Source organism: Streptomyces sp. NPDC004065, assembly GCF_044903565.1.
Lineage (GTDB): Bacteria > Actinomycetota > Actinomycetes > Streptomycetales > Streptomycetaceae > Streptomyces.
Genome location: NZ_JBJDQT010000029.1, coordinates 1 through 55,698 on the forward strand (window position 1 = coordinate 1; position 55,698 = coordinate 55,698).

At 72.8% G+C, this 55,698-nt stretch carries 51 protein-coding genes and 1 pseudogene (1 of these 52 only partly in view); 28 read left to right on the plus strand and 24 right to left on the minus strand.

The genetic code is table 11. The features are described 5' to 3' along the window. Positions 1–799 (plus strand): annotated as a pseudogene (locus ACI2LW_RS26385) (glucose-6-phosphate isomerase); the annotation flags it as partial. Between the two features lie 901 nt (positions 800–1,700). Here the strand turns inward: ACI2LW_RS26385 and ACI2LW_RS26390 are convergent. From ACI2LW_RS26390 to ACI2LW_RS26405, 4 genes are read right to left on the minus strand one after another with little or no spacing between them, the layout of a single operon-like run. Then, positions 1,701–3,998 carry an FtsX-like permease family protein gene (locus ACI2LW_RS26390; RefSeq protein WP_404733701.1) on the minus strand — a complete coding sequence of 766 codons (2,298 nt, stop codon included), beginning with the start codon at positions 3,996–3,998 and terminating at the stop codon, positions 1,701–1,703. Positions 3,999–4,003: 5 nt separating this feature from the next. Next, positions 4,004–4,303, minus strand: coding sequence for a hypothetical protein (locus ACI2LW_RS26395; RefSeq protein WP_404733702.1), 300 nt, complete (start codon positions 4,301–4,303; stop codon positions 4,004–4,006). Next, positions 4,300–5,061 (minus strand): ABC transporter ATP-binding protein, encoded by a 762-nt coding sequence (locus ACI2LW_RS26400; protein ID WP_404733703.1) that lies wholly within the window; start codon positions 5,059–5,061, stop codon positions 4,300–4,302. The genes ACI2LW_RS26395 and ACI2LW_RS26400 overlap by 4 nt, the downstream gene beginning before the upstream one ends. Further along, positions 5,058–5,573 carry a PadR family transcriptional regulator gene (locus ACI2LW_RS26405; protein WP_404733704.1) on the minus strand — a complete coding sequence of 172 codons (516 nt, stop codon included), beginning with the start codon at positions 5,571–5,573 and terminating at the stop codon, positions 5,058–5,060. The genes ACI2LW_RS26400 and ACI2LW_RS26405 overlap by 4 nt, the downstream gene beginning before the upstream one ends. Positions 5,574–5,704: 131 nt before the next feature. Between ACI2LW_RS26405 and ACI2LW_RS26410 the strand changes: the two genes are divergently transcribed. The 5 genes from ACI2LW_RS26410 to ACI2LW_RS26430 all read left to right on the plus strand — a co-directional run bounded on the left by ACI2LW_RS26410 (position 5,705) and on the right by ACI2LW_RS26430 (position 12,380). Further along, positions 5,705–6,985 (plus strand): ABC transporter substrate-binding protein, encoded by a 1,281-nt coding sequence (locus ACI2LW_RS26410; RefSeq protein WP_404733705.1) that lies wholly within the window; start codon positions 5,705–5,707, stop codon positions 6,983–6,985. Between the two features lie 177 nt (positions 6,986–7,162). Continuing rightward, positions 7,163–8,800: an alpha-amylase family glycosyl hydrolase gene (locus ACI2LW_RS26415; RefSeq protein WP_404733706.1), complete on the plus strand. Its 1,638-nt coding sequence runs from the start codon at positions 7,163–7,165 to the stop codon at positions 8,798–8,800. Between the two features lie 38 nt (positions 8,801–8,838). Continuing rightward, complete coding sequence (locus ACI2LW_RS26420; protein ID WP_404733707.1) at positions 8,839–10,170, plus strand: ABC transporter substrate-binding protein; 1,332 nt, start codon at positions 8,839–8,841, stop codon at positions 10,168–10,170. Positions 10,171–10,176: 6 nt separating this feature from the next. Further along, positions 10,177–11,544: an ABC transporter permease subunit gene (locus tag ACI2LW_RS26425; protein WP_404733708.1), complete on the plus strand. Its 1,368-nt coding sequence runs from the start codon at positions 10,177–10,179 to the stop codon at positions 11,542–11,544. Further along, positions 11,541–12,380 (plus strand): carbohydrate ABC transporter permease, encoded by an 840-nt coding sequence (locus ACI2LW_RS26430; protein WP_404733709.1) that lies wholly within the window; start codon positions 11,541–11,543, stop codon positions 12,378–12,380. Before ACI2LW_RS26425 ends, ACI2LW_RS26430 begins: the two co-directional genes overlap by 4 nt. A gap of 59 nt (positions 12,381–12,439) precedes the next feature. Here the strand turns inward: ACI2LW_RS26430 and pgl are convergent, their stop codons facing one another. The 5 genes from pgl to tkt are packed head-to-tail and all read right to left on the minus strand — an operon-like array spanning position 12,440 to position 19,066. Further along, on the minus strand, positions 12,440–13,222 hold the full coding sequence (pgl, locus tag ACI2LW_RS26435; RefSeq protein WP_404733710.1) for a 6-phosphogluconolactonase: 783 nt from the start codon (positions 13,220–13,222) through the stop codon (positions 12,440–12,442). Further along, the gene (gene opcA, locus ACI2LW_RS26440; RefSeq protein WP_404733711.1) at positions 13,219–14,271 is read right to left on the minus strand and encodes a glucose-6-phosphate dehydrogenase assembly protein OpcA; all 1,053 of its coding nucleotides are present in this window, start codon (positions 14,269–14,271) and stop codon (positions 13,219–13,221) included. The genes pgl and opcA overlap by 4 nt, the downstream gene beginning before the upstream one ends. Continuing rightward, positions 14,268–15,806, minus strand: coding sequence for a glucose-6-phosphate dehydrogenase (gene zwf / locus ACI2LW_RS26445; protein WP_404733712.1), 1,539 nt, complete (start codon positions 15,804–15,806; stop codon positions 14,268–14,270). Before zwf ends, opcA begins: the two co-directional genes overlap by 4 nt. Positions 15,807–15,810: 4 nt before the next feature. Further along, complete coding sequence (gene tal, locus ACI2LW_RS26450) at positions 15,811–16,929, minus strand: transaldolase (RefSeq protein WP_404733713.1); 1,119 nt, start codon at positions 16,927–16,929, stop codon at positions 15,811–15,813. 34 nt (positions 16,930–16,963) lie between these two features. Then, on the minus strand, positions 16,964–19,066 hold the full coding sequence (gene tkt / locus ACI2LW_RS26455) for a transketolase (protein ID WP_404733714.1): 2,103 nt from the start codon (positions 19,064–19,066) through the stop codon (positions 16,964–16,966). 428 nt (positions 19,067–19,494) lie between these two features. Between tkt and ACI2LW_RS26460 the strand changes: the two genes are divergently transcribed. The 3 genes from ACI2LW_RS26460 (at position 19,495) to ACI2LW_RS26470 (ending at position 22,058) form a co-directional block, all read left to right on the plus strand. Further along, positions 19,495–20,466, plus strand: coding sequence for a heme o synthase (locus ACI2LW_RS26460; protein ID WP_404733715.1), 972 nt, complete (start codon positions 19,495–19,497; stop codon positions 20,464–20,466). A gap of 94 nt (positions 20,467–20,560) precedes the next feature. Continuing rightward, on the plus strand, positions 20,561–20,893 hold the full coding sequence (locus ACI2LW_RS26465; protein ID WP_404733716.1) for a hypothetical protein: 333 nt from the start codon (positions 20,561–20,563) through the stop codon (positions 20,891–20,893). 58 nt (positions 20,894–20,951) lie between these two features. Further along, positions 20,952–22,058 carry an amidohydrolase family protein gene (locus ACI2LW_RS26470; protein WP_404733717.1) on the plus strand — a complete coding sequence of 369 codons (1,107 nt, stop codon included), beginning with the start codon at positions 20,952–20,954 and terminating at the stop codon, positions 22,056–22,058. Between the two features lie 186 nt (positions 22,059–22,244). On the opposite strand, the gene ACI2LW_RS26475 is transcribed toward ACI2LW_RS26470, so the two are convergent. From ACI2LW_RS26475 to ACI2LW_RS26485, 3 genes are read right to left on the minus strand one after another with little or no spacing between them, the layout of a single operon-like run. After that, positions 22,245–23,252 carry a heme A synthase gene (locus ACI2LW_RS26475; protein ID WP_404733798.1) on the minus strand — a complete coding sequence of 336 codons (1,008 nt, stop codon included), beginning with the start codon at positions 23,250–23,252 and terminating at the stop codon, positions 22,245–22,247. Between the two features lie 57 nt (positions 23,253–23,309). Beyond that, positions 23,310–24,026, minus strand: coding sequence for an ABC transporter permease (locus ACI2LW_RS26480; protein WP_404733799.1), 717 nt, complete (start codon positions 24,024–24,026; stop codon positions 23,310–23,312). 56 nt (positions 24,027–24,082) lie between these two features. Further along, positions 24,083–25,006: an ABC transporter ATP-binding protein gene (locus ACI2LW_RS26485; RefSeq protein WP_404733718.1), complete on the minus strand. Its 924-nt coding sequence runs from the start codon at positions 25,004–25,006 to the stop codon at positions 24,083–24,085. A 340-nt stretch (positions 25,007–25,346) separates the two neighbouring features. Between ACI2LW_RS26485 and ACI2LW_RS26490 the strand changes: the two genes are divergently transcribed. The 8 genes from ACI2LW_RS26490 to ACI2LW_RS26525 all read left to right on the plus strand — a co-directional run bounded on the left by ACI2LW_RS26490 (position 25,347) and on the right by ACI2LW_RS26525 (position 31,938). Continuing rightward, positions 25,347–26,099 carry a helix-turn-helix transcriptional regulator gene (locus ACI2LW_RS26490; protein ID WP_404733719.1) on the plus strand — a complete coding sequence of 251 codons (753 nt, stop codon included), beginning with the start codon at positions 25,347–25,349 and terminating at the stop codon, positions 26,097–26,099. After that, complete coding sequence (gene sufB / locus ACI2LW_RS26495; protein WP_404733720.1) at positions 26,096–27,517, plus strand: Fe-S cluster assembly protein SufB; 1,422 nt, start codon at positions 26,096–26,098, stop codon at positions 27,515–27,517. Before ACI2LW_RS26490 ends, sufB begins: the two co-directional genes overlap by 4 nt. An 83-nt stretch (positions 27,518–27,600) precedes the next feature. After that, a complete protein-coding gene (gene sufD / locus ACI2LW_RS26500) occupies positions 27,601–28,785 on the plus strand; it encodes a Fe-S cluster assembly protein SufD (RefSeq protein WP_404733721.1) in 1,185 nt (394 codons plus the stop codon). Further along, positions 28,782–29,105, plus strand: a complete 324-nt coding sequence (locus tag ACI2LW_RS26505) for a non-heme iron oxygenase ferredoxin subunit (RefSeq protein ID WP_404733722.1) — start codon at positions 28,782–28,784, stop codon at positions 29,103–29,105. Before sufD ends, ACI2LW_RS26505 begins: the two co-directional genes overlap by 4 nt. Before the next feature lie 7 nt (positions 29,106–29,112). Then, on the plus strand, positions 29,113–29,877 hold the full coding sequence (gene sufC / locus ACI2LW_RS26510; RefSeq protein ID WP_404733723.1) for a Fe-S cluster assembly ATPase SufC: 765 nt from the start codon (positions 29,113–29,115) through the stop codon (positions 29,875–29,877). Then, positions 29,874–31,130 (plus strand): cysteine desulfurase, encoded by a 1,257-nt coding sequence (locus tag ACI2LW_RS26515; protein ID WP_404733724.1) that lies wholly within the window; start codon positions 29,874–29,876, stop codon positions 31,128–31,130. Before sufC ends, ACI2LW_RS26515 begins: the two co-directional genes overlap by 4 nt. 11 nt (positions 31,131–31,141) lie before the next feature. Next, a complete protein-coding gene (sufU, locus tag ACI2LW_RS26520; protein ID WP_404733725.1) occupies positions 31,142–31,609 on the plus strand; it encodes a Fe-S cluster assembly sulfur transfer protein SufU in 468 nt (155 codons plus the stop codon). Further along, positions 31,606–31,938 (plus strand): metal-sulfur cluster assembly factor, encoded by a 333-nt coding sequence (locus ACI2LW_RS26525; RefSeq protein WP_404733726.1) that lies wholly within the window; start codon positions 31,606–31,608, stop codon positions 31,936–31,938. The genes sufU and ACI2LW_RS26525 overlap by 4 nt, the downstream gene beginning before the upstream one ends. On the opposite strand, the gene ACI2LW_RS26530 is transcribed toward ACI2LW_RS26525, so the two are convergent. Beyond that, positions 31,928–32,080, minus strand: a complete 153-nt coding sequence (locus ACI2LW_RS26530) for a hypothetical protein (RefSeq protein ID WP_404733727.1) — start codon at positions 32,078–32,080, stop codon at positions 31,928–31,930. The genes ACI2LW_RS26525 and ACI2LW_RS26530 overlap by 11 nt on opposite strands. 33 nt (positions 32,081–32,113) lie before the next feature. Here ACI2LW_RS26530 and ACI2LW_RS26535 point away from each other — a divergent pair, with 33 nt between their 5' ends. Both ACI2LW_RS26535 and dapD read left to right on the plus strand, forming a co-directional pair. Continuing rightward, positions 32,114–32,434 (plus strand): DMT family transporter, encoded by a 321-nt coding sequence (locus ACI2LW_RS26535; RefSeq protein ID WP_404733728.1) that lies wholly within the window; start codon positions 32,114–32,116, stop codon positions 32,432–32,434. A gap of 111 nt (positions 32,435–32,545) precedes the next feature. Further along, on the plus strand, positions 32,546–33,535 hold the full coding sequence (gene dapD / locus ACI2LW_RS26540) for a 2,3,4,5-tetrahydropyridine-2,6-dicarboxylate N-succinyltransferase (RefSeq protein ID WP_404733729.1): 990 nt from the start codon (positions 32,546–32,548) through the stop codon (positions 33,533–33,535). A 188-nt stretch (positions 33,536–33,723) separates the two neighbouring features. On the opposite strand, the gene ACI2LW_RS26545 is transcribed toward dapD, so the two are convergent. From ACI2LW_RS26545 to dapA, 3 genes are all read right to left on the minus strand, one after another. Then, positions 33,724–34,791: a lysostaphin resistance A-like protein gene (locus ACI2LW_RS26545; RefSeq protein ID WP_404733730.1), complete on the minus strand. Its 1,068-nt coding sequence runs from the start codon at positions 34,789–34,791 to the stop codon at positions 33,724–33,726. A 194-nt stretch (positions 34,792–34,985) separates the two neighbouring features. Further along, positions 34,986–35,765, minus strand: coding sequence for a DUF3592 domain-containing protein (locus ACI2LW_RS26550; RefSeq protein WP_404733731.1), 780 nt, complete (start codon positions 35,763–35,765; stop codon positions 34,986–34,988). A 150-nt stretch (positions 35,766–35,915) separates the two neighbouring features. After that, entirely contained in the window at positions 35,916–36,896 is a 981-nt protein-coding gene (gene dapA, locus ACI2LW_RS26555) for a 4-hydroxy-tetrahydrodipicolinate synthase (protein ID WP_404733732.1), read from the minus strand. A 103-nt stretch (positions 36,897–36,999) separates the two neighbouring features. Between dapA and ACI2LW_RS26560 the strand changes: the two genes are divergently transcribed. Genes ACI2LW_RS26560 through ACI2LW_RS26575 form a run of 4 tightly spaced genes read left to right on the plus strand, consistent with a single transcriptional unit; the run spans position 37,000 to position 38,958 of the window. Next, positions 37,000–37,197, plus strand: coding sequence for a hypothetical protein (locus ACI2LW_RS26560; protein WP_404733733.1), 198 nt, complete (start codon positions 37,000–37,002; stop codon positions 37,195–37,197). Next, the gene (locus tag ACI2LW_RS26565) at positions 37,194–37,937 is read left to right on the plus strand and encodes a hypothetical protein (RefSeq protein ID WP_404733734.1); all 744 of its coding nucleotides are present in this window, start codon (positions 37,194–37,196) and stop codon (positions 37,935–37,937) included. Before ACI2LW_RS26560 ends, ACI2LW_RS26565 begins: the two co-directional genes overlap by 4 nt. Before the next feature lie 53 nt (positions 37,938–37,990). Further along, on the plus strand, positions 37,991–38,443 hold the full coding sequence (locus ACI2LW_RS26570; RefSeq protein ID WP_404733735.1) for a phage holin family protein: 453 nt from the start codon (positions 37,991–37,993) through the stop codon (positions 38,441–38,443). Then, positions 38,440–38,958 carry a DUF3618 domain-containing protein gene (locus tag ACI2LW_RS26575; RefSeq protein ID WP_404733736.1) on the plus strand — a complete coding sequence of 173 codons (519 nt, stop codon included), beginning with the start codon at positions 38,440–38,442 and terminating at the stop codon, positions 38,956–38,958. The genes ACI2LW_RS26570 and ACI2LW_RS26575 overlap by 4 nt, the downstream gene beginning before the upstream one ends. Before the next feature lie 215 nt (positions 38,959–39,173). Here ACI2LW_RS26575 and ACI2LW_RS26580 read toward each other — a convergent pair whose 3' ends face one another. Further along, entirely contained in the window at positions 39,174–41,009 is a 1,836-nt protein-coding gene (locus ACI2LW_RS26580) for an endonuclease/exonuclease/phosphatase family protein (protein WP_404733737.1), read from the minus strand. 259 nt (positions 41,010–41,268) lie between these two features. On the opposite strand from ACI2LW_RS26580, the gene ACI2LW_RS26585 reads away from it, so the two are divergent. The 3 genes from ACI2LW_RS26585 (at position 41,269) to ACI2LW_RS26595 (ending at position 45,939) form a co-directional block, all read left to right on the plus strand. Beyond that, positions 41,269–42,705, plus strand: coding sequence for a hypothetical protein (locus tag ACI2LW_RS26585; RefSeq protein WP_404733738.1), 1,437 nt, complete (start codon positions 41,269–41,271; stop codon positions 42,703–42,705). An 887-nt stretch (positions 42,706–43,592) separates the two neighbouring features. Beyond that, on the plus strand, positions 43,593–45,176 hold the full coding sequence (locus ACI2LW_RS26590) for a TROVE domain-containing protein (RefSeq protein ID WP_404733739.1): 1,584 nt from the start codon (positions 43,593–43,595) through the stop codon (positions 45,174–45,176). Positions 45,177–45,324: 148 nt separating this feature from the next. Further along, on the plus strand, positions 45,325–45,939 hold the full coding sequence (locus ACI2LW_RS26595; RefSeq protein ID WP_404733740.1) for a TetR/AcrR family transcriptional regulator: 615 nt from the start codon (positions 45,325–45,327) through the stop codon (positions 45,937–45,939). Positions 45,940–46,062: 123 nt separating this feature from the next. Here the strand turns inward: ACI2LW_RS26595 and ACI2LW_RS26600 are convergent, their stop codons facing one another. The 6 genes from ACI2LW_RS26600 to ACI2LW_RS26625 form a co-directional block, all read right to left on the minus strand. Then, positions 46,063–47,298, minus strand: coding sequence for a TerD family protein (locus tag ACI2LW_RS26600; protein WP_404733800.1), 1,236 nt, complete (start codon positions 47,296–47,298; stop codon positions 46,063–46,065). 151 nt (positions 47,299–47,449) lie between these two features. Next, positions 47,450–48,439: a zinc-dependent alcohol dehydrogenase family protein gene (locus ACI2LW_RS26605; RefSeq protein ID WP_404733741.1), complete on the minus strand. Its 990-nt coding sequence runs from the start codon at positions 48,437–48,439 to the stop codon at positions 47,450–47,452. Next, positions 48,436–49,317, minus strand: a complete 882-nt coding sequence (locus tag ACI2LW_RS26610) for a carbohydrate ABC transporter permease (RefSeq protein WP_404733742.1) — start codon at positions 49,315–49,317, stop codon at positions 48,436–48,438. Before ACI2LW_RS26610 ends, ACI2LW_RS26605 begins: the two co-directional genes overlap by 4 nt. Beyond that, positions 49,314–50,261: a carbohydrate ABC transporter permease gene (locus tag ACI2LW_RS26615; protein ID WP_404733743.1), complete on the minus strand. Its 948-nt coding sequence runs from the start codon at positions 50,259–50,261 to the stop codon at positions 49,314–49,316. Before ACI2LW_RS26615 ends, ACI2LW_RS26610 begins: the two co-directional genes overlap by 4 nt. Beyond that, positions 50,258–51,631 carry an ABC transporter substrate-binding protein gene (locus tag ACI2LW_RS26620; protein WP_404733744.1) on the minus strand — a complete coding sequence of 458 codons (1,374 nt, stop codon included), beginning with the start codon at positions 51,629–51,631 and terminating at the stop codon, positions 50,258–50,260. Before ACI2LW_RS26620 ends, ACI2LW_RS26615 begins: the two co-directional genes overlap by 4 nt. A 256-nt stretch (positions 51,632–51,887) precedes the next feature. Further along, positions 51,888–52,658 carry a DeoR/GlpR family DNA-binding transcription regulator gene (locus tag ACI2LW_RS26625; RefSeq protein ID WP_404733745.1) on the minus strand — a complete coding sequence of 257 codons (771 nt, stop codon included), beginning with the start codon at positions 52,656–52,658 and terminating at the stop codon, positions 51,888–51,890. Between the two features lie 646 nt (positions 52,659–53,304). Here ACI2LW_RS26625 and ACI2LW_RS26630 point away from each other — a divergent pair. Continuing rightward, positions 53,305–54,114, plus strand: a complete 810-nt coding sequence (locus ACI2LW_RS26630; RefSeq protein WP_404733746.1) for an NAD-dependent epimerase/dehydratase family protein — start codon at positions 53,305–53,307, stop codon at positions 54,112–54,114. A gap of 18 nt (positions 54,115–54,132) precedes the next feature. On the opposite strand, the gene ACI2LW_RS26635 is transcribed toward ACI2LW_RS26630, so the two are convergent. Then, positions 54,133–55,368, minus strand: a complete 1,236-nt coding sequence (locus ACI2LW_RS26635) for an MFS transporter (protein ID WP_404733747.1) — start codon at positions 55,366–55,368, stop codon at positions 54,133–54,135. 176 nt (positions 55,369–55,544) lie between these two features. On the opposite strand from ACI2LW_RS26635, the gene ACI2LW_RS26640 reads away from it, so the two are divergent. Further along, positions 55,545–55,698: the 5' portion of a DUF6010 family protein gene (locus tag ACI2LW_RS26640; protein ID WP_404733801.1), read on the plus strand. 263 nt of this gene lie beyond the right edge of the window; only the first 154 of its 417 coding nucleotides appear in the window; it begins with the start codon at positions 55,545–55,547; its stop codon lies off the right edge, out of view.

Here is a 55,698-nt window from a genome sequence, read left to right on the forward strand (position 1 = left end):
GATGATCGCGATCGGACCGGACCGCTTCCGCGAGATGCTCGACGGCTTCAGGATCGTCGACGACCACTTCCGCAACGCGCCCGCCGAGGCCAACGTGCCGTTGCTGCTGGGGCTGCTGGGCATCTGGTACGGCAACTTCTTCGACGCGCAGTCGCACGCGGTGCTGCCGTACTCGCACTACATGTCGAAGTTCACCGCTTATCTGCAGCAGCTGGACATGGAGTCCAACGGCAAGTCCGTGCAGCGCAACGGGGAGCCGGTGCAGTGGCAGACCGGGCCGGTGGTGTGGGGCACGCCCGGCACCAACGGCCAGCACGCCTACTTCCAGCTGATCCACCAGGGCACGAAGATGATCCCGGCGGACTTCATCGGCTTCGCCGAGCCGGTGGGGGAGCTGAGCGAGGGGCTCAAGGCGCAGCACGATCTGCTGATGGCCAACTTCTTCGCGCAGACGCAGGCGCTGGCGTTCGGCAAGACGCCCGAGGAGGTGCGGGCGGAGGGGGTGCCGGAGGAACTGGTCGCGCACAAGAGCTTCCGGGGGAACCATCCCACGACCACCATCCTGGCGCGGGAGCTGACTCCGTCGGTCCTGGGGCAACTGGTCGCGCTCTACGAGCACAAGGTGTTCGTGCAGGGCGCGGTGTGGAACATCGACTCCTTCGACCAGTGGGGGGTGGAGCTGGGGAAGGTGCTCGCCAAGCGGGTCGAGCCGGCGTTGACGGAGGGGGCGCGGGTGGAGGGGCTGGATGCGTCGACGCGGGCGTTGGTCGGTACGTACCGGGAGTGGCGGGGGCGGTGAGGGGTCTTGTTCCCGGGGCTCTGCCCCGGGGGCCCCGGCGGGGGCTGTGCCCCCGCGGCCCCGGTTTGGCTTTGCCCACCCGCCCGCCCGTCTCGGTGGGGTGAGGGGTCACCGTCCCTGGGGCTCCGCCCCAGACCCCGGGCGGGGGCTGCGCCCCCTGCACCCCCCTTTGCCCCATCCGACCCGCCCGACTCGGTGGGCTGAGACGGCACCGCCGCGGGGCTCCGCCCCGGACCCCATGCGGGGCTTCGCCCCTGCACCCCAGCGGGGCTCTGCCCGGGACTCCGGGCGAGGGCTTCGCCCCTGCGCCCCGGCCTCGGCGGGGCTCCGCCCCGGACCTCATGCGGGGCTTCGCCCCTGCACCCCAGCGGGGCTCCGCCTCGGACCTCATGCGGGGGTTGCGCCTCCTGCACCCAGCGGGGCTCTGCCCGGGACTCCGGGCGAGGGCTTCGCCCCTGCGCCCCGGCCTCGGCGGGGCTCCGCCCCGGACCCCATGCGGGGCTTCGCCCCTGCACCCCAGCGGGGCTCCGCCCCGGACCTCATGCGGGGGTTGCGCCTCCTGCACCCAGCGGGGCTCCGCCCGGGACCCCGGGCGAGGGCTTCGCCCCTGCGCCCCGGCCTCGGCGGGGCTTCGCCCCGGACCCCATGCGGGGCTTCGCCCCTGCACCCCAGCGGGGCTCCGCCTCGGACCTCATGCGGGGGTTGCGCCTCCTGCACCCAGCGGGGCTCCGCCCGGGACCCCGGGCGAGGGCTTCGCCCCTGCGCCCCGGCCCCGGCGGGGCTCCGCCCCGGACCCCATGCGGGGCTTCGCCCCTGCACCCCAGCCGGGCCCCGCCCCGGGCCCCACGCCAGGCTTCGCCCCTGCACCCCGGGCGGGGGCCAAGCCCCGCGCGGTCCCCGCCTACGCCACCGCGCTCAGGGTGTCTGCCAGGCGGCGGTGGGAGGCTCGGGTGGCGGGGACGGTGGAGAGGGCTGTTGCTCCTGTGGTTGCGGCCAGGACGAAGAGGAGGAGGAGCAAGGGGGAGGGGCCCGTGGCGATGCCCGCGCCGATGCCGCTGGAGCGGCCCTGGGTGTCGATCAGCCAGTGGGACAGGGGGAGGCCCGCGGCGGTGGCGGCCAGGACGGCGGCCAGGGCCGTGCAGCCCGTGGCCGTCACCGTGATCCCGGTGATCTGGCGCGGGGACAGGCCGATCGCCTTCAGGGCCAGCAGGTCCCGTTCGCTCTCCCGGACGGTGCCGCCGATCGCGGTGAGCAGTTCGATCAGGCCGATGAGGGCCATGACGCAGATCAGGCCGGCGATGACCGCGCGGAGGGAGGAGAGGCCGTCGGCGGGGTTGGTGACGGTGTGGACGTCCAGATGGCCGTTGCCGGCCTGGGCGAGGGCGGCGGCGACGCGGCCCGTGTCCGCGCCGGGGCGCAGGCGGACCTGGTACAGGGTGGGCGCCAGGCCGGGGTCGTTCTCGCGCAGGGTGTCCAGGGACGTGGAGATGACCCGGCCGGCGTTCTCCGGCTCGATGCTGCGGCCCACGATGTGCAGGATCTGCGGCCGGTCGCCCACCGTCATCCGGACCCAGTCGCCGACGTGGACGTCGAGGAGGTCGAGCAGCCCCTGGCCGGCCACCGCCTCGTCGGGACCCTGGGCGGAGCGGCCCTCCGCCAGGGCGTAGGGATAAGGGTTGCCGTGGGTGCCCAGGCCGCGCAGGGCGATCGTGGCGGTCTGGCCGGGGACCAGGGCGGCCACCTCGACGCCCGGGTAGACCGCCCGGACCCGCGGTTCGCCTTCCAGCAGTGCGCGGATCTGCCGGTCGTCGAGGGAACGGTCCGCGCGGACCGTGAGCGCCGCCGGCAGTCCCAGCTGCTCCGGCTGCCGGTGGAAGCGGTCGATGGTGGTCCAGGCACTCATCGCCACCACGATCAGCAGCAGCGGCAGCGCCAGCCGCCCCACCGTGGCGAGGGTGCGCGGGCGGCGGGTGAAGGCCTTGTGCCCGCCCAGGACCAGCGCGGGCGGCAGCCGCAGCCCCCGCAGCCGCAGACCGAGCGCCCGGCGTGCCGCCCCCGGGAGCCGGCCGCCGGACCCGGTCGCGCGGCGCGGCACCGGCACCGGCGGCACCCGTCCCGCCCGCCAGGCGGCGAGCCCGGTGACCGCCCCGATGAACAGCACCGCGCCCACCGGCACCGCGAACAGCGACAGCGAGTGACCCGGCAGCCCCTGCCAGACGCCGACCGCGTCGCCCAGCCGTCCGGGGATCCGCGTGCCCAGGCCCTGGGTCAGCGCGGCCGCGGCCACGGCGCCGAGCAGCGCGTACGCCACGTGCTGGAGCAGGAAGATCCGCACCACCTGCCCGGGCGTGAAGCCGATCGCCTTCAGTACCGAGATGTCCCGCAGATGGCCGCGAATGCGGGTGGCGATCGCGCCGTGCACCGCGAACCCGGCCGCCAGCAGCGCGCCCAGGCCGAACAGGCCCAGCACCTGGCCGAGCAGCCGGTTGTCGCCCTGTGCCTCGGCCCGTGCCTGCTGCCAGGTGGACACCTCGCCGACCGCCCCGGCGCCCAGCACGGTCACGGCACGCTGGACGGCGTAGGCGGTGTCCTCGGGGTCGGTCAGACGCAGCCCGATCACCCGGCCGCCGGGGTCGCGCACGGCGGCCGGCGGGGCCCACACCAGGCCCGGCTGTTCGCCGGGGCGGTAGCGGGGCTCGGCGCTCTCGGCGACGCCCACCACGGTGAGCGTGCGCGCGGTGCCCGGCAGGGTGAGGGTGTCCCCGGGCTCGGCCAGCAGCGCCCGCGCCAGCCTGCTCTCCAGGACCACCCCGCTCGGGTCGCGGGGCCGGAGCCAGTGACCGGAGGTCATCAGCGGACGGCCCACCTGGGGCAGGGCGGCCGTGGCGCGCAGCTCGACGTTCGCGCGGGTGCCGCGGGCGGAGACGGTGGCGGACTCGGTGGCGTAGGGACCGGTGACGGACTGCACGCCGTCGAGTCCGGCCAGCCGGCCGGTGTCGGCGGAGCCCACGGTGTGCAGCCACACGTGAGCGCCGCGGGACTGGGTGAAGACCCGCTGCCAGGGGTTGGTCGCGTAGCCGAACAGCGCGGTGGCCAGCAGCAGTGAGGCGACGATGCCGGCCGTGGCCAGCACGAGGAACAGCGCCTCCCCGCGGTGCGCCCGCAGATCGGAGTGCGCCCAGCGCAAGGTGGCTCGCACGGCCCTCAGCCCTTCGGCCCGGCGGGGCGCGTCGCAGGGCCGTGCGCCGCGAGCAGGTTGTGCACCGTGCCGAGGGCGCGGGCCGCAAGCAGGTCGTGCGCCGCAAGGAGGTTGTGCGCCGCGCCGAGGGCGCGGGCCGCGCCGAGGGCGTGGGCCCGGCGGAGGCCCTGCGCACCGCGGAGCCCGTGCGGCGCGCGCAGGTCGTTCGCCGCACCGAGATCGCGGGCCGCACCCGAGCCCCGCACCGCCGCGGCGGCGCGGACCGGGCCCCAGCCGTTCAGTGTTGCGGAGTGCCCGTTCCTCATCGCAGCCGGTCCTTCAGTTCCAGGACGTCCGCGATGCCCCGGCCTGGCGGCGCGGGGCTCGCGCCGAGTTCCGCGTCGTCGGCGATCCGGCCGTCGAAGAAGCTGATCACCCGGTCCGCGGCGCTCGCCAGCCGGGCGTCGTGCGTGACCAGCACGATCGTCTGGCCGCGCTGGTGGAAGCGGGACAGCAGCCGCATCACCTCGCGGGTGCCCTTGCTGTCCAGGCTGCCGGCGGGCTCGTCGGCCAGCAGCAGCGGGGGGTGGTTGACCAGGGCGCGGGCGAGGGCCACGCGCTGCTGCTCGCCGCCGGACAGCTCGCCGGGCATGCTGCGCTCCTTGCCCTCGAGGCCCAGCTCCGCCAGCAGCTCCTCGCGCTCGGCGCGGGCCTGCTTCGGGGAGCGGCCGGCCAGCAGGGCGGGCAGTTCGACGTTGTCGGCGACCGACAGGTTGGAGACCAGGTTGAAGAACTGGAAGACGATGCCGATACGGGTGCGGCGCTCCTCGGCCCAGCGGGCCTCGCCGTAGGAGTCCGTGCACCGTCCGTCGAGCCAGACGCTGCCCTTGTCCGGCCGCTGCAGCCCGCCCAGCAGATGCAGCAGCGTGGACTTGCCGGCGCCCGACGGACCGGTGACCGCGACGAACTCGCCGCGCGTGACCGACAGGTCGACCCCGCGCACGGCACGGGCGGGCGCGCCCTCGCCGTAGTGGGTCTTGACGAGGCCCTCGGCCCGCAGGACGGGAGCGTGGCCGTCGTTCACTCCAGCTCCTCCAGTTCCTCCTGGCACCGCTCCAGCCAGTCCAGGTCGGCCTGCAGGTGCAGCATGGCGCCCTCGATCAGCAGATGGGCGATTCGGTTGTCCCGGTCCTCGGCCGCGGCGAGCTTCGACAGATTGCGCATGGTGTTGAGGTACTGGCGGCGCTGCTGGTTGATGAGGGCGATCTGGTCCGCGAGACCGGTCCGCGGCGCGAGGGCGAGCTTCATGAAGAACTCGTCCCGCACCCGCGGCTCGTCCTCGGGTGTGCCGAACCAGGCGCTCAGCGCCTCGCGCCCGGCATCGGTGAGGTGGTAGACCTTCTTGTTGGGCCGGCCGGCCTGCTCGACGTCCTCGCCCTCGATCAGTCCCGACTTCTCGAGGCGGCCGAGGGTCACGTAGATCTGGCCGACGTTCGGCTGAGGGTACGCGGAGCCCAGCAGTTGCTCAAGGTCCTGCTTCAGCTCGTATCCGTGGGCCGGACCGCGTGCGAGGAGTGCCAGGAGGGGCAGGCGCACTCGTGCTCTCCTCCCACGTCCTCGTCATGTGCGTAATGTGTTCCAGGCCCTAGTATCGCCCATACCTAACAGGTATACATGCCTCTGACGCCGGGCGAAGATGCCCGGTGCCCGTGTGCAAGGAGGAACCTATGCGGTGGATGCGCGCCGCGGGTAGGGGCCTCCTCGTCCTGGTCGTGGTCATGACCGGGTATGTCGCCTCCGGCGCCCGCGCCGACGACGTGCCGGGCGGCGGCCACGGCGGCCGCGGCCCGCTCACCCTGGCCACCGCCGGAGACCTCACCGGCTATCTCGGCCCGCTGCTGGAGGGCTGGAACCGCACCCACCCCGGCGAGCGGGTCACCCTCGTCGAGCTGCCCGACTCCGCCGACGAGACGCACGCGCAGATGACCACCGACCTGCGCGGCGGCGACCGCAGCCGGTTCGACGTGCTCAACATCGACGTCAACTGGACCTCGGAGTTCGCCGCGGCCGGCTGGATCCGCCCGCTGCCGCGCGACCGCTTCCCGCTGAAGAGCTTCCTGCCCCCGGTCGTGGACACCGCGACCTACGACGGGCAGCTCTACGCGGTGCCGTACGTCACGAACGCCGGGCTGCTGCTGTACCGCAAGGACGTCCTCGCCAAGGAGGGCGTCCCGCCGCCGCGCACCTGGGCCGAACTGGAGAAGGACGCCAAGGAGATCGCGCCCAGGTACGGGCTGGAAGGGTACGCGGGCCAGTTCCTGCCGTACGAGGGCCTCACCGTGAACGCGGCGGAGGCCGTGTACTCCGCGGGCGGCTCGATCCTCGGCGACGAGGGCGCGCGGGTCACCGTGGACTCCGCGGCGGCCCGCAAGGGCATCGGGTTCCTCGCCCGCGGCTTCGCCGAGGGATGGATACCGAAGGCGGCGCTGACGTACAAGGAGGAGGAGTCCAAGCAGGCCTTCCAGGACGGCCGGCTGCTCTTCCTGCGCAACTGGCCCTACGCGTACGCCGTCGCCTCCGCCAAGGGGTCGAAGGTCGCCGGGAAGATCGGCGCCGTGCCCCTGCCGGGGCCGGACGGCCCGGGCACGAGCGTGCTCGGCGGCTCCAACCTCGCCGTCAACACCCATGCCCGGCACCCCGACTCGGCCGCGCGCCTCATCGCGTACCTCACCAGCGAGGGCGTCCAGCGGCAGGTGCTCACCAAGGGCGCGCTGCCGCCCGTGCGCGCCGCGCTCTACGAGGACCCCGCGCTGGTGCGGCGGTTCCCCTATCTGCCGACCCTGCGCTCCGCCGTGCGCGCGGCCGAGCCGCGTCCCAAGAGCCCGCACTACGACCAGGTCAGCCTGGTGGTCCAGGCGGTCGTGCAGGACGCGCTGACCGGGCGCCAGACGCCCGAGGCGGCGGTGCGGCGCCTGGCGCGCGAGCTCGACGCCATCGCCGTCCACTAGCTACTAGTTACTTGTTAAGTAACGCGGACATCACATCTCTGTTCTCTTCGCCCGTTTTGGTCCGGGTTTGTGTCGGTCAACTGGCCAGGAGATTCCGTTCACTTCATTGACACCCTCGCGAAGCCGCTACCTAACATGCATGCATAACAGCGGCCTAGAGAGAGACAGGGCAGTGGGTTGAACAGGCATCGTTGGTGGCGCGACGCGGTGATCTACCAGGTGTACGTCCGCAGCTTCCTGGACAGCACCGGGGACGGCGTCGGCGATCTGGCCGGCGTGCGGGCCGGGCTGCCGTACCTGAAGAAGCTGGGCGTCGACGGGATCTGGCTGAGCCCCTTCTACCCCTCCCCGCAGCACGACCACGGCTACGACGTGGCCGACTACTGCGACGTCGACCCGCTCTTCGGCGACCTCGCCGAGTTCGACCGGCTGATGGCCGCCGCCCGCCGGCTCGGCATCAAGGTGCTGCTCGACATCGTCCCCAACCACTGCTCCAGCGAGCACCCCTGGTTCCGCGAGGCCCTCGCCGCCGGACCCGGCAGCCAGGCCCGGGCCCGCTTCCACTTCGCCGACGGCCGCGGCCCCGGCGGCGCCGAGCCGCCCAACAACTGGCACGCCATGTTCGGCGGCCCCGCCTGGACCCGGGTGACCGAGCCCGACGGCCGCCCGGGCCAGTGGTACCTGCACATGTTCACGCCCGAGCAGCCCGACTGGAACTGGCGCACCCCCGAGGTCGCCGCCGAGTTCGACCGGGTGCTGCGCTTCTGGCTGGACCGCGGCGTCGACGGCTTCCGCATCGACGTGGCCGCCGGCCTCTACAAGCACCCCGAGCTGCCCGACTCGCCCGACCCCGAGGCCGACGCCCGCACCCGCGACTCGGTCAACCCGCTGGCCTGGAACCAGCCCGAGGTGCACGGCGTGTGGCGCCGGTGGCGCGCCCTGTGCGAGGAGTACACCGCCCACGACGGCCGCGAACGCCTGCTCGTCGGCGAGGTGTCCGTGCCCAGCGCCCGCGAGCACGCCCGGTACGTCCGCCCCGACGAGCTGCACCAGGCCTTCTTCTTCGACCTGCTGAGCGCCCCCTGGGACGCCGACGCCTTCCGCAAGGTCGTCTCCGAGGCCATGCAGGACATCGCCGGCACCGGCTCCACGGTCACCTGGGTCCTCAACAACCACGACCAGGTCCGCACCGTCACCCGCTACGGCGAACCCGCCACCGAGGGCAGCGGCCTCGGCGCCGCCCGCGCCCGCGCCGCCGCGCTGCTGATGCTGGCGCTGCCCGGAGCGGCGTACATCTACCAGGGCGAGGAGCTCGGCCTGCCCGAGGTCGTCGACCTGCCCGACGACGTGCTCACCGACCCGATCTTCCGCCGCACCGGCAGCCGCGCCCGGGTCCGCGACGGCTGCCGGGTGCCGCTGCCCTGGTCCGGGCAGGCCTCGCCGTTCGGCTTCACCTCCTCCGCCGAGGGCGCCAAGCCCTGGCTGCCGCAGCCCGAGTACTTCGCCGAGTACGCCACGGACCGCGCCCTGGCCGACACCCGCTCCTTCTGGCACCTCTACCGCGACGGCCTCCAGCTGCGCACCGCCCTGCCCCAGCTGGGCGAGGGCACCCTGCGCTGGCTGGACACCCCGCCCGGCGTCCTCGGCTTCGTCCGCGGCGACGGCCTGGTCTGCGCCGTGAACTTCGGTACCGCACCCACCCCCGCACCGGTCCCGGGCACCCCGCTGCTCGCCAGCGGCCCCTGCCCGCCCGGGGTGCTCGCCGGCTCCACCGCCGCCTGGTGGATGACCGACGCCGACCTGCCCACCCCCTGAGTTCCCGTCAACTCCCATCCCCCGAAGGGACATCAACGATGATGCGACGACGTACCACCCTCCTCACCGGCTGCACCGCCCTCGTCCTGGCGCTCGGCGCGACCGCCTGCGGCGGCGACCCCGTCTCCGCGGGCGGCGGCGACAAGCCGCTCAGCGGCCAGACCGTCACCGTGGCCGGCGTCTGGTCCGGCACCGAGCAGAAGAACTTCCAGAAGGTGCTCGACGCGTTCACCGAGAAGACCGGCGCCAAGACGCAGTTCGTGTCCACCGGTGACAACGTCTCCACCGTCGTCGGCAGCAAGATCGAGGGCGGCAACGCCCCCGACGTCGTGATGGTCCCCCAGGTCGGCGTGCTCCAGCAGTTCGCGAAGAAGGGCTGGCTCAAGCCGCTGTCCGCCACCACCGCCAAGTCGGTGGACGACGGCTTCGCCCCCGTGTGGAAGAAGTACGGCAGCGTCGACGGCACCCTGTACGGCCTGTACTTCAAGGCCGCCCACAAGTCCACCGTCTGGTACAGCCCCGACGCCTTCACCCAGGCCGGCGTCCAGCCGCCCAAGACCTACGACGAGATGCTCAAGGCCGGGCACACCGTCTCCGACTCCGGGCGCGCCGCCTTCGCGGTCGCCGGGCAGGACGGCTGGACCCTCACCGACTGGTTCGAGAACATCTACCTCTCCCAGGCCGGCCCCGAGAAGTACGACGCCCTCGCCGCCCACAAGCTGAAGTGGACCGACGCGAGCGTGGTCAAGGCGCTCGGCACGCTCGGCAAGCTGTTCAAGGACAAGCAGCTCATCGCCGGCGGCCAGAAGGAGGCGCTGAACACCGACTTCCCCGGCTCGGTCGAGAAGGTCTTCGGCCCCAAGGCCGAGGCCGGCATGGTCTACGAGGGCGACTTCGTCGCGGGCGTCGCGCACGACCAGTTCGGGAAGACCATCGGCAAGGACGCGAACTTCTTCCCCTTCCCGGCGGTCGACGGCGGCACCGCCCCGGTCGTCAGCGGCGGCGACGCGGCCGTCGTCCTCAAGGACGGCAAGAACGCCAAGGCCGGCATGAAGCTGCTCGAGTACCTCGCCACCCCCGAGGCCGCCGCCGTCTGGGCGAAGGCGGGCGGCTTCCTCTCCCCGAACAAGAACCTCGACCTGTCCTCCTACGGCGACGACGTCACCCGCGCCACCGCCAAGTCGCTGGTCGGCGCGGGCGACTCGGTCCGCTTCGACATGTCCGACCAGGCCCCGGCCGCCTTCGGCGGCACCAAGGGAACCGGCGAGTGGAAGCTGCTCCAGGACTTCCTGCGCGACCCCTCCAGCCCGAAGGACACGGCGGCCCGGCTGGAGGCCGCCGCGGCCAAGGCGTACCAGGGCCAGGGCTGAGCCGAGATGACCGCCACCACTGTCTCCAAGGAGACGGGGGCGAGCCCCCCGCCCGCCGCGTCGCCCGCCCTGAGGGCGCGGCGCCTGCGGCGGCGGGGGCGGGTCATCGCCCTGCTGTTCGTCCTCCCCGCGCTGCTGCTGCTCGGCGCGCTGGTCGTCTACCCGGTCCTCTTCTCCGTCGGCCGCAGCTTCTTCGACGCCTCCGGCAGCCGCTTCGTCGGCGGGGACAACTACACGGAGATGTTCCGCGACCCGGCCACGCTCAAGGCCATCCGCAATACCACCATCTGGGTGGTGGTGGCCCCGGCGCTGCTCACCGGGCTGGGGCTGATCCTGGCCGTGCTGGTGGAGAAGGTCCGCTGGGCGACGGCGTTCAAGCTGCTGCTGTTCATGCCGATGGCCGTGTCCTTCCTGGCCGCCGGGATCATCTTCCGGCTCGCCTACGACGAGGACCCGGACAAGGGCGTGCTGAACGCCGCCGCGGTCTCGGTGCACGACGCCTTCAAGGGCAGCTCCTCCTACCCGGCCGCGCGCGGCCGTGAGGGGCAGCTCACCCGGGGCCGCGACGGCTCCTATCTGACGGCGCGCGGCGTCTCGCCCGGGGACACGGTGAACCTGCCGATGGTCGGCGTCCTGCCCAAGGACCTGCCGCACGGCGCCCAGCCCGCGTACCCGGCGGCCGGGCGGAAGGCCGCCGCCGGCGAGCTGCGCGGAGTGGTCTACCTGGACTTCACCCCCGGCGGGGGCGGCACCCGGGACAAGGTCGACCGGCGCGAGAGCGGACTGCCGGGGATGACGGTCGAGGCGGTGCGCGACGGGCGGACCGTGGCGAGCACCACGACGGCGTCCGACGGCTCCTTCCGCTTCGGCGGCATCGAGGCCGGCTCGTACACCCTGAAGCTGCCCGAGTCCAACTTCGCGCCGCCCTACCAGGGCATCTCCTGGCTCGGGCCGACCCTGGTCACGCCCGCGATCATCGGGGCGTACCTGTGGATCTGGACCGGGTTCGCGATGGTGCTGATCGGCGCCGGGCTGTCCACGCTGCCGCGCGACGCGCTGGAGGCGGCGCGGATGGACGGGGCCAACGAGTGGCAGATCTTCCGCCGGATCACCGTGCCGCTGCTCGCACCCGTGCTGACGGTCGTCTTCGTCACCCTCGTCATCAACGTGATGAAGGTCTTCGACCTCGTCTACATCATCGCGCCCGGACCCGTGCAGGAGGACGCCACCGTGCTGGCCACCCAGATGTGGCTGGTGTCCTTCGGCGGCGGCAACAACCAGGGCCTCGGCAGCGCGCTCGGCGTCCTGCTCCTGCTGCTGGTGATCCCCGCGATGGTGTTCAACGTCCGCCGTTTCCGAAGGAGTCAGCGATGAACGCGGTCAGGCGGGGCCTGGGCAACGGGCTGGTGCAGGCCTTCCTCGTGGTGATCGGACTGGTCTGGCTGACCCCGCTGGCCGGACTGTTCGTCTCCTCGCTGCGCTCGGCCCAGGACACCGCCAAGGGCGGCTGGTGGACGGCGCTGTCCAGCCCCGGGCAGCTGTCCTTCGACAACTACTCGGCGCTGCTGAAGAACGCCGGGATGACGCAGGCCTTCTGGAACACGGTGCTGATCTCGGTGCCGGCGACCGTGCTGGTCGTCGTCATCGCCGCGCTGGCCGGATACGCCTTCGCCTGGCTGGACTTCCCCCTGCGGGAACCGCTGTTCCTGCTCGTGGTGGCCCTGCTGGTGGTCCCCGTGCAGATCGGCCTGCTGCCGGTGGCCAAACTCTTCGGCGCCCTGGGGCTGTTCGGCACGATCCCGGGCGTGGTGCTGTTCCACGTGGCCTACGGGCTGCCGTTCGCGGTGTTCCTGCTGCGGAACTACTTCGCCGAGATGCCCAAGGAGATGCTGGAGGCGGCCCGCATGGACGGGGGCAGCGAGTGGCGGATCTTCACCCGGCTGGTGCTGCCGGTGGGCCGGCCGGCCATCGCCAGCCTCGCCATCTTCCAGTTCCTGTGGGTGTGGAACGACATGCTGGTGGCGCTGCTGTTCGCGGACAGCTCCTCGCAGCCGCTGACCGTGGAACTGCAGTCGCAGATCCGGCAGTTCGGAAGCAACATCGACGTGCTGGCGCCAGGGGCGTTCCTGTCCCTGGTGGTGCCGGTGGTGGTGTTCTTCGCCTTCCAGCGGCACTTCGTGCAGGGGGTGATGGCGGGCTCGGTGAAGTGAGCCGACGGCGGTGGGGGCGGCGAGGGTTCCTGACCCCTCGCCGCCCCCACCGCCGTACCTCACGGCGAGGCCGGCGGATACAGCGAACGCGGCAGCTGGGCCGCCGCCGCCGTGTCCAGCAGCCACAGCGTGCGGGCCCGGCCCCGGGCGCCCGCCGCCGGGGCCTGGATCTCGCCGGCGCCGGACAGGGCCATCGCCACCGCGTTGGCCTTGTCCTCGCCCGCCGCCAGCAACCACACCTCACGGGCCGCGCGGATGGCGGGAAGGGTCAGGGAGATACGGGTGGGCGGCGGCTTGGGGGAGCCGTGGACGCCGATGACCGTGCGCTCCGTCTCCCGCACGCCCGGATGCTCCGGGAAGAGGGAGGCGACATGGGCGTCCGGACCGACGCCCAGCATGAGGACGTCGAAGGCGGGCACCCCGCCGTGGGCCTCCGGGCCGGCCGCACGGGCCAGCTCCTCGGCGTAGCCCTCCGCCGCGGCCTCCACGTCCGCGCCGTGGGGACCGTCCGAGGCGGGCATCGCGTGCACCCGCTTCGGGTCCACCGGCACGGAGTCGAGCAGCGCCTCGCGGGCCTGCGTGACGTTGCGCTCGGGATCGCCCTCGGGCAGGAAGCGCTCGTCGCCCCACCACAGGTCGAGGCGGGCCCAGTCGACGGCGTCCCGGGCCGGCGCCGCCGCCAGCGCGGCCAGCACGCCATTGCCGTTGCGGCCGCCGGTCAGCACCACCGACGCCGAGCCCTTCGAGGCCTGGGCGTCCACGATCCGGGTGATCAGCCGTGCCGCGGCGGCCTGCGCCATCAGCTCCTTGTCGCGGTGCACGACCAGCTGGGGAGTGCTCACTTGGCCGCCGCCTTCCGCGTCGGGACCAGCCGGGCCGCCGCCGCGGCGGCCACGCCCGCCGGACCCTTCGCCGTCTCCTCCTCCGGCGTCGCCACCGCGACCGGGCCGCCGGCCCCCTCCGGCTCGCCGTTCAGCCGGTCCACGCCGAAGCGCAGCGCCGACGCATAGGTGTCGTCCGGGTCCAGCCGGCGCAGCTCCTCGGCGATCAGCTCGGCGGTCTCCCGCCGCTTCAGCGCCACCGCGCGCTCCGGCTGGCCGTGGATGGACAGCGTCGCCAGCCGGCCGTCCCCGCGGTCCAGAGTGATCGGGCCGCAGGAGGTGTCCATGCGGACCGCGGTCAGGCCGGGGCCGCCGGACGGCGAGCGCCGCACCGGCACGTCCAGCCGGTCCGCGAGCCACATCGCCAGCAGCTCACAGCTCGGGTTGAACTCCTCGCCCTCCACCTCGACGCCCCGCACCTCGCAGGTCACCTGGTCCAGGGCGGCCGCCAGCATCGAGCGCCACGGCGTGATCCGGGTCCACGACAGATCCGTGTCGCCCGGCGTGTACGCCTCGGCGCGCGCCGCCAGGTCCCGCACCGGCTCCTCGGAGGCGTAGGTGTCGGTGACCCTGCGCTGCGCCAGGGAGCCCAGCGGGTCGTTCGCCGGGTCGAGCGGGGCGTCCACCGGCCACCAGACGACGACCGGCGCGTCCGGCAGCAGCAGCGGCAGCACCACCGACTGGGCGTGGTCGACGACCTCGCCGTACAGCCGCAGCACCACCGTCTCGCCGGTGCCGGCCTCCGCGCCCACCCGCACCTCGGCGTCCAGGCGCGAGCCCGTGCGGTCCCGGGGGGTGCGCGAGACCCGCCGGATGACCACGAGGGTGCGCGACGGGTGCTCGTGCGAGGCGTCGTTCGCCGCCTTCAGCGCGTCGTAGGCGTTCTCCTCGTCGGTGACGACGACGAGGGTGAGCACCATGCCGACGGCCGGCGTGCCGATCGCCCGGCGGCCCTCCACCAGCGCCTTGTTGATCTTGCTGGCCGTGGTGTCGGTCAGGTCTATCTTCATGGCCGGCGCCAGCTCCGTCCGTCTCGTGCGAGCATCTCGTCCGCCTCGGCGGGACCCCAGGTCCCGGACGCGTACTGCGCGGGCCTGCCGTTCTTTTCCCAGTACTCCTCTATGGGGTCGAGGATCTTCCAGGACAGCTCGACCTCCGCCGTGCGCGGGAAGAGGTTGGAGTCGCCCAGCAGCACGTCCAGGATGAGGCGCTCGTACGCCTCCGGGCTGGACTCCGTGAAGGACTCGCCGTAGGCGAAGTCCATGGACACGTCCCGGATCTCCATGGAGGTGCCCGGCACCTTGGAGCCGAAGCGCACGGTGACGCCCTCGTCCGGCTGGACGCGGATCACGATGGCGTTCTGGCCCAGCTCCTCCGTGGCCGTGGAGTCGAAGGGGGAATGGGGGGCGCGCTGGAAGACGACGGCGATCTCGGTGACCCGGCGGCCCAGCCGCTTGCCGGTGCGCAGATAGAAGGGGACGCCCGCCCAGCGGCGGTTGTCCACCTCCAGCTTCACCGCGGCGTAGGTGTCGGTCTTCGAGTTCTTGTCGATGCCCTCTTCCTCGAGGTAGCCGATGACCTTCTCGCCGCCCTGCCAGCCGGCCGCGTACTGCCCGCGCACGGTGGCGACACCGAGGTCCTTGGGCAGCCGCACCGCGCCGAGCACCTTCTCCTTCTCGGCGGCCAGCGCGTCCGCGTCGAAGGAGGCGGGCTCCTCCATGGCGGTGAGGGCCATCAGCTGGAGCAGGTGGTTCTGGATGACGTCGCGGGCGGCGCCGATGCCGTCGTAGTAGCCGGCCCGGCCGCCGATGCCGATGTCCTCGGCCATGGTGATCTGCACATGGTCCACGAAGGACCGGTTCCAGATCGGCTCGAACATCGTGTTGGCGAACCGCAGCGCCAGGATGTTCTGGACGGTCTCCTTGCCCAGGTAGTGGTCGATGCGGAACACCTGGTCCGGGGCGAAGACCTCGTGCACGACCTTGTTGAGCTGCTCGGCCGACCTCAGGTCGTGGCCGAACGGCTTCTCGATGACCGCGCGCCGCCAGGAGCCGCTCGTCTGCTCGGCCAGCTGGTGCTTCTTCAGCTGCTGGATGACGACCGGGAAGGACTTCGGCGGCACGGACAGATAGAAGGCGAAGTTGCCGCCCGTGCCCTGCGCCTTGTCCAGCTCCTCGATCGTCCCGCGCAGCCGCTCGAACGCCTCGTCGTCGTCGAACGTGCCCTGCACGAAGCGCATGCCCTGCAGGAGTTGCTGCCAGACCTCCTCGCGGAACGGGGTGCGCGCGTGCTGCTTGACCGCGTCGTGCACCACCTCCGCGAAGTCCTCGTGCTCCCAGTCGCGCCGGGCGAAGCCCACCAGGGAGAAGCCCGGCGGCAGCAGACCCCGGTTGGCGAGGTCGTACACGGCCGGCATCAGCTTCTTGCGGGACAGGTCGCCGGTGACGCCGAAGATGACCAGGCCCGACGGCCCCGCGATGCGCGGGAGCCGTCGGTCGGCGGGATCACGGAGCGGGTTCGCTCCGCTGCCGGGAAGGGGGGCCAAGGTCTCAGCCCTCCGAGGGGGCGAGGCGCTCCAGCTCCGCCTCGGTCGACTTCAGCAGGTCGTTCCAGGACGCCTCGAACTTGTCGACGCCCTCGTCCTCCAGGACCTGGACCACCTCGTCGTAGGAGATCCCGATCCGCTCCAGCGCGTCGAGGTCGGCACGGGCCTGCTCGTAGGTGCCGCGCACCGTGTCGCCGCGGATCTCGCCGTGGTCCTCGGTGGCCTCGAGCGTGGCCTGCGGCATGGTGTTGACGGTGTTCGGCGCGACCAGCTCCTCGACGTACATGGTGTCCTTGTACGCCTTGTCCTTCACACCGGTGGACGCCCACAGCGGGCGCTGCTTGTTGGCGCCCGCGTTCTCCAGCGCGCTCCAGCGGTCGGAGGAGAACACCTCCTCGTACGCCTGGTAGGCGAGCCGCGCGTTGGCCACGCCCGCCTTGCCGCGCAGCGCCTTGGCCTCGTCGGTGCCCATCTCGTCGATGCGGCGGTCGATCTCGGTGTCCACCCGGGAGACGAAGAAGGACGCCACCGAGTGGATCTGCGACAGGTCCAGGCCCCGCTCGCGCGCCTTCTCCAGTCCGGACAGGTAGGCGTCCATGACCGCGCGGTAGCGCTCCAGCGAGAAGATCAGCGTGACGTTGACGCTGATGCCGTTGGCGATGGTCTCCGTGATGGCCGGCAGGCCCGCCATGGTGGCAGGGATCTTGATGAGCGTGTTCGGGCGGTCCACCAGCCAGGCCAGCTGGCGGGCCTCGGCGACCGTCGCCCTGGTGTTGTGCGCCAGGCGCGGGTCGACCTCGATGGAGACCCGGCCGTCCTGGCCGCCGGTGGCGTCGAACACCGGGCGCAGGATGTCGGCGGCGTCCCGGACGTCCGCCGTGGTGATCATCCGGATGGCCTCTTCGACGGTGACCCGCCGGGCGGCCAGGTCCGTGATCTGCTGGTCGTAGCCGTCGCCCTGGGAGATCGCCTTCTGGAAGATCGTCGGGTTGGTGGTGACGCCCACGACGTGCTGCTGGTCGATCAGTTCGGCGAGGTTGCCGGACGTGATCCGCTTGCGCGACAGGTCGTCCAGCCAGATCGCGACGCCTTCGTCGGAGAGGCGCTTGAGTGCGTCTGTCATGGAAATTGCATCTCCTACGTGTCGTATGTGAGCGTCAGCGCTGGGCGGCGGCGAGGGATTCCCGGGCCTTGTCGGCCACGTTCTCCGGGGTGAAACCGAACTCGCGGAAGAGCACCTTGCCGTCGGCGGAGGCACCGAAGTGCTCCAGGGAGACGATGCGCCCCGCGTCTCCCACGTACTTGTGCCAGGTCAGCCCGATCCCCGCCTCGACCGCGACGCGTGCCCGTACCGCCGGGGGCAGCACGCTGTCCCGGTACCCCTGGTCCTGCTCCTCGAACCACTCCACGGACGGCATGGACACGACCCGCGTGGGCACCCCGTCGGCCTGGAGCCGCTCGCGGGCCTCGACCGCCACGTGCACCTCGGAGCCGGTGGCGATGAGGATCACCTCGGGCTCGGTGTCCTGGCCGGCGGACGACTGCGCCTCCAGCAGGACGTAACCGCCGCGGGCGGCGTCGTCGTCGGGCTCGTACGTCGGCACGCCCTGCCGGGTGAGCGCGAGGGCGTGCGGGGCGCCCTTGCCGTACTCCTTGGTCCAGCGCCGCATGATCTCGCGCCAGGCGATCGCCGTCTCGTTGGCGTCGGCCGGGCGGACGACGTTGAAGTTGGGGATGGCGCGCAGCGAGGCCAGGTGTTCCACCGGCTGGTGGGTCGGGCCGTCCTCGCCCAGGCCGATGGAGTCGTGCGTCCACACGTACGTCACCGGCAGGTGCATCAGGGCCGACAGGCGCACCGCGTTGCGCATGTAGTCGGAGAAGACGAGGAACGTGCCGCCGTAGACGCGGGTGTTGCCGTGCAGCGTGATGCCGTTCAGCTCGGCGCCCATCGAGTGCTCGCGGATGCCGAAGTGGATGGTGCGGCCGTAGGGGTTGGCCTCCGGCAGCGGGTTGCCCTCGGGCAGGAACGACGACGTCTTGTCGATGGTCGTGTTGTTCGAGCCGGCCAGGTCCGCGGAGCCGCCCCACAGTTCGGGGATGACCTCGCCGAGGGCCTGCAGCACCTTGCCGGACGCGGCCCGCGTGGCCACGCCCTTGCCGGTCTCGAACACCGGGATCTTCTCGTCCCAGCCGGCCGGCAGCTCGCCCTTGGCGATGCGGTCGTACTCGGCGGCCCGCTCGGGGTTGTTGTCGCGCCACTGCTGGAAGGTCTTCTCCCACGCGGTGCGGGCCGCGCGGCCCCGCTCGAGGGCGCCCCGGGTGTGGGTGAGCACCTCGTCGGAGACCTCGAAGGTCCGCTCCGGGTCGAAGCCGAGGATCCGCTTGGTGGCCGCGACCTCTTCCTCGCCGAGCGCGGAGCCGTGCGCCGCCTCGGTGTTCTGCGCATGCGGGGCCGGCCAGGCGATGATCGAGCGCATCGCGATGAAGGAGGGCCGGTCGGTGACCTCCCTGGCCTCCTGGAGCGCGGCGAAGATCGCCTGCGGGTCCAGGTCGCCGTTCTCCTTGGGCTCGACGCGCTGCACGTGCCAGCCGTAGGCCTCGTAGCGCTTGACCGTGTCCTCGGAGACGGCCGTCTCGGTGTCGCCCTCGATCGAGATGTGGTTGTCGTCCCACAGCAGGATCAGGTTGCCGAGCTTCTGGTGGCCGGCGAGCGAGGACGCCTCGGCGGAGATGCCCTCCTGGAGGCAGCCGTCACCGGCGATGCAGTAGATGAAGTGGTCGAACGGGGACTCGCCCAGCGCCGCCTCGGGGTCGAACAGGCCGCGCTCGTAGCGGGAGGCCATCGCCATGCCCACCGCGTTGGCCACGCCCTGGCCCAGCGGGCCGGTCGTGGTCTCCACGCCCGGCGTGTGCCCGTACTCCGGGTGGCCGGGCGTCCTGGAGCCCCAGGTGCGGAAGGCCTTCAGGTCGTCCAGCTCCAGCCCGAAGCCGGCCAGGTACAGCTGGGTGTAGAGGGTCAGGGAGGAGTGGCCGGCGGACAGCACGAAGCGGTCGCGCCCCACCCACTGCGGATCGGCCGGGTCGTGCCGCATCACCTTCTGGAAGAGGGTGTAGGCGGCTGGAGCAAGGCTCATCGCGGTGCCGGGATGGCCGTTGCCGACCTTCTGTACGGCATCGGCGGCCAGGACGCGGGCGGTGTCCACCGCGCGCTGGTCCAACTCGGTCCACTCGAGGTCTGTGGTGGTCGGCTTGGTGCTCACCCTGGGTCAGGGCTCCTCTCCACATGTCGGATGCCGGTGACCGTGACCGGGCACCGGCTGCCGGCGTTCTGCGCGTCGGCCGGCCTTGTCGAGCCTATCCCGTAAGAACGTGCGTTTTTCCTCGTGATTCCAGAGTGCCGGGACTCTTTCGGATCTGCCTCCCCGCCTGGCCGTAAGCCCATTCGGCACATGAATACGAAGGTGCTCATCCGATCGCTCAATCGAGCCGCGGCGTGCCCGTCGGACGGGTCCTGGCGTGTCCGTCGGACGGGTCCCGGCGTGCCCGTCGGACGGACCCCGGCGCGCCCTCCGGGCCGCCCCCGCGTCAACACGACCCACCCCCGCGAATGTCCGGGTCTGGGCAACGTCTACAGTGGCGTGGTACGCGCGAGCCCTCACCGTCGGTGCACGAGCCGGGGCTCGCTGGGATGTCTCTGTCAGGGGTGTGCGTGACGGCCGTCGAATCCCGTCCAGCGGGGGTGGTGCTCGATGCGAGCCAGAAGTCGAGCCGCCGGCCGTTCGGGGCCCGTCTCAAGGCCTTCGTGGCGCTGACCAAGCCGCGGATCATCGAACTGCTGCTGATCACCACCGTTCCGGTGATGTTCCTGGCACAGCAGGGTGTGCCCGACCTCGGCCTGGTGGTCCTCACCTGCCTCGGCGGCTATCTCTCCGCGGGCGGCGCCAACGCGCTCAACATGTACATCGACCGCGACATCGACGCCCTGATGGACCGCACCTCGCAGCGCCCGCTGGTCACCGGCATGGTGAGCCCGCGCGAGTGCCTGGTCTTCGGCATCTCGCTGGCCGTGGTCTCCACCCTGCTGTTCGGCCTGACCGTCAACTGGCTGTCGGCGTGGCTGGCGCTCGGGGCGCTCCTCTTCTACGTCGTCGTCTACACGATGATCCTCAAACGGCGTACCTCGCAGAACATCGTCTGGGGCGGCATCGCCGGCTGCATGCCGGTGCTGATCGGCTGGTCCGCGGTCACCAACTCGATGTCCTGGGCCCCCGTCGTCCTCTTCCTCGTGATGTTCTTCTGGACGCCGCCGCACTACTGGCCGCTGTCCATGAAGGTCAAGGACGACTACGCGCGCGTGGGCGTGCCGATGCTGCCCGTCGTCGCCTCCAACAAGGTCGTCGCCCGGCAGATCGTCCTCTACAGCTGGGTGATGGTCGCGGTCTCGCTGCTGCTCACCCCGCTCGGCTACACCGGCTGGTTCTACACGGCGGTCGCGCTGGCGGCCGGCGGCTGGTGGCTGTGGGAGGCGCACGCGCTGCAGGGCCGGGCCAAGGCCGAGGTGACCGGCGGCAAGCTGAAGGAGATGCGCCTGTTCCACTGGTCCATCACCTACGTCTCGCTGCTGTTCGTGGCGGTGGCGGTGGACCCCTTCCTGCGCTGACCCGTCCTCGTGGCGCCACTCGGGTGGGGTGCGTGGTCAAGGCCACGCACCCCACCCGTCGCCGTTTGATCTACCCGTCGGTAGCATCCTGACCATGGCAGAGACTGAGCAGGTGGACCCGAAGGCCGAGCGCACGGTGGCGCGCCTCGCCAAGCGGATCGGTGCGTTCTCCAAGGCGCACGGCGGTGCCGAGGGCCAGGTGGCCTACATCGGCGAGCGCGGCGCGCGCATCGTCCTCGTCGGCGAGGACGGCGGTTGGGGCGACCTGGTGGCGCCCTCGTACGAGCTGGCCGAGAAGGCCGTGGCGAAGGCCGGCATCACCGTCCACGAGGACTTCGACGGCGAGCTCGCGGCCAAGGTGCGCACCGGCCCCTACGAGTGGAAGCGCATGGCCGGGATCCAGGTGGGCGGTCCCAGCAACACCTGACGCCGGTTCACCCGTTAGGACGTGTGAGGAGCACGGGTCCACCGAACGGGGAGTCCGGATGATCGCAACGCCGTCCCTCGTGGACCAGTACTGCCACGGCGTACTGAGAACGGAGCTGGGCCTCGGCACCTTCGAGGCCCAGCTGTCCCGGACCGAGGGCCCGCCCGCCCCGGGCACCACCCTCTTCGACACCCAGACCGGCTTCGCCGTACGCCGCTGGTGCCCGCCGCTGCTCGGCCTGGAGCCGCACTGCCCGCCCGCGCGCTATCTGGCCCGCCGCCGCGAGCTCGGCGTCCTGGAGGCCGGCCGCAGGCTGCTGCGCGGCAGCGGCATCACGACCTACCTCGTCGACACGGGGCTGCCCGGGGACCTCACCGGGCCCGCCGAGCTGGCCTCCGCCGGCGACGCCGACGCCCACGAGATCGTCCGCCTCGAACTCCTCGCCGAACAGGTCGCCGACACCTCCGGCACGGTCGAGTCCTTCCTCGCCAACCTCGCCGAGTCCGTCCACGGGGCCGCCGCGCACGCCGTCGCCTTCACCTCCGTGGCGGGCGTGCGGCACGGACTGGCGCTCGCGCCGGAGCCGCCGGGGCCGGGGGAGGTGCGCGGCGCGGCGGGGCGCTGGCTGGCCGGGCGGGAGGTGGGCGGGGAGCTGAGCGACCCGGTGCTGCTGCGCCATCTGCTGTGGATCGCGGTGGCCTCCGGCCGCCCGCTCCAGCTGCACGCCGGCCTGGGCGAGCCCGGTCTGCGCATCGACCGCACCGACCCGGTCCTGCTCACCGACTTCGTCCGGGCGACCGCGGGCCTGGGCACGGACCTGGTCCTGCTGCACGGCTATCCCTACCACCGGCACGCCGCCCATCTGGCCGGCGTCTTCCCGCACGTCTACGCCGACTCGGGGGCCGCGCTGGTGCGCACCGGCGCCCGCGCCGCCACCGTCCTCGCCGAGCTCCTGGAGCTGGCCCCCTTCGGCAAGATCCTCTTCTCCAGCGGGGCGAGCGGACTGCCCGAGCTGCACGTCGTCGCGGCCCGGCTGTTCACCCAGGCGCTGGGCCGGGTGCTCGGCGGCTGGGTGGCGGAGGGCGCCTGGTCGCGGGAGGACGCCGAGCGGGTGGCCGGCATGGTCGCGGCGGTCAACGCACGGCGCGTGTACGGGCTGGAGTGACGGCGCGGACGGCGCGTCTGCGCGGGCTGGAGGGGTGACACCACGCGCGGGTGCGGGCTTGGCCGAGGGCACCACGGTGCGGGTACGGGCGGAGCGATGGCACCACGGCGCGGGTACGGGCGGAGTGACGGCGCGGACCGCCGCGCGGGCGGGCGGGGCACGACGCCTCGCCCGCCCCGGCAGCGCTCAGGCGTTCGCCAGTGTCGTCTCGGTGGAGGGGCCGGGCAGGTCGGCCACCGACTCCGGGCGCTCGCGCAGCGACAGCTGCACGCGCAGCACACCGATCCACATCAGGCACGAGCCCAGCATGTGCAGGGCCACCAGCACCTCGGGCAGATGGGTGAAGTACTGCACGTAGCCGATGACGCCCTGCGCGAGCAGGACCAGGAACAGGTCACGGGTGCGGTGCAGCGGGCCCCTGGGGGCGTCGACGGCCTTGAGCACGAACCACAGCGCGAACGTCAGTGTCACCACGATCCAGGCGAGCACCGCGTGCAGCTTGGCGACCGTCTCCCAGTCGATCGGGATGCGCGCGACATCCTGGGAGTCGCCCGCGTGCGGACCCGCGCCGGTCACCACCGTGCCCACGGCGATCAGCAGCACGCTCGCGGTGACCAGGAACCACACCAGCTGCTGCACGGCCTTGCCCACCAGCGGGCGCGGCGCGGCGTCACCCTCGCGGGTGCGCTGCCACATCACCGTGGCGACCGCGATCAGCGCCGTCGACAGCAGGAAGTGCGCGGCGACGGTGTACGGGTTCAGGCCGACCAGCACCACGACGCCGCCCAGCACCGCGTTGCCCATGACGACCCAGAACTGGGCCCAGCCCAGCCGGGTCAGGCCGCGCCGCCAGGGCTTCTGGGCGCGCGCCGCGACGATCGCCCAGCCGACGGCGGCGCACAGCACGTACGTCAGCAGCCGGTTGCCGAACTCGATGACGCCGTGCAGGCCCATCGCCCGCGTGGTGGTCAGCGAGGTGTCGGTGCAGGTCGGCCAGGTCGGGCAGCCCAGGCCCGAGCCGGTCAGCCGGACGGCGCCGCCGGTGACCACGATGATCACGGCCATGGCGAGCGCGGCGAGCGCCGCCCGCCGGACGGTCCTCGGATGGGGGGTCCAGCGTTCGGCGATGAAGGCGAGCGGGTTGCGCACGGCGGACAGGGCGTCGGCGCGGGTCAGGTTCGGCACGCCGTCCATCGTAGGACGACGCTTGTGCACGCTTTCACGAGGGTCCATCGGCGGGCGGCTCCCGTCCTACTCCCAGCGGAAGAACCGGCCGGCGGCGGCCAGCCCCACGACCGCCCACACCGCGAGGATCCCGAGGTCGCCCCAGGGCATGCCGGCTCCGTGCTGCAGCACGTCGCGCAGCCCGTCGGACAGCGCGGAGACGGGCAGCAGCTCCAGCACGCCGCGGACGCCCGCCGGGAACCTGTCCAGCGGCACGATCACCCCGCCGCCGACGAGCAGCAGCAGGAAGACCAGGTTGGCGGCGGCCAGCGTGGCCTCGGCCTTGAGTGTCCCCGCCATCAGCAGCCCCAGCCCGGAGAAGGCGGCCGTGCCGACCACCAGCAGCAGGAGCACCGTGCCCGGGTCGCCGTGCGGGGACCAGCCCAGCGCGAACGCGATCACGGTCAGCAGGACGACCTGGAGGACCTCCGTGACCAGCACGGACGCCGTCTTGGCGGTCATCAGCCCCCAGCGGGGCAGCGGCGAGGAGGCCAGGCGCTTGAGCACGCCGTAGCGCCGCTCGAAACCGGTGGCGATGGCCTGCCCGGTGAACGCGGTCGACATCACCGCGAGGGCGAGGACGCCGGGTGCGAGGAAGTCCACCGCCTCGCCGGCGCCGGTGTCCACGATGTCGACGGAGCTGAACAGCACCAGCAGCAGGGTGGGGATCACCACGGTCAGCAGCAGCTGCTCGCCGTTGCGCAGCAGCATCCTCGTCTCCAGCGCCGCCTGCGCCACGATCATGCGGGGCAGCGGGGCGGCCCCGGGCCGCGGGGCGTGGATGCCGGTGGGGGTGGCGGTCACGAGCGCAGCTCCTTGCCGGTCAGCTCCAGGAAAACGTCCTCCAGGGTGTGCCGCTCGACGGAGATCCGCTCCGGCATCACCCCGTGCTGCGCGCACCACGACGTCACGGTGGCGAGCAGTTGGGGGTCGACCTTGCCGGCGACCCGGTAGGCGCCGGGGGTCAGCTCGGCCGCCGAGCAGTCGGGCGGCAGCGCCTTGAGCAGCGAGCCCACGTCGAGACCGGGCCGGCCGGTGAAGCGCAGGGTGTTCTCGGCGCCGCCGCGGCACAGTTCCTCGGGGGAGCCCTGGGCGATCACCCGGCCCGCGTCGATGACCGCGACGTCGTCGGCGAGCTGCTCGGCCTCGTCCATGTGGTGCGTGGTGAGGATCACCGAGACCCCGTCGGCGCGCAGGTCGCGGACCAGGTCCCAGGTGGCCCGGCGGGCCTGCGGGTCGAGGCCGGCGGTGGGCTCGTCGAGGAACACCAGCTCGGGCCGGCCGACCACGGCCATCGCCAGGGCCAGCCGCTGCTGCTGCCCGCCGGAGAGCCGGCGGTAGGACGTCCGGCCGCAGCTGCCCAGTCCCAGCCGCTCGATCAGGGCGTCCACGTCCAGCGGGTGGGCGTGCAGCCGGGCGACGTGCCGCACCATCTCGTCGGCCCGCGCGCCGGAGTAGACGCCACCCGACTGGAGCATCACACCGATCCGGGGGCGCAGCCGGGCGGACTCGGCGACGGGGTCGAGGCCCAGGACGCGCACCGTGCCGGCGTCCGGCCTGAGGTACCCCTCGCAGGTCTCGACGGTCGTCGTCTTGCCCGCGCCGTTGGGGCCGAGGACGGCGGTCACCCCCGCGTGGGCCACCAGGTCCAGGCCGTTGACCGCGGTCTTCGTGCCGTACCGCTTGACCAGACCCCGAACCTGGATGACGGGCTCGCTTCGCATGGCTCCAGAGTCTAGGGACGGCCGCGGTCCCCCGGACGGGCGGGTGCGCGAACTGCTCCCACGAGTGAATCCGCGGGTCCGCACGAGGCGCGCGGGAGCCGCGTGCGCGGCGTGCGGGGGGCGCGTCCGGGAGGGCTTACGGCGCCCGTCGGGGGCGGCCGGGCCGCGCCGCCCACCTGCGGCGCGACCGTGGCGGGGGAGTGCCACGCCCCTCCGGCCGGAGATCGTTCGCGCAGGTCGGAGGAGGTTTCCACTTAGGTGCACCTAAGTGATGCAGCGCACCGTCCGTGAGGATCAAGGCCGCTTGTCAGTCCCAAAGGAATTACGCAACAATGGCGTTGTGAAAAACGTCGGCGAGGCTCGGGAGACCCCCACGGGGACCCCTCAGGAGGAACTCGCGACCGGTGAGCGCTCCACGCGCAACCGGGTCGCGCGGTCCATCCTGGACCACGGGCCGTCGACCGTCGCCGAACTGGCCGGCCGGCTGGGTCTCACCCAGGCCGCCGTGCGCCGGCACCTGGACGCCCTGGCCGCCGACGACGTCGTCGAGGCGCGGGAGCGGCGGGTGTACGGGGCGCGGACCCGGGGCCGCCCCGCCAAGGTCTTCGCGCTCACCGACTGCGGCCGCGACGCCTTCGACCAGTCCTACGACAAGCTGGCCGCGGACGCGCTGAAGTGGATCGCCGAGCGGGAAGGCGGCCAGGAGGCCGTCGCGGCCTTCGCCCGGGCGCGGATCGCCGCGCAGGCGCGGGCCTACCGCGCGGCGATCGAGCAGGCGGGCCCCGACGAGCGGGCGGAAGCGCTGGCCAAGGCCCTGAGCGCGGACGGGTACGCTGCCACGGCGCGCAGCGCGCCCCTCCCGCACAAGGGTGAGCAGCTCTGCCAGCACCACTGCCCGGTGGCCCACGTCGCGGAGCAGTTCCCCCAGCTGTGCGAGGCGGAGACGGAGATCTTCGCCGAGCTCCTGGGGACCCACGTCCAGCGACTGGCGACCATCGCCCACGGCGACGGCGTCTGCACGACGTTCATCCCCAAGATTTCCCACGATTCCCACGACGCATCCGCAAGCACGGCCGGGAGGAACCCCGCATGACTCTCCCCACGGAGACTGCCCACCCCGAACTCGAGGGCCTGGGCACGTACGAATACGGCTGGGCCGACTCCGACGAGGCCGGTGCCGCCGCGCGGCGCGGTCTGGACGAGGAGGTCGTCCGCGACATCTCGGCCAAGAAGTCCGAGCCGGAGTGGATGACGAAGCTGCGTCTGAAGGGTCTGCGCCTCTTCGAGAAGAAGCCCATGCCGAACTGGGGCTCCGACCTGTCGGGGATCGACTTCGACAACATCAAGTACTTCGTGCGCTCCACGGAGAAGCAGGCGGAGTCCTGGGAGGACCTGCCCGAGGACATCAGGAACACCTACGACAAGCTCGGCATCCCGGAGGCGGAGAAGCAGCGCCTGGTCGCCGGTGTCGCCGCGCAGTACGAGTCGGAGGTCGTCTACCACCAGATCCGCGAGGACCTGGAGGAGCAGGGCGTCATCTTCCTGGACACCGACACCGCGCTGAAGGAGCACCCGGAGCTCTTCAAGGAGTACTTCGGCACCGTCATCCCGCCCGGTGACAACAAGTTCGCCTCGCTGAACACCGCCGTGTGGTCCGGCGGCTCCTTCATCTACGTCCCGCCGGGCGTGCACGTGGAGATCCCGCTCCAGGCCTACTTCCGCATCAACACGGAGAACATGGGCCAGTTCGAGCGGACCCTGATCATCGTCGACGAGGGCGCCTACGTGCACTACGTCGAGGGCTGCACGGCGCCGATCTACAAGAGCGACTCGCTGCACTCCGCGGTCGTCGAGATCATCGTCAAGAAGAACGCCCGCTGCCGCTACACGACCATCCAGAACTGGTCGAACAACGTCTACAACCTGGTCACCAAGCGCGCCGTGGCCTACGAGGGCGCGACCATGGAGTGGATCGACGGCAACATCGGCTCCAAGGTGACGATGAAGTACCCGGCCGTCTACCTGATGGGCGAGCACGCCAAGGGCGAGACCCTGTCCATCGCCTTCGCCGGCGAGGGCCAGCACCAGGACGCCGGCTCCAAGATGGTCCACATGGCGCCGAACACCTCGTCCAACATCGTCTCCAAGTCGGTGGCGCGCGGCGGCGGCCGCACCTCCTACCGCGGCCTGGTCGAGATCGGCGAGGGCGCCGCCGGGTCGAAGTCGAACGTGCTGTGCGACGCGCTGCTGGTCGACACCATCTCCCGCTCCGACACCTACCCGTACGTCGACGTCCGCGAGGACGACGTGTCCATGGGCCACGAGGCGACCGTCTCGAAGGTCTCCGAGGACCAGCTCTTCTACCTGATGAGCCGCGGCCTGACGGAGTTCGAGGCGATGGCGATGATCGTGCGCGGCTTCGTCGAGCCGATCGCCAAGGAGCTGCCCATGGAGTACGCCCTGGAGCTCAACCGGCTGATCGAGCTGCAGATGGAGGGCGCGGTCGGTTGATCACCGGCCCGGGCCGGGGCCAGCCCCCGGCCCGCCGTCCCCGTCAAGCCCATACGTAACGGAAAGCGAGCACTACGACAGCCATGGCTGAGGCCCAGAACATCCCGGTCGGTTCCACGACGGCCGGCCAGATCGCGGTCGCCGCCGAGTCGACCGTGGCCACGCGCATGAGCGCGCCGCCGTCCTTCGACGTGGCCGACTTCCCCGTCCCGCACGGGCGGGAGGAGGAGTGGCGGTTCACCCCCCTGGAGCGGCTGCGCGGACTGCACGACGGCACCGCCACCGCCACCGGCGAGGGCGTGAAGGTCGAGGTCCGGGCCCCCGAGGGCGTCACCGTCGAGACCGTCGGCCGGGACGACGCCCGGCTCGGCAGGGCGGGCACCCCGGTGGACCGCGTCGCCGCGCAGGCCTACTCCGCCTTCGAGAAGGCCTCGGTCGTGACCGTCCCCAAGGAGACCGTCCTCACCGAGCCCATCCGGATCGCCGTGCACGGCGAGGGCGGCACCGCCTACGGCCACCAGATCGTCGAGCTCGGGGCCTTCGCCGAGGCCGTCGTCGTCATCGACCACACCGGTGACGCGGTGGTCGCCGCCAACGTCGACTACCTGCTCGGCGACGGCGCCAAGCTGACCGTCGTCTCCGTGCAGGACTGGGACGACAAGGCCGTGCACGTCGCCCAGCACAACGCGCTCATCGGCCGCGACGCCTCCCTGAAGTCGGTCGTCGTCACCTTCGGCGGCGACCTCGTCCGCCTGCACCCGCGCGTGACCTACGCCGGCCCCGGCGGCGAGGCGGAACTGCTCGGCGTCTACTTCACCGACGCCGGCCAGCACCAGGAGCACCGGCTCTTCGTCGACCACAACACCCCGCACTGCAAGTCGAACGTGGTCTACAAGGGCGCCCTCCAGGGCGACGACGCGCACGCGGTGTGGATCGGCGACGTGCTCATCGAGGCCAGGGCCGAGGGCACGGACACGTACGAGATGAACCGCAACCTGGTGCTGACCGACGGCGCCCGGGTCGACTCCGTGCCGAACCTGGAGATCGAGACCGGCGAGATCGTCGGCGCCGGACACGCCTCGGCCACCGGCCGCTTCGACGACGAGCAGCTCTTCTACCTGATGGCCCGCGGCATCCCCGAGAAGGACGCCCGCCGCCTGGTGGTCCGCGGCTTCTTCGCCGAGCTGGTCCAGCAGATCGGCGTCGCCGACATCGAGGAGCGCCTCATCGCCCGGATCGAGGAGGAGCTGGAGGCGTCGGTCGCATGAGCGGCACCTTCGTACGCGTCTGCGGGCTGAGCGAGCTGGAGGAGGACACCCCCAAGAGGGTGGAGCTCGACGGCACGCCCATCTCCGTCGTGCGGACCGAGGGCGAGGTCTTCGCGATCCACGACATCTGCTCGCACGCCAACGTCTCGCTCGCCGAGGGCGAGGTCGACGACTGCCACATCGAGTGCTGGCTGCACGGCTCGCGCTTCGACCTCCGTTCCGGCAAGCCCGACGCGCTCCCCGCGACGCGCCCCGTCCCCGTATACCCCGTAAAGATCGAAGGGGACGACGTGCTCGTCTCCCTCTCCCAGGAGTCCTGAGGCACCCATGGCAACGCTTGAAATCCGAGACCTGCACGTCACCGTCGAGGCCGACAACGCCACGAAGGAGATCCTCAAGGGCGTCGACCTCACCGTGAAGCAGGGCGAGACGCACGCCATCATGGGCCCCAACGGCTCGGGCAAGTCGACCCTCGCCTACTCGCTCGCGGGTCACCCCAAGTACACGGTCACCGGCGGCACCGTGCTGCTCGACGGCGAGGACGTCCTGGAGATGTCCGTCGACGAGCGCGCCCGCGCGGGCCTGTTCCTGGCGATGCAGTACCCGGTCGAGGTCCCCGGCGTCTCCGTCTCCAACTTCCTGCGCACCTCCGCCACCGCGATCCGCGGCGAGGCCCCCAAGCTGCGCACCTGGGTGAAGGAGGTCAAGGAGACCATGGAGCGGCTCAACATGGACCCCTCCTTCGCCGAGCGCAACGTCAACGAGGGCTTCTCCGGCGGTGAGAAGAAGCGCCACGAGATCCTCCAGCTGGAGCTGCTCAAGCCGAAGATCGCGATCCTCGACGAGACGGACTCCGGCCTGGACGTCGACGCCCTGCGGATCGTCTCCGAGGGGGTCAACCGCGTCCGCGAGACCGGCGAGGTCGGCACCCTGCTGATCACGCACTACACGCGCATCCTGCGCTACATCAAGCCCGACCACGTCCATGTGTTCGCCGGCGGCCGCATCGTCGAGTCCGGCGGTCCCGAGCTCGCGGACAAGCTGGAGAACGAGGGCTACGAGGCATACGTGAAGGGTGGCGCATCCGCGTGACACAGCTGCCGGGCCTCCTCGACACCGAGGCGCTCCGCAAGGACTTCCCCGTCCTGGACCGCGTGGTCCACGACGGCAGGAAGCTCGTCTACCTGGACAACGCGGCGACCTCGCAGACGCCGCGCCAGGTGCTCGACGTGCTGGCCGAGTACTACGAACAGCACAACGCCAACGTCCACCGCGGTGTGCACGTGCTCGCCGAGGAGGCCACGGCGCTGTACGAGGGCGCGCGCGACAAGGTCGCCGCGTTCATCAACGCGCCGAGCCGCGACGAGGTGATCTTCACCAAGAACGCCTCCGAGTCGCTCAACCTCGTGGCGAACATGCTCGGCTGGGCCGACGAGCCGTACCGCGTGGACCATGAGACCGAGATCGTCATCACCGAGATGGAGCACCACTCCAACATCGTGCCCTGGCAGCTGCTCGCGCAGCGCACGGGCGCGAAGCTGAAGTGGTTCGGGCTGACCGACGACGGCCGGCTCGACCTGTCCGACATCGACGAGATCATCACGGAGAAGACGAAGATCGTCTCCTTCGTGCTGGTCTCCAACATCCTGGGCACGGTCAACCCGGTCGAGGCGATAGTGCGCCGCGCCCAGGAGGTCGGTGCGCTGGTCTGCGTCGACGCCTCCCAGGCCGCCCCGCACATGCCGCTGGACGTACAGGCCCTGCAGGCCGACTTCGTGGCCTTCACCGGCCACAAGATGTGCGGCCCGACCGGCATCGGCGTGCTCTGGGGCCGCCAGGAGCTGCTGGAGGACCTGCCTCCGTTCCTCGGCGGCGGCGAGATGATCGAGACCGTCTCCATGCACTCGTCGACGTACGCCCCCGCCCCGCACAAGTTCGAGGCGGGCACCCCGCCGATCTCGCAGGCGATCGGTCTGGGCGCGGCGATCGACTACCTCGACGCCATCGGCATGGACCGGATCCTCGCTCACGAGCACGCTCTCACCGAGTACGCGGTGAAGCGGCTGGCGGAGGTCCCGGACCTGAGGATCATCGGCCCCGCCACGGCCGAGGACCGCGGCGCGGCCATCTCCTTCACCCTGGGCGACATCCACCCGCACGACGTGGGCCAGGTCCTGGACGAGCAGGGCATCGCGGTGCGCGTGGGCCACCACTGCGCCCGGCCGGTGTGCCTGCGGTACGGAATTCCCGCGACCACGCGAGCGTCGTTCTATCTGTACTCCACGCCGGCCGAGATCGACGCTCTGGTCGAGGGCCTGGAGCACGTACGGAACTTCTTCGGATGAGGGGCTGAGGCGTGAAGCTGGACTCCATGTACCAGGACGTCATCCTGGACCACTACAAGAACCCGCACGGGCGGGGCTTGCGGGACGGTGACGCAGAGGTCCATCACGTCAATCCGACGTGCGGCGACGAGATCACCCTCCGTGTGCGGTACGACGGCACGACGATCGAGGACGTCTCGTACGAGGGCCAGGGCTGCTCCATCAGCCAGGCCTCGGCGTCCATGCTGAACGAACTCCTCGTCGGCAAGGAGCTGGCCGAGGCGCAGCGGATCCAGGAGACCTTCCTGGAGCTGATGCAGTCCAAGGGCAGGATCGAGCCCGACGACGCCATGGAGGAGGTCCTGGAGGACGCGGTGGCGTTCGCCGGGGTGTCCAAGTACCCGGCCCGGGTCAAGTGCGCCCTGCTGAGCTGGATGGCCTGGAAGGACGCGACGGCCCAGGCGCTGGGCGGCGCCGACGCCGAAAGGAAGACGGCATGAGCGAGACCGTGGAGATGAAGCCGGCCTCGGAGGAGGAGCTCCGCGAGGCCCTGATGGACGTGGTCGACCCCGAGCTGGGGATCGACGTCGTCAACCTGGGCCTGATCTACGGCATCCACATCGACGAGTCGAACGTCGCGACCGTCGACATGACCCTGACGTCGGCGGCCTGCCCGCTGACGGACGTGATCGAGGACCAGGCCAAGTCCGCCACGGACGGCCTGGTGAACGAGCTGCGGATCAACTGGGTCTGGATGCCGCCGTGGGGCCCCGACAAGATCACGGACGACGGCCGCGAGCAGCTGCGGGCGCTCGGGTTCAACGTCTGAGGTCCGGCACCGACAGCCGGGCCGGCGCGAGCCGGGCCGACAGCGGGGCCGGCGAGCGCAACGGCACCACGGGAACGGCGAGGTCCACCAGGGCCTCGCCGTTTTCCGTGCGGGCGCGGCGCCGGCCGTGTGCGCCGTACACGTTCTGGCGGTGGGTCGTTACGCTGCCGGTCCCATGGGATACGTGATGCTCGCCGGCGCCATTGCCGCGGAAGTCGCGGCCACCACCGCGATGAAGTACAGCGAGGGGTTCAGCAGGCCCGGGCCCTCCCTCGTGACCCTGCTCGGGTACATCGTCTCCTTCCTCCTGCTCGCCCGGACCCTGAGGACCGTGTCCATCGGCACCGCCTACGCCATCTGGTCGGGCGTGGGCACCGCGGCCGTGGCCGCGCTCGGGCTGGTGCTCTTCGGGGAGGCGCTCGGCGTGGCGAAGGCCGCCGGGATCGTGCTGATCGTCGCCGGGGTGGTGGTGCTGAACCTGGGCGGGGCGCACTGACCCGGACCCCGACCGTGTGCCGGCGGACCCGGCCGGGTGCCTCCGACCGGTCCCTGAGACGGCCCGGGGAGCGGTTCGCGGGGGCGAGGCCGGGCACGTTAGGTTTCCCCTATGACCGACACGACTGCTCCCCGCACCACCGGCGCCGTTGCCGCCGGACTCGCCACGATCGCCTCCGACGGCACCGTTCTCGACACCTGGTTCCCCGCTCCGGAGCTGACCGAGGAGCCCGGCCCGGCCGGTACCGAGCGGCTGTCGGCCGAGCGCGCCGCGCAGCTGCTGGGCGGCGGCGCCACCGCGGCGATCGGGCCGGACGCCCGCCGGGGCGTCGAGGTGGTCGCGGTCCGCACGGTCATCGCCTCGCTCGACGAGAAGCCGCTCGACGCGCACGACACCTACCTGCGCCTGCACCTGCTCTCGCACCGCCTGGTCAAGCCGCACGGGCAGAACCTGGACGGCGTCTTCGGCTTCCTCGCCAACGTCGCCTGGACCTCGCTCGGCCCGGTCGCCGTGGACGACATCGAGAAGGTGCGCCTCAACGCCCGCGCCGAGGGCCTGCACCTCCAGGTGACCTCCATCGACAAGTTCCCGCGCATGACGGACTACGTGGTCCCCAAGGGCGTCCGCATCGCCGACGCCGACCGGGTCCGTCTCGGCGCGCACCTCGCCGAGGGCACCACCGTGATGCACGAGGGCTTCGTGAACTTCAACGCGGGCACCCTCGGCACCTCCATGGTCGAGGGCCGGATCTCCGCGGGCGTGGTGGTCGGTGACGGCTCCGACATCGGCGGCGGCGCGTCCACCATGGGCACGCTCTCCGGCGGCGGCAACGTGATCATCTCCATCGGCGAGCGCTGCCTGGTCGGCGCCGAGGCGGGCGTGGGCATCGCCCTCGGCGACGAGTGCGTCGTCGAGGCCGGCCTGTACGTCACCGCGGGCACCCGGGTGACCCTGCCCGACGGCCAGATCGTCAAGGCCCGGGAACTCTCCGGCGCCTCCAACATCCTCTTCCGCCGCAACTCGGTCACCGGCGCCGTCGAGGCCCGCCCGAACAACGCGGTCTGGGGCGGCCTGAACGAGGTTCTCCACAGCCACAACTGACGGAGCCGCAACTGATACCGCCGCAGCTGGCACCGCCGCAGCGGACACCGCCGTGACCGACACCGCCGCACCCTTCCACGGACGGCCGCGGCAGGCGTCGGCACCGGTACGGTCGGCGCCGAGCGCCCTCCCGCGGCCCGGAAGGGGCCGGGAGGGCGCTTGTGCGTGGGCGTCGAGCCGAAGCCTCCTCACTGGGCCGGGAGTTCGCCTCCGCCTCCGCCTCCGCCTCCGCCGCGGGCGATGCGGGACGCCGGAAGCGTGGCGGGTGCGGGTGCGGGCGCGGGCGCGGTGCGGGCGATCCGGAATCGGCGGCTCAGCCGCAGGATCACGCACGCGTACAGCGCCAGCACGACCGCTCCGGCCACCAGCTGTTGCCAGTACATGTCCGCGGCGTTGCTGCGGTCGGTGATGCCGTCCGCGGTGGTGACGGCGAGGACCAGGGAGACGACGTTGACGCAGACGTGGTAGGCGAGGGCCGCCTCCAGGCCGCCGGTACGGTGCACGAGGAAACTCAGGACGAGGCTGAAGAGGATCAGGTCGATGAAGCCCCACGGGGTGCCGAGGCCGTGGGCCAGGGCGAAGAGCACGGCGCCGAAGACGGCGCCGGGCCAGGGGGTGCGCAGGTAACTGCCGAACACCTGGGGGAGCCAGCCGCGGAAGACGTACTCCTCGGCGGCCGCCTGGAACGGCAGCAGCAGGACCAGTACCGCGGCGTAGGTCAGGAACGTCGGCCAGCCCACCCACGCGGACCCCGGACCGTCCGTGCCGGCCTTGGACACGAGGGCCGCGGCGGCCATCACGCCGCCCAGGAGCAGTGCCGCGGCCATGGCCACGCCCAGGCAGACCAGCAGCCAGCGCCATCGCAGCCGGCCGGTCACCGAGGACAGACCGCCGGCCGTCCGCCGCTGCACAAGGCGTGCGGCGAGCAGCACCATCGGAAGCATGAACGCCAGGACGAGCAAGGTCGCGACGTCGTCCCACAGGGGATCGGCGAACACCAGGTCCTGGGAGCCGCCGAGCTTGAGTCCGGCCACCCCGGCCATGATGAACATCAGCAGGAACACCGACAGCCACCAGCCCGCCGCGGCGGCCAGCGTGGCGACCGGTGGCCGCCACCAGCGGTGCCGTCCGGTCCGCGCCAGCCGGTGGTAGGCCGACCCGGCCGGCACGCCCGCCACGGGCGAGTTCCGTGCGGGGGCCGGGCCGCCGTCGTGTTCCGTCGTCGTCGCGCTCGCTACGTTCATCTGCTCGGTCATGGGACCGCACCTCCCTCTCGAAGGTCTTCCGGGCCGCCGTCCTTCGCTTCGCCGCGGCCCTGGGACCAGGAGACAAGGGGTGGTGGATGTCCGGCATGTCGCACGAACCCGTGACTTGACGCAGCCGTGGGCCGCGTGCCGCGCGCCGCGCGCCGGCCGTGGGCCGTCGGAACACGGGGCGCGCGCGGGGACGCTCAGGTGCCGGGGGGCCGCGCGGCCGGCGCCCCGCCCAGGTCGGGTCGCCGTGCGGCGCGGAGCACCTCCGTGACCGTTCCCGTCAGGAAGCCCGTGGCGAGCAGTCCGAGCACGATCGCTCCCATGCGGATCCCGTCGGCGTCGCGGCCGTCGAGGTACACGGCCTGGCGGACCTCGGTGGGGTGCGCCGGGTCGTAGACGACGGGCAGGCGCGTGCCCGGCCCGGTGTCGCCGTCCGGGCCGGGTGGGACGTCGACGTCCGCGCGGACCGGGCCGGACGGTGTGCCGAAGCGGACCGTCACGGACGTCGCCCAGCCCTCCTCGGACCGGCCGGTGACCTCGACGACGGTCGCGTCGGTCCGGCGGCCGTGGTCCCGGAGGTCCGCCAGCGTCCGGTACTCCCGGCCGGCCTGCCACGCCATGACGCCCGCCAGCGTGGCGAACAGCAGGAAACCCGCCGCGGCCAGGCGGGCTCTGGCCCAGCCGGGTGCCACCAGCCACGACCCCGGTCCGGGCCGCGGCCACCCGGCCACGAGACGGGGCGGTGCGGACAGCCGGCCGGAGTCGCGGCGGGCCGGGCCGTGGCGGCGTACCAGCCACGCGATGCCGTCCGCCGCGGCCGGCGGCACCGCCCAGCACAGCAGGTACAGCCACACGGGGCGGAACGGCCCGAAGGCGACCCACACCGCGGCGGCCGCGGCGACCGCGAGCGTCCACCACCCCACGGCGGGGCGGCGCCCGTCCTCGTCGCCGCCCGGCACGGATCCGCGCTTGTCCATCGGCGCCCCCAACCGTCGCAAGGGGAGACTCACCGGCTGCCGTGGTGGTTGCGGTGGGAGCCGTCCCTGTCCCGCGGGGGCCGGCCGGGGCGGAGGGAGGCCGCGAAGCGCGCCGGGCCGTGAAACCGGGTCCGTCCAGGCCCTTACGGCTCAGCCGGCCATGAGGCGCTCGTACGCGGCCAGGAGCCGGGCCGCGGTCGGCGGGTCCGCGGGCAGCAGCGGGGCGCGGACCGGGCCCGCGGGCAGGCCGAGCGCGGCGAGCAGGGCCTTGACCGTCACCGTGCCGGGCAGACCGGCGGCCGTGGTCAGCTCGATGAGCTCGGTGGCGCCTTGCTGGAGCCGGGCGGCACGCGCGGTCTCGCCCGCGTCGAAGGCGTCCAGGACGGCGCGGACCCGGCGCGCCGCCGCATTGGCGACGGTGCTGACACAGCCCGCGCCGCCCACCGCGTACAGGGCGAGGGTGTGCTCGTCGCAGCCCGCGTAGCAGGCCAGACCGGTGGTCGCGAGCAGCTTCTGCACGCCGAGGAGGTCGTAGGAGCAGTCCTTGACCGCGACGATCCTGGGGTGCTCGGCGAGCCGGAGCATCGTGTCCGGCTCGATGCGCGTGCCGGTGCGCCCCGGGATGTCGTACAGCACCACCGGCAGCCCGCAGGCGTCCGCGACCGCGCGGAAGTGCGCCTCCACCGCCTCCTGCGGGGGCCTGCTGTAGTACGGCGTCACCACCAGCAGCGCGTCGGCGCCCGCCCCCTCCGCCCGCCGGGCCAGCTCGACGGTGTGCCGGGTGTCGGCGCTGCCCACGCCCGCCAGGACGGGGACCCGTGCTCCGACCGCCTCGCGCACCGCCCGGATCAGCGCCGACTTCTCGGCGTCCGTCGTGGTCGGCGACTCGCCCGTGGTGCCGTTGACGACCAGCCCCTCGCAGCCCTCGGACACCAGGTGGGCGGCCAGGCGCCGGGCCCCGTCGGTGTCCAGCGTGCCCGCCTCGGTGAACGGCGTGACCATGGCGCACAGGAGGCGGCCGAAGGGCGGCGGGGAGATCGCCGCGGTCGTGTGCGTGCTGGGAGTCGTGGAGGCACTGGGGGCCCTGAGGGTTCCGGGGGTGCTGGGATTGCTGGGATTGCCGGGAGTCATGGGAGTAGTGTCGGCAGGCGCGCGGTGAAGCACTACTTAAATGTTCTGCGGGATATTGATAAGAGGGGCTTGACGGAAGGTGCTCTGTCCAAAGTGGGCCGACGTGGGTCACCATGGGCAGAAGGTCACCGACGGGCAGCTCGTGGGAGGCGTCATGAAGCTCGGCAAGGCACTGGCCACCGGAGTCGCGGAGGAACGGCCCTCGAACGCCGCCGAGGAGGAGCCGAGGCTCCCCGAGGAGGTCCAGCAGCCCGAGCGGGAGCCGCGGGCCGCCGCCGAAGAGGTCCCGGCCGCCCGATGAGGCTGCGGCTGCCCGCGGAACGCCCGACGGGGCCGCCGACCGGATACAAGATCGCTCACCCTGTGCTGTCCCACGACGGCTCCCGGGCCCGTTTCACCGGTGTCTCCCTCGGCGGCGCGCTGCCGTACGGCGTCGTCGCGGACGCGGAGTGCGTCTACGGGCGCAGACACCGTCCGCCCGCGCGTCTGTGCGACTGCGGCTTCCACTGCGTGCACGAACGCGCCGCCGCCGAGGCGCTGCTGTGCACGGCCGAGCACCGGACGGCCGTGCTGCTGGAGGTCTCCGTCCTCGGCGCGTACATCCGCTTCGAGCGCGGCTTCCGCTCCGCCCGCCAGCGAGTGCGCACGGCCACCGTGGGCCCGTGCGCGTGCGGCGCGCCCGCCTCCGCACTGGCCGACGCCGGCTGGGGCAGACCGGGCTGGCGCGCGCTCGGTGCCGCCTGCGCGGGCTGTGTGCGCGGCCGTACGTCCCTCACGCTCGCCGGCTTCGCCGGGCTGGCCGGCGACGGACTGCGGGTCGTGGCCGGCGGCCCGGCGCCGGCGTTCGGACCCGGTGCCGGGACGGCGGGTACCCGTGTCCCAGGAGGCCCGGAGGGCCCGGGTGGGCCGGAGGGGCTCGGGGTGCCCGAACTCGTCGCCGAGGCCGCCCTTCTCCAGGCACGGCTGGACTGGTTCCAGACGCAACTGGCCCGGCTCGGGGAGCGCGGGCCCGGCGGGTCCGGCGGGTCCGGCCAGGGGTAACGGACGTGTGCGCGGGTACCCGGCTCTCCCGGACCGAGAGGAGGCGGGACACCGTGACCGGGACCATCGATGCCAGGCCTGCCCGCGACGAGCACCACCCGGTGCGCGACCACCAGACGGGCGACCGTCCGGTGGGCGAACTCGTGCATCAGGCCACCGAGCAGCTTTCCCAGCTCGTGCGGCAGGAAATGACCCTGGCGAGGATCGAGCTGGCCCAGAAGGGGCGGCGCATGGGGCGCGGCGGCGGCATGCTCGGCGCCGCGGGAGCCATCGGCTACGTCGGCCTGATCGCGCTGGCCGGTACCGCGACCGCCGCGCTCTCGCTGGTGCTGCCCGTGTGGGCCGCGGCGCTCGTCGTGACGGCCGTGCTGTTCGCGATCGCGGGGGTGCTGGCCCTCACCGGCCGCGCCCAGCTGCGCCGCGCGGCACCGCCCAAGCCGCAGGAGACGCTGGGCAGCGTGAAGGCGGACGTGGAGGAGATCAGGGAAAGGGCGCACCACCGATGACGGACATGACGCAGGGGGCGGACGGCGGTTCGGCGCGGGCCGCCGGCGCGAAGGGCCCCGACGAACTCAGGCAGCAGATCGAGCGGACCAGGAGCCAACTCGGCGACACGGTGGAGGAACTGGCCGCGAAGGCCGATGTGAAGGCCCGGGCCAGGGCGCGCGCGGCGGATCTCAGGGACCGGGCCGGGGCGATGACCGTGCAGCTGCGCAGCACCGCCGCGCAGGCCGGCCACCGGGTCCAGGAGCGGGCGAGTCACGCCGGGCACCGGGTCCAGGAGCGGGCGAGCCAGGCGGGCCACCGCGCTCAGGAGCGGGCGAGCCAGGCCGGGCACACCGTGCAGGACCGCGCGGCGCGGGCGGCCGACACCGCCGGGCACACGGTGCCGCAGCGCGTGAACTCCGCGGTCGAGGCCTGCCGGCGCAACCCCCGCCCGGTGATGATCGCGGGAGCCGCGGGCGCGGCGTTGCTGACAGCGGGGCTGCTCCTGCTCCGCCGCGGCCGCCGGCACTGCTGACGGAGGCCACGGACGTCGCCGGACGTCGCCGGACACGGGAACCGCCCCCACCCGACGGGTGGGGGCGGTTCCCGTGCGTTTCCGTGCGTTTCCGTGCGTTTCCGTGTCGTTCCCGTGCGGCGCGGCCCGTGCCCGGACGGGCGTGACGCTCCGGCGCGCCGTGCGCCCGTGTCCGGACCGACTCGGACCGACTCGGACCGACTCGGCCCGCCCGGCTACGGGTGGAACCGCAGCACCTGCGGGTCGTGGTCGCTGATCTGGTCGTGGAACTCCGAGTTGATGTGCACGCTGTCGTACTCGAAGTCGCAGCCGCGCCGGATCGACGGGCTGATCAGGATCTGGTCCAGGACCTGCTCGTTGCCCTGGTAGTCGTAGGTGTAACGCTCGCTCCTGGGCAGCGACTTGATCGCCGACCAGAGCGCGCCGCCGTCCTCAAGGATCCGGGCGGTGCCGGAGAACTCGAAGTCGTTCATGTCGCCGAGCGCGACGACGTCCGCGTTCCTGTCGGCCTTCAGGATGTCCTTGACGAACGTGTTCACCTCGGCCGCCTGCAGATGGCGCTGGACCTCCGAGCCGCGCGTCGGGGGCTGGTACTGCGAGGTGAGCCCCTGGTCGCCGCCCTTGGACGCGAAGTGGTTGGCGATCACGAAGACCGTGCGGCCGCGGAAGACGAACTCCCCGGCCAGCGGCTTGCGGCTGGACTTCCAGGCGTCGCTCGCCGGGTCGATCCGGCCGGGGGAGACCGTGAGGGCCGCCCTGCCGTGCAGCCTGGTGACGCCGACCGCGGTGGTCGCGTCGCCGCCCGGGCGGTCGGTGAAGGAGACCCGGGCGGGGTTGAACAGGAACGCCTGGCGGATGTTGCCGCCGGGCTCGCCGCCGTCCTGGTCGTTGACCGGGTCGATGGAGCGCCACTCGTACCGCGGGCCGCCGGCCGCGACGATCGCGTCGATCAGCTTGGTCACCGTCAGGCTCGCGTCGACGGTGCCGTCGTCGGTGGCGCCGTTGTTGTCCTGGATCTCCTCCAGGGACACGATGTCGGGCGACTGGAGGTTGTGCACGATCGCGGCGGCGTGCGCGGCGAAGGTGGAGTCCGACGGGTCGAGGTTCTCGACGTTGTAGGTGGCCACCGAGAGCTCGCCGCGCCCCTGCCTGCGGGTGGTCTCGCGCTCGAGGCCGGCGCTCTTCGGCGTGCCGAGCCGGCCGGCGACCAGGGTGTAGCCGCCGTACTGGTTGTAGTCCAGCGGGCCGGTGGTGGCGCCGGAGAGGGTGTCCCCGACGTTCGCCACGGGGAAGTCGGCGGTGGAGCCCAGCGACTGGATCTGCAGCCGGCCGGTGTTCTGCGACGTGTACGAGCCGTACACCGTGCCGCCGCGGCGGTTGCTGTGCTCGTGCGGCTTCACCGTGACCCACAGCTCGCTGTAGGGGTCGGTGGCGGTGACCACCCGGGCGTCGGTGACCTGGACGTTCATGCCCTCCAGGGACTCGTAGTAGTCCAGGGCGTACGTCGCCGGCCGCAGGGTCAGGCCGTTGACCGAGCCGCCCGCGGCGGCGTCGCCGGCCGGGGTGTACGCGGCCGGGACGGACCGCGCGTCGACGACCGCCGGGGCGGGGACCTGGTTGCCGCCGGAGACCACGGTGACCACCGGCTTGGTGATCTCGGTGACCGACTGGTTGCCGGAGGAGGCGCCGCCCGGGACGAACTCCGAGACCGTGCCGGTGACCGTCACCGAGTCGCCGACGGCGACCTTCGGCGTGGAGCCGGTGAAGACGAAGACGCCCTCACTGGTGGCCGGGTCGGCGTCCGGGGAAGGGTCCTGGAGCCAGAAGCCCCGGGACGAGCCGTAGGCGCGCACGCCGGTGACGATTCCGGCCACGTCCGTGACCTTCTGGCCGGCGTACGGGGATATCCGGGTCGTGCCCTGGATGTCGTGGATGCGCAACGAGTCCGCGTGCGCGGGCGCGGGCAGGACGATCGTCTGGACGACGGCCGCCGCGGAACAGACGGCGGCGACGGTCAGCGCGGCGATACGCGCGGAAGACTTGCTCGGCAACGTGAATCCCTCCGGGGACGTGACGGAGTGCCGGGACGAGGGTGCGATGGTGGTGACGCGCGTAGCGAGCCGAAAAACAGTGCACAGCTGTTCCCCGAACTTCTACGCGCGTCAATGTCCTGTGCGGCCAGGGCAGTTGTCAAGGTTTCGGCCATGTACGCACGCCTGCGGGGAGATGAACCGGGCGGCATGGGTGGAAATCCGTCTAGGCTGAGCGGATGAGCCGTCACCCCTGAAGGCCCACTAGGAGAAGCAGCCGATGTCAGACAGGTCCCCGTTGCCGCCGGTGCGGCTCGCCTCCGAACCGGAACTGGCGCGGGACGCTCTCGCCACGCCTCTGCTCGCCCGCGCCGCCCGGCTCGCCCGCTGGGCCGGACCCGGCACCCGCGTGGAGGCGGGCGGCGGACTCGTGGCGGAGCAACTGCCCGCCGCGGCCGAGGCGCTCGGGCTCGACGGGGACGACGCGGCGGCCTGCGCGAGCGAGGCGTGGCGGGCCGCGGTGGACGCCGGGCTCGTCGAGATCACCGACGCGGAGGCGGGCGCCGTGACGGCGGGCGCCGCCCTCGGCCTGCTCACCGGCGGTTCGCCGCACGACGTGCTCTCGGTGTGGCTGAGGCTGCTTCAGTCCGTGCTGGCGGACGCGAGCGTCCCCGGCCTGGACGCCCTGGTCGAGGCGATGGACGACACCGGCACGGTCGACCTGTCCGCGCTCGGCTGGGACCCGCGGGCCGAGCGGGAGTTCCTCGACGGCGTGCTGGCGAGCCTGTACCTGCTGACCGTGGGCGAGGACGGGCCGGCCGGCGGCCCGGTGCCGCTGCCCGCGCTGGCCGCCTCCGTGATCGTCCCCGACGGCATGGGGGAGCCCACCGACGACATACTGGAGCAGGTCTCCGAGGCGATGATGCGTTTGGACGGCCCGTTCCGGCTGCTGGAGCCGGCCGGGCTGGTCGAGTACCGGCCCGTGGACGAGGCGCTCCTCGCGGACGTGGACGACACCGCGGGGGCGCAGACCGCGCCCGTCGACGAGGCGGACGTCACCCGCTACGGCATGGTGCGGCTGACGCCGCTCGGCCTGTACGGGCTGCGGGCCCGCCTGCTCGAGGCGGGGCACGAGGCGCCGGTGGTCGGCGAACTCGCCGACAAGGGGGCGGACGCGCTGCTCGACGGCACGGCCGCCTTCGGTCCCGCGGCGGCGCACGCGGAGACCGAGCAGTGGCTGGCGCGCCGCGAGCCGTCCGCGGCCGCGCGGGAGCTGCTGGCGGCGGCGCGGGGCGCGGACCCCGGGGGCCCGCTGCGGCGGCTGCGCTGCCAGCAGGCGCTGTCCCTGGTGGGCGCCGAGGCCGAACCGGCGCTGCGCGAGGTGCTCGACGACCCCGAACTCGGCGGGCTCGCCCGCGTCTGGCTGACCGAGCACGGCCTGGCCGACGTGCCCGCGCCGTCCCAGGAGATGGTCTTCTGGCTGACCATCGACACGGTGGCCGCGCAACTGGACGCCGAGGGCGACTCCGAGGAACTGCACGCCCTCGTCGAGGGGCTGGCCGAGCAGCACAGCGGGTTCTTCGCGGCGGCCTGGCGGGTGAACCACCCGCAGACGGCCCACGTGCTGGAGGCGATGGGCCGGCTCCACCCCGACCGCGCAATCGCCAAGGAGGCGAGAAAGGCCGCCTTCAAGGCCCGCTCCACGCGGGCCGGCTGACGGCCCGCACCCGTCGCGCGGGGCGGCGGACGTCCGCTCCTGCCGCGCGGGTCGGTTGACGGCTTCGCGCTCGCCGCGCGGGGCGTCCGGCCGCCGCATGCGCTCGCGAACGGCAGGGGCCCGGCCGTGCTCCGTCCCGCGCGGCGCCCCCCGCATGCGCCGCGCGCAGGCCGGCCGTACGACCGCGCCTGCCGGCCGCGCGGTTCAACTGCCGTGCGGAGCACGCGGTTGCCGACGCCGTGCACCGCCGCGATGCCCGGTCGCGGGTCGCCCTGCACCGCCGCGCCTCGCGGGCGTCGACCGCCGTACGCCAACGCCCCGCACGGTCGCCGAGCGTCGCTCGCGCCGCATGGGTGCGGGAAGGTGGCGCTCCGTGAGGCGGTCGGCGGGCTGTGGGGCGTGTGCGTGCGTAGCCGGAGGGGGCGTCACGGCTCGGGCGGGTCGTGGGCGCGCGGTACGGTGCGGGGCGGGGCGGCGTGCAGCGTCCCGCGGGATTCACGACGCCGGGGCCGGTGAGGCCGGTTGGAAGCACCGGAAGCGGTCATCAATTCGCTCGCACCCGTCAGGCCGCGCCTCCTACAGTGGGCTCACGAAGCAACGCACCTCCCGGTGCGCCGGCAGCGGCTCCTTCTTTGTCCGAGAAACCGACGCCGCAGCCCACTTGACCTCGGGAGGCGCAGCTCAGGGTGGGTGCCCGGTGCGCAGGCAACGGATACTTCAGGGAACGGGTACATTGCGGGTTCGAATCCCGTCATCGACTTCGGGTCGATGTGGCGGAAAGGGAAGACGCGCCTGTTGAGCAGGTCCCGTCGCCGAATCCTGAACTCGGGCACCGCCTTTCTCTGCGCCTCTCTCCCAACACCACGTGAATTCGGGGGAATTCAACGATGGCGCGATTCAACTCCAGGGCCGCCAAGGCCCGGCCCACGTCCCGGGTCACCTCCACGGGCCGTGTGCTGCGCACCTACGAGGGCGGCCGCGGCCAGGAGCGGGACGCACGCTCGGAGCTCTTCCTGCTCGCCATGTCGAACATGGTGGGGCAGCGGACCTTCTACGAGTCCGGCGCCGACCGCGACGCCCGGTTCGTGAAGCTCGTGCGCGAGCTCGCCGTCGCCGACCCGTCCTGGACGGCCGGCCTGCTCGGCTGGCTGCGCGACGAGGGCAATCTGCGGACCGCCTCCCTGGTGGGCGCCGCCGAGTACGTGAAGGCACGGCTGGACGCGGGCGCCACCGGCGCTCCCGCCAACCGGCAGGTCGTCGCCTCCGTGCTGCGGCGGCCCGACGAGCCCGGCGAGCTCATGGCGTACTGGACCGCGACCCACGGGCGCAACGTGCCCAAGCCGGTCAAGCGCGGCATCGCCGACGCGGTGCGCCGCCTGTACACCGGCAGGTCGCTGCTGAAGTACGACACCGCCACCAAGGGCTACCGCTTCGGCGACGTCCTCAACCTGGTGCACGCGGCGCCCGACCCGGACAAGCCGTGGCAGGGCGAGCTGTTCCGCTACGCGCTGGACCGGCGGCACCACCCGGACACGGCCGTGCCGCCCGCGTCGGACCGGGTGCTGACCGCCCACCGCGCGCTGATGGAGCTGCCGGTGGCCGAGCGGCGTGCCCTGGTGACCTCCGAGGGCGGCGCCGAGCGGCTCGCGGCGGCCGGCATGACGTGGGAGGCGCTGGCCGGATGGCTCCAGGGCCCGATGGACAAGGCGGCCTGGGAGGCCGTGATCCCGTCCATGGGCACCATGGCCCTGGTGCGCAATCTGCGCAACTTCGACCGGGCCGGGGTCTGCGACGAGGTGGCGGCCCAGGTGGCCGCGCGGATCAGCGACCCGGCCGAGGTCGCGCGCTCGCGCCAGTTCCCCTTCCGCTACCTCGCCGCCCACCGGCACGCGCCGTCGCTGCGCTGGGCGTACCCGCTGGAGCGGGCGCTCGGCCACTCGCTGGCCAACGTGCCCTCGCTGCCCGGCCGCACCCTGGTGCTCGTGGACCGCTCCGGCTCGATGTTCCACGCCCGGATGTCGGACCGCTCCGAGCTCACCCGGGCGGACGCGGCGGCCGTCTTCGGCACGGCCCTCGCGCTGCGGGCGGCCGACGCGGACCTGGTGGAGTTCGGCACGTCGAGCCGGCGGGTGCCGTTCCGCACGGGCGAGTCGGTGCTGAAGGTCCTGGACCGCTTCGGCGACCTGGGCGGCACCGACACCACCGAGGCGGTGCGGCGTCACTACCGCGGGCACGACCGGGTGCTGATCGTCACCGACGAGCAGTACGCCCCGAGCCGCCACGGCGACCCGACCGAGCAGGTGCCGCGCCGGGCGCCGGTCTACACCTGGAACCTGGCCGGCCACCGCGCGGGCCACGGCCCGTCCGGCACGGACGGCCGGCACACCTTCGGCGGCCTGTCGGACGCGGCCTTCCGGATGGTGCCGCTGCTGGAGCGGGCCCGCGACGCCGACTGGCCGTGGGCCGCGTGACACCGCCGGGCCGCGTGACACCGCCGGACCGTGTGACACCGCCGGACCGTGTGACACCGCCGGACCGTGTGACACCGCGGCCGGAACCGTCCCCGCCGCACCGCCGATAAAATGCGGGGATGGTCTCCGGTCCGCAGGGAGTGTCGGGATGACAGGGGTCCGTCCCATGCGCGCGGACGCCCGGCGCAACTACGAGCGGCTGCTGCGGGTGGCCGCCGAGGCCTTCGCCCTGCACGGCGAGAACGCCTCGCTCGACGACATCGCCAAGCGTGCGGGCGTCGGCTCCGGCACCCTCTACCGGCACTTCCCCAACCGCCGGGCACTGCTGGAGGCCGCCTACGTCGACCGGATCGAGGCCATGGCCGCCCGGGCCGGCGAGCTGTCCCGGCAGCTGCCGCCGGGCGAGGCGCTGACACGGTGGCTGGAGGAGCTGTGCGCCAGCACGATCCAGGTGCGCGGACTGAAGGCGCTGCTCGGATCGGCCGTCACGGACGGCGGTTCGGCCGCCGCCACCGCCTGCGCCGTGTCGCTCAGGGGCGCGGCGACCCACCTGGTGGAGGCCGCCCGGCGGGAGGGCACCCTGCGGGCCGACGTCGAGCCCGTCGAACTGCTGCGGCTGGCGCACGGGGTGGCCACGGCCGCCGAGCTGGCGGACGGGCAGGGCGACGCCATCCGCCGCTGTCTGACCCTGCTCATGGAGGGCCTGCGGGAGCGGCCGGACACCGGGCCGGGCCGGGCGCCGGGCGGGGCGCCCTCCGGGTGAGGACGCCCGCCGCCGGCACGCGCACGGCGACCGCCCGGCAGACGGCCGCCCCCGCACGGGTCCCGCGGTACGGGTCCCGCCGCACGGGTGCCGCCGTACGGATGCCGCCCTACGGGTGCCGTCTCACAGGGCCTGGGCGGCCGGCTTCACCATGTTGCGGACCGTGCGGGCCTTGACGAAGTCGCCCATCGCGGTCATCTCCCACTCGCCGGAGAACTGGCGGATCAGCTTGGCCATCAGCACCCCGGTCTGCGCCTCGGCGTGGGTGAGGTCGAAGCGGACCAGCTCCTCGCCCGTGGCCGCGTCCAGCAGACGGCAGTACGCCTTGGCGACCTCGGTGAACTTCTGGCCGGAGAAGGAGTTCACGGTGAAGACCAGGCCGGTGACCTCCTGGGGCAGCCGCCCGAGGTCCACCACGATCACCTCGTCGTCGCCCGCGCCCTCGCCGGTGAGGTTGTCCCCGGAGTGCTTCACCGCCCCGCCGAGGATCGTCAGCTTGCCGAAGTAGCAGCTGTCGATGTGGTTGCGCTGCGGGCCGTAGGCGATGACGGAGGCGTCCAGGTCGATGTCCGCGCCGCGGAACGCGGGCTCCCAGCCCAGTCCCATCTTCACCTGGGACAGCAGTGGACGGCCGCCCTTGACCAGGGACACCGTCTGGTTCTTCTGCAGGCTGACGCGGCCCTTGTCCAGGTTGACCTTCCCGGCGCCGGGCGCGGGCGCCGGCGGGGCCGGGGGAGCGGGCGGGGCCGGCGGCGTGACCTGCGGCTGCGTCACGGGCGGCGGGCCCGCCGGCATGGGCGGGGTGCCCGGGTGCGGCGGCGCGGGCGGCGCGACGGGCTGCTGCGGGGCGGCCGGGGCGGCGGCCGGCTCCTCCACCGTCACACCGAAGTCGGTGGCGATGCCCGCCAGGCCGTTGGCGTACCCCTGGCCGACGGCGCGCGCCTTCCACTGGCCGTTGCGCAGATAGATCTCCACGACCACCAGCGCCGTCTCGCTGCCGAGCCGCGGCGGGGTGAACGTGGCCAGCACCGAGCCGTCGTCCGCGTCGCGGAGGGTGGCCGTGGGCTCGATGCCCTGGAAGGTCTGCCCGGCGGCGTCGGGGCTCGCGGTGATCACGATCTTCTCGATGCCGGGCGGCACGGCGGAGGTGTCCACGGTGATCGCGTCCGGCGCCGTGCCGCCGCCCGACCGGTGGGTCACGCCCGGCCCCGACGGCTGGTTGTAGAAGATGAAGTCGTCGTCCGAGCGGACCTTGCCGTCGCCCGTGAGCAGCAGGCCCGATACGTCGAGCCGCACCGGGGCGGCGACGTCGACCGTCACGCGCGTGGCGGCCAGAGGGATGTTCGAGCCGGGGGTCATAGCTGTCATGTGGGGGCTAACGAACGAGGGCGCTTTACCGTTCCCTTACCTGCCGAACGGGTGACACGCCCCCGCCCCGTGCCGTACGGCACCCCCGCCCCGTGCCCTACAGCACCCCGCCCTGTACCCCGCGGCGCCCTCGTCCCCCGCCCTACGGCACCACCACGATCTTCCGCCCCACGCCCGCCGCGAACTGCTCCAGCGCCTGCGGGTACCGCTCCAGCGGAACGCGGTCGCTGATGAAGACCCCGGGGTCCAGCACCCCGTTCGCGAACAGTTCCGCCGCCCGCTCGAAGCTGTGCAGCACCGCCATGGAGCCGGTGATGGTGATCTCCTGGTTGTAGATGCGGTACGGGTCGATCGTCACCCGCGTCGCGTAGTCGGCCACGCCGAACTGCAGGAACGTACCCGCCTTCGCCACCCGGCCCAGGCCGTCCTGGATGGCCGCCGCGTTGCCGGTGGCGTCCACCACCACGTCCCAGCCACGGGGCCGGTCCAGTTCGTCCGCGTTCGCGGCCGCCGCGCAGACGCCGAGGCCGCGGGCCGTCTCGAGGCGGGCCGGGTTCACGTCGACCACGTCCACGCTCGCCGCGCCGGTCCGCTTGGCCAGCTCCAGCATCATCAGGCCCATCGTCCCCGAGCCGTAGATCAGCACATGCGCCCCCAGCCGCGAGCGCAGCACGTCGTAGCCGCGCACGGCGCACGACAGCGGCTCGATCAGCGCCGCGTCCTCGGTGCGCACGTGCTCGGGCAGCTTCACGCAGTTGGCCACCGGCGCCACCGCGTACTGCGCCGCCCCGCCGGCCGTGGTCACGCCGATCGCGGCCCACCGCTCGCACATGTTGTTGTGGCCGTCGCGGCAGTAGCGGCACTCGTAGCAGTACAGGGAGGGGTCCACGGCCACCCGGTCGCCGGCCGCGACCTCCGTGACCCGGGTGCCGACGGCGACGACCCGGCCGGCGAACTCGTGCCCGGGCACGATGGGCAGCTTGGGCGCGAACTCGCCCTGGAGGATGTGCAGATCGGTGCCGCACAGGCCGCAGGCCGCCACCTCGACGACCACCTCGCGGGGTCCTGGCGCCGGGTCCGGGACCTCGGTGACGACGGCGCGGCCCACGGACTCGATGACGGCGGCCTTCATTTCACGGCTCCCAGTGACAGGCCCTGGACCAGTTTGTCCTGGGCGGCGAACCCCGCGGCGAGCACCGGCAGGGAGATGACGAGCGACGCGGCGCACACCTTCGCCAGGAACAGGCCCTGGCTGGTGATGAAGCCGGTCAGGAAGACGGGCGCGGTCTCGGCGACGACGCCCGTCAGCACCCGGGCGAACAGCAGCTCGTTCCAGCTGAAGATGAAGCAGATGAGGGCGGTGGCGGCGATGCCCGGGAGCGCGATCGGAGCGACCACCCGGCGCAGCACGGTGGGCAGCCGGGCGCCGTCGATCTGCGCGGCCTCGATGACCGCGATCGGCACCTCGGAGAGGAAGGACTGCATCATCCACACCGCGATCGGCAGGTTCATCGCCGTGTAGAGCACGACGAGCGCCCAGACGTTGTCCAGCAGCCCGGCGTTCTTGGCGAAGAGGTAGACCGGCAGCAGACCCGCCACGGCCGGCAGCATCTTGGTGGACAGGAAGAAGAACAGCACGTCGGTCCACTTGCGCACCCGCCGGATGGACAGGGCGTACGCGGCGGGCAGCGCGAGCAGCAGGGTCAGTACGGTGGAGGCCACCGACGCCGTGGTGGAGTTGATCAGCGCCGGCCAGGGGCTCGCGCCGCCGTCCAGGCCGAAGAACTCGCGGTAGCTGCCGAGGGTGAGCGAGGCGGTGAGGGACGGCGGGTTGGTCGCCGCGTCCGCCTCGGAGTGGAAGGACGTCAGCGCCATCCACAGCAGGGGCAGCACGAACAGGATGCCGGCCAGCCAGGCGGCCACCCCGAGGGCGGCGCCCTTGAACCGGACACGCCGCGCGGGGCCTTGCGGTGCGCGCCGGCGCGCGGGTGCGGTGACGGCGGTCGTCATGCGCGGGACACCTCCTCGCGGAACAGGGACGACACCACGCGCAGGGCGAACGTCGCGAGCGCGATCGAGCCGATGACGACCACGACCCCGGCGGCCGAGGCGAGGCCGTTCTCGTGCGCCTGGTAGAAGGTCTGGTAGATGGTGTACGGCAGGTTGGCGGTGCCCAGGCCGCCGGAGGTGAGGGTGAACACCGCGTCGAAGTTCTGCACGATGTAGATCGAGCCGAGCAGCACCCCGAGCTCCAGATAGCGGCGCAGGTGCGGCAGCGTGATGTGCACGAACACCTGCCAGTCGCCGGCGCCGTCCATGCGGGCCGCCTCGATCAGCTCCGGGTCCCGGCTCTGCAGCCCGGCCAGCAGGATCAGCATCATGAACGGCGTCCACTGCCACACCAGGGAGGCCTCGACCGCCGCCAGCGGCATGTCGGAGATCCAGTCCGGCTGCGGCGCGCCGTCGCCCCCGGCCCAGTGCAGGACGCCGTTGAAGAGCCCGTACTCGGGGTTGAACAGCACGTGCTTCCACAGCAGGGCGGCCGCGATCGGGACCACGAGGAACGGCGCGATCAGCATGGTGCGCACGGCGGCCCGGCCGCGGAAGCGGCGGTCCAGCAGCAGCGCCAGTACCAGGCCGAGCAGCAGGCTGACGAGCACCACGGTGACGGTCAGCAGGACGGTCGTCCACACGGACTTGCGCAGCTCCGGGGTGCTCAGGACGTCGGCGTAGTTGGCGAACCCGGTGAAGTGCCGCTCGTCGGGGTAGAGCGCGTTCCAGTCGAAGAACGAGATCACCAGGGTGGCCACGAACGGCAGCTGCGTCACCGCGATCATGAAGATGAGGGCGGGCAGCAGCGGGGCCCGGGTGGCCCAGGCGCGCATGCGGTTGGGGGGCCGGGTCGCCGGCCGCGCGGGGGCGGCGGCGACCCGGGCGGAGGTCGTGGCGGTCATGAGTCCTCGTACTTCTTGGCGACGGCCTCGGCGTACTGCTGCGACTTCTCCAGCGCGCTGTCCACCGACTGCCGGCCGGCGATGGCCGAGCTGATCTCCTGGGAGACCTTGGTGCCCAGGTCGGTGAACTCGGGGATGCCGACGAACTGGATGCCGGGCGCGGGTCGCGGCTGCACCCCCGGGTCCTCGGGCCGGGCGCTCGCGATCGCGTCCCGGGTGACGTCGGCGAAGGCCGCGGCCTCCTTGCGGTACTCCGGGATGTCGTAGGTGGAGGAGCGCTTGCCGGCGGGCACGTTGGACCAGCCGGCCTTCTCGCCCGCGAGCCTCTCGTAGTCCTTGCCGGACGCCCAGGAGATGAACTTCCAGGCGTCGTCGGCGTGCTTGGACGCCTTCTGGATGCCCCACGCCCAGGTGTAGAGCCAGCCGGAGCTGCGGGTCCTGTCGACCGGCGCCGGGACATAACCGATCTTGCCCTTGACGGGGGAGTCGGCGGCCTCCAGCGAGCCGGCGCCCGCCGTGGCGTCGTACCACATGGCCGTCTTGCCCTGGGTCATGTTGTTGAGGCACTCGGCGTAGCCGGACTGGGCGGCGCCGGACTCGCCGTGCTCGCGGACGAGGTCGACGTAGAACCGGGTGGCCTTCTTGAACTCCGGCGCGTCCAGGCGCGCCTTCCAGTCCTTGTCGAACCAGGTGCCGCCGAAGGTGTTGACGACCGTGGTCAGCGGCGCCATCACCTCACCCCAGCCGGGCAGTCCGCGCAGGCAGATGCCCTTCATACCGGGTTCGGCGCCGTCCAGCCGGGCGGCCAGGTCCGCCACCTGCCGCCAGGTGGGGTGGGCGGGCATCTTCAGGCCCTTCTTCCGCAGGACGTCCTTGCGGTACATCAGGAAGGAGGACTCGCCGTAGAAGGGCTCGCCGTAGAGCTTGCCGTCCGCGGCGGTGAGGGCCTGCCGCATCGGGGCGAGGACGTCCTGCTGGTCGAAGGCGGTGTCCTTGGCGACGTAGGAGTCGATCGGGTGGAGCCAGCCGTTCTTGGCGTAGATCGGGATCTCGTAGTTGCTGAGGGTGGCGACGTCGTACTGGCCCGCCTGGTTGGCGAAGTCCTGGCTGATCTTGTCCCGGACGTCGTTCTCCGGCAGCACGGTGAAGTTCACCTTGATCCCGGTGTCCTTGGTGAAGTGCGCGGCGGTGAGCTTCTGCAGCTCGACCATCTGCGGGTTGTTCACCATCAGGACGTTGACGGAGTGGGCGGATGATCCGCCGCCCGCTCCGCCGGCGCCCGAGCAGCCGGCGAGCAGCGGGGTGATCAGTGTTCCTGCGGCGGCCACCGCCAGTGCGGTGCGGCGCGTCCGTCGGCTCTGGGTGCGCATGTACAGCTCCTGATCGCTATGGGGTTGCTGAGACTGTGGGCCGGCCGCGAGGGCCGGTGGGGAGGGGCGGGTCGGGGGTGTGCGGGTCCGCCGTGCGGCCCGGGTGCGGGGCGGCGCGGGACGGAGGGTGTGCGGTTGTCCGGCCGGTGGCCGGTGGCCGGTGGCCGTGGCCGTTGGTCGTTGGTGCCGGTGCCGGTGCCGGTGCCGGTGCCGGTGCCGGTGGCCGGTGGCCGGTCGCGGGCCGGGCCGGGCCGGGTCAGGCCCGGATGACCTGCGGGCCCTGGAGCGAGTAGCGGTGGGCTTCGGAGGACGGCAGCAGCGTGCTGGTGACGACGGCCTCCAGGTCGCCGATCTCGCCGAAGCGGCAGAAGCTGACCGCGCCGAACTTGGTGTGCACGCCCGCGAACACCACCCGTCGCGCGGCCCGCATGGCCTGCGCCTTGACCTCGCTGACGGCGGGGTCGGGCGTGGTCAGGCCGTGCTCGCGGGAGATGCCGTTGGCGCCGATGTAGGCGAGGTCGAGGACGAAGCCGGCGAGCATCTTCGTGGTCCAGTGGTCGACGGTGGCCAGTGTGCCCGCGCGGACCCGGCCGCCGAGCAGCAGCACGGAGACGTTCTCCGCCTCGGCGAGGGCGCCGGCGACCGGCAGGGACGCGGTGACCACGGTCAGCGGCCGGTCGCGGGGCAGCGCCTCGGCGATGAGCTGGGGGGTGAAGCCCTCGTCGACGAAGACGGTCTCGGCGTCCCCGAGCAGCTCGGCCGCCGCGGCCGCGATCCGGCGCTTCTCGGGGACGTGACTGGTGGCGCGGAAGGCGAGGGTGGTCTCGAAGCCGGCGCTCTCCACCGGATAGGCGCCGCCGTGGGTGCGGCGGACCAGTCCGTGGTCCTCCAGGGCGCGCAGATCGCGGCGCACGGTCTCCTTGGCCACGCCGAGCTCGGCGGCGAGCGCGGTGACGTCGACCTGGCCGGTGGCGCGGGCGACCCGGACGATCTCCCGCTGGCGCTCCTCCGCCGTCCTCGCGCTCATTGGCCGACACCTGCTTTCCCGTGCTGCGCTGCCCGTTCGGGCCCGTTCGGGCCCGGCGGGTTCCCTGGGGGAAAGTTCTACAGCGGCGCCGCCGCACTGACCAGGTCTGTTGCGGGCCCGATGCTGCCCGGATGTGCCCGCTTGGCGTGACGGCTGCCCGTCGCGGACCTGCGCGGCTGGCGGGGGCGGGGGTGGGAGCGGGCACCGCGGATGCCCGAATACGGCCCCGCCGGCGCCCGTTCCCTGCCCGCGGACCCCCACGACCGATCATTTCCCGCCGTGTCCGCGGGTCCCGGGCGCCGCCCCCGCGGTCTCGGTGACGCCGCGTCCGCCGGTCCCGGCGGCGTCGAGGCGGCCGACGGGCGGGTCGGGGCAGCCGGCGGGCGCGTCTCCGAGTCCGGCACTCCTCGGGCGTGGGCGCGTGGCGCCGTCGCGTGGGGCAGCGGCGGATCTCACCCACTGCGATGGACACTTGACGCACCGGACCACCCTCCCTAGCGTGTCCACGCATGTGAATCCGGTCCACGGTTGCGGTGGAAACACAGACGCGCCAGCATGCGTCGGCCGCGCCGCCGGCGTTCCCACCCCGGCCCTCGGCCCTCGCGCCCCGGCCCCCGCCCCGACCACCCACCCGAGGAGACCGAGCATGCCCGCTCCGCGCACCGTACTGCTCACCGGCGCCGCCGGCGGGCTCGGCACCCTGATGCGGGGCCTGCTGCCCGGGTACGGCTACGAACTGCGCCTGCTCGATCTCCGACCGGTCGAGGACGCGCCGGACGCGATCGTCGCCGACCTCGGCGACCGGCGGGCGCTGCGCGAGGCGGTCCGGGGCGTCGACGCGATCGTCCATCTCGCGGGCATCTCCCTGGAAGCCTCCTTCGACAAGATCCTCAAGGCCAACATCGAGGGCACCTACAACCTCTACGAGGCGGCCCGTGAGGAGGGCGTCGGCCGGATCGTCTTCGCCTCCTCCAACCACGCGGTGGGCTACACCCCGCGCCCCCAGGGCGACGACCCGCTGATCCCGGTCGGCACCCCGCACCGCCCCGACACCTTCTACGGCCTGTCCAAGTCCTTCGGCGAGGACCTGGCCCAGCTCTACTGGGACAGGCACGGGATCGAGACCGTCTCGGTGCGCATCGGCTCCTGCTACCCCGAGCCGACCAGCGTGCGCATGCTGTCGCTGTGGCTGAGCCCCGCCGACGGCGCCCGCCTCTTCCACGCCGCCCTGACCGCCGATCACGTCGGCCACACCGTCGTCCACGGCTCCTCCGCCAACACCCGGCTGTGGTGGGACCTGAGCACGGCGCGTGCGCTGGGCTACGAACCGCGGGACGACTCCGAGCCGTACGCCGCGAAGCTGATCGCCGAGCAGGGCGAACCGGACCCCGCCGACGAGGCCCATGCCCGCCTCGGCGGCCACTTCGTGACGGACCCCCCGATCTGGCCGTACTGACGCGGCGGTGCGCCCGCGTCACGCGGTGCTCGCGTCGGACGGCGACCGCGGCGCCGTGCGCCCGGTGCCCGCCGCGCTCCGCAGCAGCGAACCCGCCGTCGTCAGCAGCCCCAGCCCCAGCGCGAGCAGCAGCGGCGCGAGCCCGGCGGCCCCGGTCAGCCAGGCCCCCGCGGCCAGACCGGCGACGTTCGGCACGAAGACCAGCGTGCTCGCGGTCGCGGCCACCCGCCCGGCCGCCGCCGGCGGCGCCACGCGCTGCACGGCCGTGAACGCGGCGATCAGCACGCACGGCAGCCCCAGACCGATGCCCGCACCGCACGCGAGGGCCACCGCGTCGGACGGGACCGCCCGCAGCGCCACCGCGACCGCCGTCAGGGCGATCCCGTACGCGGCGAAACGGCGCTCGCCCAGGCGGCGCAGCCCCGGCCCCGCGGCGACCCCGGCCAGCACCGAACCGGCACCCTGCGCCGCGTACAGCGCTCCGGCGTACGCGGGCGCGTGCCCGAGGGCGTCCACCACCGCGTACACCAGCGCGCCGTTGACGCCCGCGCACAGCATCGTGGCGCCGCCGGCCAGGGCCAGCGGCCGCAGCCGCGGGTGGCGCCACAGCAGGAGGGCGCCCTCGGCGGTCCGCCGCCGCCAGGAGGCCGCGGGCGGCACCGGCCGGGCCTCCCGCACCCGCAGCAGCGCGTACAGCCCCGCGGCCAGCACGAAGGTGGCCGCGTCCAGCAGGGCCACACCGCCGCCGCCGTACGCCGTGTACAGGCCCGCGCCCGCGAGCGGGGCCAGCAGCTTCATGCCCTCCGTCACCGCCGTCCGCAGCCCGTTGAAGTCGCCCAGCAGCGCCGGGTCGACGGCGGTGGCGAGCAGGGCCGACTTCGCGGCGTCGTGCACGGTCCCCACCGCGCCGTAGACGAGGAGCACGGCGTAGACCACCCATACGCGGGAGGCGGAGTCGACGGTGAGCAGGGCGGGCAGCACGGCGGCGAGCAGCAGGTTCGCGCCGATCAGCAGGGGCCCGCGGCGGACGCGGTCGGCGAGCGTGCCCAGCAGCGGGCCGGCCAGGGACGGAAGCCACATGGCGAGCAGGCACAGCGCGGCCGCGCCGTTCGCGCCGGTGAGGTCCTTCACCCACACCCCGGACGCCAGCCACAGCGCCGACGTGCCGAAACCGGAGACCACCACGGCGGCCAGGCACAGCCCCGCCCGCCGGTCGCGCACCACCCGCACCAGGGCCCATTCACTCGTCGTCATGCCTGACGAGCGTGGCGCTAAGGCCCCGCCGCGCGGATGGGGAGGATGCCCTAGTGAGGCCCTGGTGAGGCCCTGGTGAGGCCCTGGTGCGGGCGGCCGCCGGGCGGGAATCCGTCGGAAGCTGTCGGCAATCCCCCTGGGACGCCCGCCGGCACCGCCCTACCGTCGGGCGCATGCTGCGCTACGTCCTGCCGGTCGTCATCGGCGTCCTCTCCGTCCTGGTCCTGTCCCTGCCCCGGGAACCGCACCGCCGGCGCCTCAACGCGCTCATGGTGGCGGGGGCGGGGGCCGCCTATCTGAGCGGCGGCGGCCTCGGCGGCTGGGAGTTCG

Excerpts from the sequence above, each read along its gene's own strand:
- ACI2LW_RS26395 (WP_404733702.1), bottom strand. The coding sequence starts at position 4,303 with ATGAGGAACGGGCACTCCGCAACACTGAACGGCTGGGGCCCGGTCCGC.
- ACI2LW_RS26410 (WP_404733705.1), top strand. The coding sequence starts at position 5,705 with ATGCGGTGGATGCGCGCCGCGGGTAGGGGCCTCCTCGTCCTGGTCGTG.
- ACI2LW_RS26420 (WP_404733707.1), top strand. The coding sequence starts at position 8,839 with ATGATGCGACGACGTACCACCCTCCTCACCGGCTGCACCGCCCTCGTC.
- ACI2LW_RS26425 (WP_404733708.1), top strand. The coding sequence starts at position 10,177 with ATGACCGCCACCACTGTCTCCAAGGAGACGGGGGCGAGCCCCCCGCCC.
- ACI2LW_RS26430 (WP_404733709.1), top strand. The coding sequence starts at position 11,541 with ATGAACGCGGTCAGGCGGGGCCTGGGCAACGGGCTGGTGCAGGCCTTC.
- opcA (WP_404733711.1), bottom strand. The coding sequence starts at position 14,271 with ATGAAGATAGACCTGACCGACACCACGGCCAGCAAGATCAACAAGGCG.
- tal (WP_404733713.1), bottom strand. The coding sequence starts at position 16,929 with ATGACAGACGCACTCAAGCGCCTCTCCGACGAAGGCGTCGCGATCTGG.
- ACI2LW_RS26460 (WP_404733715.1), top strand. The coding sequence starts at position 19,495 with ATGTCTCTGTCAGGGGTGTGCGTGACGGCCGTCGAATCCCGTCCAGCG.
- ACI2LW_RS26465 (WP_404733716.1), top strand. The coding sequence starts at position 20,561 with ATGGCAGAGACTGAGCAGGTGGACCCGAAGGCCGAGCGCACGGTGGCG.
- ACI2LW_RS26470 (WP_404733717.1), top strand. The coding sequence starts at position 20,952 with ATGATCGCAACGCCGTCCCTCGTGGACCAGTACTGCCACGGCGTACTG.
- ACI2LW_RS26475 (WP_404733798.1), bottom strand. The coding sequence starts at position 23,252 with ATGGACGGCGTGCCGAACCTGACCCGCGCCGACGCCCTGTCCGCCGTG.
- ACI2LW_RS26480 (WP_404733799.1), bottom strand. The coding sequence starts at position 24,026 with ATGATCGTGGCGCAGGCGGCGCTGGAGACGAGGATGCTGCTGCGCAAC.
- ACI2LW_RS26485 (WP_404733718.1), bottom strand. The coding sequence starts at position 25,006 with ATGCGAAGCGAGCCCGTCATCCAGGTTCGGGGTCTGGTCAAGCGGTAC.
- sufB (WP_404733720.1), top strand. The coding sequence starts at position 26,096 with ATGACTCTCCCCACGGAGACTGCCCACCCCGAACTCGAGGGCCTGGGC.
- sufD (WP_404733721.1), top strand. The coding sequence starts at position 27,601 with ATGGCTGAGGCCCAGAACATCCCGGTCGGTTCCACGACGGCCGGCCAG.
- ACI2LW_RS26505 (WP_404733722.1), top strand. The coding sequence starts at position 28,782 with ATGAGCGGCACCTTCGTACGCGTCTGCGGGCTGAGCGAGCTGGAGGAG.
- sufC (WP_404733723.1), top strand. The coding sequence starts at position 29,113 with ATGGCAACGCTTGAAATCCGAGACCTGCACGTCACCGTCGAGGCCGAC.
- ACI2LW_RS26525 (WP_404733726.1), top strand. The coding sequence starts at position 31,606 with ATGAGCGAGACCGTGGAGATGAAGCCGGCCTCGGAGGAGGAGCTCCGC.
- ACI2LW_RS26535 (WP_404733728.1), top strand. The coding sequence starts at position 32,114 with ATGGGATACGTGATGCTCGCCGGCGCCATTGCCGCGGAAGTCGCGGCC.
- dapD (WP_404733729.1), top strand. The coding sequence starts at position 32,546 with ATGACCGACACGACTGCTCCCCGCACCACCGGCGCCGTTGCCGCCGGA.
- ACI2LW_RS26545 (WP_404733730.1), bottom strand. The coding sequence starts at position 34,791 with ATGACCGAGCAGATGAACGTAGCGAGCGCGACGACGACGGAACACGAC.
- ACI2LW_RS26550 (WP_404733731.1), bottom strand. The coding sequence starts at position 35,765 with ATGGACAAGCGCGGATCCGTGCCGGGCGGCGACGAGGACGGGCGCCGC.
- dapA (WP_404733732.1), bottom strand. The coding sequence starts at position 36,896 with ATGACTCCCGGCAATCCCAGCAATCCCAGCACCCCCGGAACCCTCAGG.
- ACI2LW_RS26565 (WP_404733734.1), top strand. The coding sequence starts at position 37,194 with ATGAGGCTGCGGCTGCCCGCGGAACGCCCGACGGGGCCGCCGACCGGA.
- ACI2LW_RS26575 (WP_404733736.1), top strand. The coding sequence starts at position 38,440 with ATGACGGACATGACGCAGGGGGCGGACGGCGGTTCGGCGCGGGCCGCC.
- ACI2LW_RS26585 (WP_404733738.1), top strand. The coding sequence starts at position 41,269 with ATGTCAGACAGGTCCCCGTTGCCGCCGGTGCGGCTCGCCTCCGAACCG.
- ACI2LW_RS26590 (WP_404733739.1), top strand. The coding sequence starts at position 43,593 with ATGGCGCGATTCAACTCCAGGGCCGCCAAGGCCCGGCCCACGTCCCGG.
- ACI2LW_RS26595 (WP_404733740.1), top strand. The coding sequence starts at position 45,325 with ATGACAGGGGTCCGTCCCATGCGCGCGGACGCCCGGCGCAACTACGAG.
- ACI2LW_RS26600 (WP_404733800.1), bottom strand. The coding sequence starts at position 47,298 with ATGACCCCCGGCTCGAACATCCCTCTGGCCGCCACGCGCGTGACGGTC.
- ACI2LW_RS26605 (WP_404733741.1), bottom strand. The coding sequence starts at position 48,439 with ATGAAGGCCGCCGTCATCGAGTCCGTGGGCCGCGCCGTCGTCACCGAG.
- ACI2LW_RS26610 (WP_404733742.1), bottom strand. The coding sequence starts at position 49,317 with ATGACGACCGCCGTCACCGCACCCGCGCGCCGGCGCGCACCGCAAGGC.
- ACI2LW_RS26615 (WP_404733743.1), bottom strand. The coding sequence starts at position 50,261 with ATGACCGCCACGACCTCCGCCCGGGTCGCCGCCGCCCCCGCGCGGCCG.
- ACI2LW_RS26620 (WP_404733744.1), bottom strand. The coding sequence starts at position 51,631 with ATGCGCACCCAGAGCCGACGGACGCGCCGCACCGCACTGGCGGTGGCC.
- ACI2LW_RS26625 (WP_404733745.1), bottom strand. The coding sequence starts at position 52,658 with ATGAGCGCGAGGACGGCGGAGGAGCGCCAGCGGGAGATCGTCCGGGTC.
- ACI2LW_RS26630 (WP_404733746.1), top strand. The coding sequence starts at position 53,305 with ATGCCCGCTCCGCGCACCGTACTGCTCACCGGCGCCGCCGGCGGGCTC.
- ACI2LW_RS26635 (WP_404733747.1), bottom strand. The coding sequence starts at position 55,368 with ATGACGACGAGTGAATGGGCCCTGGTGCGGGTGGTGCGCGACCGGCGG.